The sequence below is a fragment of the Klebsiella sp. K-3 genome, assembly GCF_051207495.1.
GTDB lineage: Bacteria > Pseudomonadota > Gammaproteobacteria > Enterobacterales > Enterobacteriaceae > Klebsiella > Klebsiella aerogenes.
In genome coordinates, this window is record NZ_JBPNXF010000005.1 from 226,985 (window position 1) to 284,655 (window position 57,671).

The 57,671-nt window shown below is 55.9% G+C and carries 52 protein-coding genes (1 of these 52 cut by a window edge); 31 read left to right on the forward strand and 21 right to left on the reverse strand.

Annotated elements, in window-relative coordinates:
- Both araC and ACSEMK_RS09835 read left to right on the forward strand, forming a co-directional pair.
- Positions 1–582, forward strand: the 3' portion of a protein-coding gene (gene araC, locus ACSEMK_RS09830; RefSeq protein ID WP_430914824.1) for an arabinose operon transcriptional regulator AraC. 264 nt of this gene lie to the left of the window's left edge; the window shows 582 of its 846 coding nt (coding positions 265–846); its start codon lies beyond the left edge, outside the window; the stop codon is at positions 580–582.
- A gap of 128 nt (positions 583–710) precedes the next feature.
- Positions 711–1,478: a DedA family protein gene (locus ACSEMK_RS09835; RefSeq protein WP_047042724.1), complete on the forward strand. Its 768-nt coding sequence runs from the start codon at positions 711–713 to the stop codon at positions 1,476–1,478.
- On the opposite strand, the gene thiQ is transcribed toward ACSEMK_RS09835, so the two are convergent.
- From thiQ to sgrR, 4 genes are all read right to left on the reverse strand, one after another.
- Entirely contained in the window at positions 1,465–2,166 is a 702-nt protein-coding gene (gene thiQ, locus ACSEMK_RS09840; protein WP_113374404.1) for a thiamine ABC transporter ATP-binding protein ThiQ, read from the reverse strand. The genes ACSEMK_RS09835 and thiQ overlap by 14 nt on opposite strands.
- On the reverse strand, positions 2,150–3,760 hold the full coding sequence (gene thiP, locus ACSEMK_RS09845) for a thiamine/thiamine pyrophosphate ABC transporter permease ThiP (protein ID WP_430914825.1): 1,611 nt from the start codon (positions 3,758–3,760) through the stop codon (positions 2,150–2,152). Before thiP ends, thiQ begins: the two co-directional genes overlap by 17 nt.
- On the reverse strand, positions 3,736–4,719 hold the full coding sequence (thiB, locus tag ACSEMK_RS09850) for a thiamine ABC transporter substrate binding subunit (protein WP_213317254.1): 984 nt from the start codon (positions 4,717–4,719) through the stop codon (positions 3,736–3,738). The genes thiP and thiB overlap by 25 nt, the downstream gene beginning before the upstream one ends.
- Positions 4,720–5,007: 288 nt before the next feature.
- On the reverse strand, positions 5,008–6,663 hold the full coding sequence (gene sgrR, locus ACSEMK_RS09855) for an HTH-type transcriptional regulator SgrR (RefSeq protein ID WP_087860902.1): 1,656 nt from the start codon (positions 6,661–6,663) through the stop codon (positions 5,008–5,010).
- Between the two features lie 87 nt (positions 6,664–6,750).
- On the opposite strand from sgrR, the gene sgrT reads away from it, so the two are divergent.
- Both sgrT and ACSEMK_RS09865 read left to right on the forward strand, forming a co-directional pair.
- Positions 6,751–6,903: a glucose uptake inhibitor SgrT gene (sgrT, locus tag ACSEMK_RS09860; protein ID WP_015704385.1), complete on the forward strand. Its 153-nt coding sequence runs from the start codon at positions 6,751–6,753 to the stop codon at positions 6,901–6,903.
- A gap of 163 nt (positions 6,904–7,066) precedes the next feature.
- Positions 7,067–8,251, forward strand: a complete 1,185-nt coding sequence (locus ACSEMK_RS09865) for a sugar efflux transporter (protein WP_087860901.1) — start codon at positions 7,067–7,069, stop codon at positions 8,249–8,251.
- 44 nt (positions 8,252–8,295) lie between these two features.
- Here the strand turns inward: ACSEMK_RS09865 and ACSEMK_RS09870 are convergent, their stop codons facing one another.
- A complete protein-coding gene (locus tag ACSEMK_RS09870) occupies positions 8,296–9,606 on the reverse strand; it encodes an MFS transporter (RefSeq protein WP_430914827.1) in 1,311 nt (436 codons plus the stop codon).
- 230 nt (positions 9,607–9,836) lie between these two features.
- Here ACSEMK_RS09870 and ACSEMK_RS09875 point away from each other — a divergent pair, with 230 nt between their 5' ends.
- Positions 9,837–10,733: a LysR family transcriptional regulator gene (locus tag ACSEMK_RS09875; protein ID WP_087860899.1), complete on the forward strand. Its 897-nt coding sequence runs from the start codon at positions 9,837–9,839 to the stop codon at positions 10,731–10,733.
- A gap of 37 nt (positions 10,734–10,770) precedes the next feature.
- Here the strand turns inward: ACSEMK_RS09875 and aroD are convergent, their stop codons facing one another.
- From aroD to leuL, 9 genes are all read right to left on the reverse strand, one after another.
- The gene (aroD, locus tag ACSEMK_RS09880) at positions 10,771–11,526 is read right to left on the reverse strand and encodes a type I 3-dehydroquinate dehydratase (RefSeq protein ID WP_430914828.1); all 756 of its coding nucleotides are present in this window, start codon (positions 11,524–11,526) and stop codon (positions 10,771–10,773) included.
- A gap of 29 nt (positions 11,527–11,555) precedes the next feature.
- The gene (locus ACSEMK_RS09885; RefSeq protein WP_430914829.1) at positions 11,556–12,770 is read right to left on the reverse strand and encodes an MFS transporter; all 1,215 of its coding nucleotides are present in this window, start codon (positions 12,768–12,770) and stop codon (positions 11,556–11,558) included.
- A 10-nt stretch (positions 12,771–12,780) separates the two neighbouring features.
- Positions 12,781–13,644: a shikimate dehydrogenase gene (locus ACSEMK_RS09890; RefSeq protein ID WP_045376448.1), complete on the reverse strand. Its 864-nt coding sequence runs from the start codon at positions 13,642–13,644 to the stop codon at positions 12,781–12,783.
- An 11-nt stretch (positions 13,645–13,655) separates the two neighbouring features.
- Positions 13,656–15,689, reverse strand: a complete 2,034-nt coding sequence (locus ACSEMK_RS09895; protein WP_430914830.1) for an FAD-dependent oxidoreductase — start codon at positions 15,687–15,689, stop codon at positions 13,656–13,658.
- 369 nt (positions 15,690–16,058) lie between these two features.
- A complete protein-coding gene (gene leuD / locus ACSEMK_RS09900) occupies positions 16,059–16,664 on the reverse strand; it encodes a 3-isopropylmalate dehydratase small subunit (protein WP_015704393.1) in 606 nt (201 codons plus the stop codon).
- A 10-nt stretch (positions 16,665–16,674) separates the two neighbouring features.
- The gene (leuC, locus tag ACSEMK_RS09905) at positions 16,675–18,075 is read right to left on the reverse strand and encodes a 3-isopropylmalate dehydratase large subunit (protein WP_047065212.1); all 1,401 of its coding nucleotides are present in this window, start codon (positions 18,073–18,075) and stop codon (positions 16,675–16,677) included.
- A 2-nt stretch (positions 18,076–18,077) separates the two neighbouring features.
- Positions 18,078–19,169: a 3-isopropylmalate dehydrogenase gene (leuB, locus tag ACSEMK_RS09910; protein WP_015368262.1), complete on the reverse strand. Its 1,092-nt coding sequence runs from the start codon at positions 19,167–19,169 to the stop codon at positions 18,078–18,080.
- Entirely contained in the window at positions 19,169–20,740 is a 1,572-nt protein-coding gene (gene leuA / locus ACSEMK_RS09915; protein ID WP_087860894.1) for a 2-isopropylmalate synthase, read from the reverse strand. The genes leuB and leuA overlap by 1 nt, the downstream gene beginning before the upstream one ends.
- 93 nt (positions 20,741–20,833) lie before the next feature.
- The gene (leuL, locus tag ACSEMK_RS09920) at positions 20,834–20,920 is read right to left on the reverse strand and encodes a leu operon leader peptide (RefSeq protein ID WP_020079614.1); all 87 of its coding nucleotides are present in this window, start codon (positions 20,918–20,920) and stop codon (positions 20,834–20,836) included.
- A gap of 604 nt (positions 20,921–21,524) precedes the next feature.
- On the opposite strand from leuL, the gene leuO reads away from it, so the two are divergent.
- From leuO to mutT, 23 genes are all read left to right on the forward strand, one after another.
- Entirely contained in the window at positions 21,525–22,493 is a 969-nt protein-coding gene (gene leuO / locus ACSEMK_RS09925) for a transcriptional regulator LeuO (protein WP_015704394.1), read from the forward strand.
- 390 nt (positions 22,494–22,883) lie between these two features.
- The gene (gene ilvI, locus ACSEMK_RS09930) at positions 22,884–24,608 is read left to right on the forward strand and encodes an acetolactate synthase 3 large subunit (RefSeq protein WP_087860893.1); all 1,725 of its coding nucleotides are present in this window, start codon (positions 22,884–22,886) and stop codon (positions 24,606–24,608) included.
- 2 nt (positions 24,609–24,610) lie between these two features.
- Positions 24,611–25,102, forward strand: coding sequence for an acetolactate synthase small subunit (gene ilvN, locus ACSEMK_RS09935; protein ID WP_015368257.1), 492 nt, complete (start codon positions 24,611–24,613; stop codon positions 25,100–25,102).
- 197 nt (positions 25,103–25,299) lie between these two features.
- Positions 25,300–26,304, forward strand: coding sequence for a catabolite repressor/activator (gene cra / locus ACSEMK_RS09940; RefSeq protein WP_087860892.1), 1,005 nt, complete (start codon positions 25,300–25,302; stop codon positions 26,302–26,304).
- A gap of 638 nt (positions 26,305–26,942) precedes the next feature.
- A complete protein-coding gene (gene mraZ, locus ACSEMK_RS09945) occupies positions 26,943–27,401 on the forward strand; it encodes a division/cell wall cluster transcriptional repressor MraZ (RefSeq protein WP_015368255.1) in 459 nt (152 codons plus the stop codon).
- 1 nt (position 27,402) lies between these two features.
- The gene (rsmH, locus tag ACSEMK_RS09950; protein WP_015368254.1) at positions 27,403–28,344 is read left to right on the forward strand and encodes a 16S rRNA (cytosine(1402)-N(4))-methyltransferase RsmH; all 942 of its coding nucleotides are present in this window, start codon (positions 27,403–27,405) and stop codon (positions 28,342–28,344) included.
- Complete coding sequence (gene ftsL, locus ACSEMK_RS09955; protein WP_015704398.1) at positions 28,341–28,706, forward strand: cell division protein FtsL; 366 nt, start codon at positions 28,341–28,343, stop codon at positions 28,704–28,706. The genes rsmH and ftsL overlap by 4 nt, the downstream gene beginning before the upstream one ends.
- Positions 28,707–28,721: 15 nt before the next feature.
- On the forward strand, positions 28,722–30,488 hold the full coding sequence (locus ACSEMK_RS09960) for a peptidoglycan glycosyltransferase FtsI (protein ID WP_430914833.1): 1,767 nt from the start codon (positions 28,722–28,724) through the stop codon (positions 30,486–30,488).
- Positions 30,475–31,962 (forward strand): UDP-N-acetylmuramoyl-L-alanyl-D-glutamate--2,6-diaminopimelate ligase, encoded by a 1,488-nt coding sequence (gene murE / locus ACSEMK_RS09965; protein ID WP_213759617.1) that lies wholly within the window; start codon positions 30,475–30,477, stop codon positions 31,960–31,962. Before ACSEMK_RS09960 ends, murE begins: the two co-directional genes overlap by 14 nt.
- Complete coding sequence (gene murF, locus ACSEMK_RS09970; protein ID WP_430914834.1) at positions 31,959–33,317, forward strand: UDP-N-acetylmuramoyl-tripeptide--D-alanyl-D-alanine ligase; 1,359 nt, start codon at positions 31,959–31,961, stop codon at positions 33,315–33,317. Before murE ends, murF begins: the two co-directional genes overlap by 4 nt.
- A complete protein-coding gene (gene mraY, locus ACSEMK_RS09975) occupies positions 33,311–34,393 on the forward strand; it encodes a phospho-N-acetylmuramoyl-pentapeptide-transferase (RefSeq protein WP_004204335.1) in 1,083 nt (360 codons plus the stop codon). Before murF ends, mraY begins: the two co-directional genes overlap by 7 nt.
- A 2-nt stretch (positions 34,394–34,395) precedes the next feature.
- Positions 34,396–35,712, forward strand: a complete 1,317-nt coding sequence (gene murD, locus ACSEMK_RS09980) for a UDP-N-acetylmuramoyl-L-alanine--D-glutamate ligase (RefSeq protein ID WP_087860887.1) — start codon at positions 34,396–34,398, stop codon at positions 35,710–35,712.
- Positions 35,712–36,986, forward strand: a complete 1,275-nt coding sequence (gene ftsW, locus ACSEMK_RS09985; protein WP_015368247.1) for a cell division protein FtsW — start codon at positions 35,712–35,714, stop codon at positions 36,984–36,986. The genes murD and ftsW overlap by 1 nt, the downstream gene beginning before the upstream one ends.
- The gene (murG, locus tag ACSEMK_RS09990; protein ID WP_113374414.1) at positions 36,983–38,053 is read left to right on the forward strand and encodes an undecaprenyldiphospho-muramoylpentapeptide beta-N-acetylglucosaminyltransferase; all 1,071 of its coding nucleotides are present in this window, start codon (positions 36,983–36,985) and stop codon (positions 38,051–38,053) included. The genes ftsW and murG overlap by 4 nt, the downstream gene beginning before the upstream one ends.
- 47 nt (positions 38,054–38,100) lie before the next feature.
- The gene (gene murC / locus ACSEMK_RS09995) at positions 38,101–39,576 is read left to right on the forward strand and encodes a UDP-N-acetylmuramate--L-alanine ligase (protein ID WP_020079611.1); all 1,476 of its coding nucleotides are present in this window, start codon (positions 38,101–38,103) and stop codon (positions 39,574–39,576) included.
- Entirely contained in the window at positions 39,569–40,489 is a 921-nt protein-coding gene (locus ACSEMK_RS10000; protein WP_308958949.1) for a D-alanine--D-alanine ligase, read from the forward strand. The genes murC and ACSEMK_RS10000 overlap by 8 nt, the downstream gene beginning before the upstream one ends.
- Position 40,490: 1 nt before the next feature.
- The gene (gene ftsQ / locus ACSEMK_RS10005; RefSeq protein ID WP_087860884.1) at positions 40,491–41,324 is read left to right on the forward strand and encodes a cell division protein FtsQ; all 834 of its coding nucleotides are present in this window, start codon (positions 40,491–40,493) and stop codon (positions 41,322–41,324) included.
- Positions 41,321–42,583, forward strand: a complete 1,263-nt coding sequence (ftsA, locus tag ACSEMK_RS10010; RefSeq protein WP_002888625.1) for a cell division protein FtsA — start codon at positions 41,321–41,323, stop codon at positions 42,581–42,583. The genes ftsQ and ftsA overlap by 4 nt, the downstream gene beginning before the upstream one ends.
- 62 nt (positions 42,584–42,645) lie before the next feature.
- Entirely contained in the window at positions 42,646–43,797 is a 1,152-nt protein-coding gene (ftsZ, locus tag ACSEMK_RS10015) for a cell division protein FtsZ (protein ID WP_004857884.1), read from the forward strand.
- A gap of 100 nt (positions 43,798–43,897) precedes the next feature.
- On the forward strand, positions 43,898–44,815 hold the full coding sequence (gene lpxC / locus ACSEMK_RS10020; protein ID WP_015368241.1) for a UDP-3-O-acyl-N-acetylglucosamine deacetylase: 918 nt from the start codon (positions 43,898–43,900) through the stop codon (positions 44,813–44,815).
- Between the two features lie 322 nt (positions 44,816–45,137).
- On the forward strand, positions 45,138–45,635 hold the full coding sequence (secM, locus tag ACSEMK_RS10025; RefSeq protein WP_015368240.1) for a secA translation cis-regulator SecM: 498 nt from the start codon (positions 45,138–45,140) through the stop codon (positions 45,633–45,635).
- A gap of 61 nt (positions 45,636–45,696) precedes the next feature.
- The gene (gene secA / locus ACSEMK_RS10030; protein ID WP_032709883.1) at positions 45,697–48,402 is read left to right on the forward strand and encodes a preprotein translocase subunit SecA; all 2,706 of its coding nucleotides are present in this window, start codon (positions 45,697–45,699) and stop codon (positions 48,400–48,402) included.
- Positions 48,403–48,462: 60 nt separating this feature from the next.
- On the forward strand, positions 48,463–48,855 hold the full coding sequence (mutT, locus tag ACSEMK_RS10035) for an 8-oxo-dGTP diphosphatase MutT (RefSeq protein WP_087860883.1): 393 nt from the start codon (positions 48,463–48,465) through the stop codon (positions 48,853–48,855).
- Positions 48,856–48,922: 67 nt separating this feature from the next.
- Here the strand turns inward: mutT and yacG are convergent, their stop codons facing one another.
- From yacG to coaE, 3 genes are read right to left on the reverse strand one after another with little or no spacing between them, the layout of a single operon-like run.
- The gene (gene yacG, locus ACSEMK_RS10040) at positions 48,923–49,117 is read right to left on the reverse strand and encodes a DNA gyrase inhibitor YacG (RefSeq protein WP_015368237.1); all 195 of its coding nucleotides are present in this window, start codon (positions 49,115–49,117) and stop codon (positions 48,923–48,925) included.
- 9 nt (positions 49,118–49,126) lie between these two features.
- A complete protein-coding gene (gene zapD, locus ACSEMK_RS10045) occupies positions 49,127–49,870 on the reverse strand; it encodes a cell division protein ZapD (protein WP_087860882.1) in 744 nt (247 codons plus the stop codon).
- Positions 49,870–50,490, reverse strand: a complete 621-nt coding sequence (gene coaE / locus ACSEMK_RS10050; protein WP_430914836.1) for a dephospho-CoA kinase — start codon at positions 50,488–50,490, stop codon at positions 49,870–49,872. The genes zapD and coaE overlap by 1 nt, the downstream gene beginning before the upstream one ends.
- 337 nt (positions 50,491–50,827) lie before the next feature.
- On the opposite strand from coaE, the gene ACSEMK_RS10055 reads away from it, so the two are divergent.
- Positions 50,828–51,871, forward strand: coding sequence for a GMP reductase (locus tag ACSEMK_RS10055; RefSeq protein ID WP_015368234.1), 1,044 nt, complete (start codon positions 50,828–50,830; stop codon positions 51,869–51,871).
- Positions 51,872–51,901: 30 nt separating this feature from the next.
- Here ACSEMK_RS10055 and hofC read toward each other — a convergent pair whose 3' ends face one another.
- The 4 genes from hofC to nadC form a co-directional block, all read right to left on the reverse strand.
- Positions 51,902–53,107, reverse strand: coding sequence for a protein transport protein HofC (hofC, locus tag ACSEMK_RS10060; RefSeq protein ID WP_430914837.1), 1,206 nt, complete (start codon positions 53,105–53,107; stop codon positions 51,902–51,904).
- Positions 53,097–54,482, reverse strand: a complete 1,386-nt coding sequence (gene gspE, locus ACSEMK_RS10065; protein WP_430914860.1) for a type II secretion system protein GspE — start codon at positions 54,480–54,482, stop codon at positions 53,097–53,099. The genes hofC and gspE overlap by 11 nt, the downstream gene beginning before the upstream one ends.
- 10 nt (positions 54,483–54,492) lie before the next feature.
- Positions 54,493–54,924: a prepilin peptidase-dependent pilin gene (ppdD, locus tag ACSEMK_RS10070; RefSeq protein ID WP_087860878.1), complete on the reverse strand. Its 432-nt coding sequence runs from the start codon at positions 54,922–54,924 to the stop codon at positions 54,493–54,495.
- A gap of 180 nt (positions 54,925–55,104) precedes the next feature.
- Positions 55,105–55,998 (reverse strand): carboxylating nicotinate-nucleotide diphosphorylase, encoded by an 894-nt coding sequence (nadC, locus tag ACSEMK_RS10075; protein ID WP_430914838.1) that lies wholly within the window; start codon positions 55,996–55,998, stop codon positions 55,105–55,107.
- 137 nt (positions 55,999–56,135) lie between these two features.
- Between nadC and ampD the strand changes: the two genes are divergently transcribed.
- Together ampD and ampE are read left to right on the forward strand one after the other, a co-directional pair.
- Positions 56,136–56,699, forward strand: coding sequence for a 1,6-anhydro-N-acetylmuramyl-L-alanine amidase AmpD (gene ampD, locus ACSEMK_RS10080; protein ID WP_308958823.1), 564 nt, complete (start codon positions 56,136–56,138; stop codon positions 56,697–56,699).
- Positions 56,696–57,550 (forward strand): beta-lactamase regulator AmpE, encoded by an 855-nt coding sequence (gene ampE, locus ACSEMK_RS10085; RefSeq protein WP_087860876.1) that lies wholly within the window; start codon positions 56,696–56,698, stop codon positions 57,548–57,550. The genes ampD and ampE overlap by 4 nt, the downstream gene beginning before the upstream one ends.
- The last annotated feature ends 121 nt before the right edge of the window (positions 57,551–57,671 follow it).

Sequence of the window (57,671 nt, forward strand, 5' to 3'; positions counted from 1 at the left end):
AGCGAGTGGTATCACCAGTGGGTCTATTTCCGCCCACGCGCCTACTGGCATGAATGGCTCAACTGGCCGACGATCTTCGCCCATACCGGTTTCTTCCGCCCGGATGAACAATGGCAGGCGCGGTTTGGCGAACTATTCGGGCAGATTGTCGATGCCGGACAGGGGGCGGGGCGTTATTCCGAACTGCTGGCGATTAACCTGCTGGAACAGCTGCTACTGCGGCGCATGGAGGCGATTAACGAATCGCTGCATCCGCCGCTGGATAACCGGGTGCGCGACGCCTGCCAGTACATCAGCGACCATCTGGCGGACAGCCATTTCGATATCGCCAGCGTCGCCCAGCACGTCTGTTTGTCACCTTCTCGTTTGTCGCATCTGTTTCGCCAGCAGTTGGGGATAAGCGTACTTGGCTGGCGGGAAGATCAGCGAATTAGCCAGGCTAAACTGCTGTTGAGTACTACCCGGATGCCGATTGCCAGCGTCGGCCGCAATGTTGGCTTCGAAGATCAGCTCTATTTTTCGCGGGTCTTTAAAAAATGCACCGGCGCCAGCCCCAGTGAATTCCGCGCAGGATGTGAATAAAAAGTAAAGAAAGTGAAATGATGACCCGCTTAAATGTCACAGCCAGTAAACTATTAAGACAATTGGTGGCTTGACGACGACGTGACGGCTCCGGAGAATCCGGGCTTCGTTTTTTAACCGGGTACATTATGCAGGCATTGCTGGAACACTTTATCACCCAATCCACGGTCTACTCGTTGATAGCCGTGATGCTGGTGGCATTTCTTGAGTCGCTGGCGCTAGTGGGGCTTATCTTACCCGGCACGGTCATGATGGCTGGTCTGGGGGCGCTCATCGGCAGCGGCGAAGTTAACTTCTGGCAGGCGTGGCTGGCGGGGATTGTCGGCTGCCTGTTGGGAGACTGGATCTCATTCTGGCTCGGCTGGCGCTTTAAAAAGCCGTTACACCGCTGGTCGTTTATGAAAAAAAATCGCGCGCTGCTGGAGAAAACCGAACACGCGCTGCACCAGCACAGCATGGTGACGATTCTGATTGGCCGCTTTGTCGGGCCGACGCGGCCGCTGGTGCCGATGGTGGCCGGGATGCTCGACCTGCCGGTGGCGAAGTTCGTGCTGCCGAATATTATTGGCTGCCTGCTCTGGCCGCCGCTCTATTTCCTCCCCGGTATTCTGGCGGGGGCGGCGATTGATATTCCTGCCGATGAAAACAGCGCCAGCTTCAAATGGCTGCTGCTGGGCGCGGCGCTGCTGGCGTGGCTGGCGGGCTGGCTGTGCTGGCGGCTGTGGCGGAGCGCGAAAACCTCCGGCGATCGCCTGACCCGTTGGCTACCGCGCGGACGCCTGCTGTGGCTGGCGCCGTTGATGGCGGCGCTGGCGGTAGCGGCGCTAACATTTGTTTTCCGCCATCCCCTGATGCCGGTCTATCTTGAGATCCTGCATAAGGTCATTTCGCGCTAATTCCCAACAGCGCCGAGGCACTGCTGTTGCCGCTTAACAGATCGTCAGTGGCGCCGTCCCAGGCAATGCGCCCTTCGGCGACCACGATGGAACGAGGCGCAATGCGCGCCGCATCCTCCACGCTGTGCGATACCATCAACAGCGTCAACTGCTGCCGCTGACAGACATCGGCGACCAGCGTCAGCATCTCCTGACGCAGCGCCGGATCGAGCGCCGAGAAGGGTTCATCAAGCAGCAGCACCGGCTGTTGGCGTACCAGACAGCGGGCCAGCGCCGCCCGCTGCCGCTGGCCGCCGGATAGCTCGCCAGGCAAGCGATCCAGCAATGTATCCATTCCCATCTGCCCGGCTATCGCCATGACCTGCGCGTGCTGCTCGCGGTTCAGCTTAAGGCCGGGGTGGATGCCGAGGCCAATATTCTGCCGGACGGTGAGATGGTTAAACAGGTTGTTCTCCTGAAACAGCATAGAAACCGGGCGTTGCGCCGGCGGCGTGGCGTTATGCTTCTCGCCGTCGATCAGCAGGCTACCGCTGGCGGGGGGCAGAAACCCGGCAATCAGATTCAGCAGCGTGCTCTTTCCGGCGCCGCTGGGACCGAGCACGGCGATGCGCTCTCCGCGCTCGACGCTGAGCGTAAATCGCATCGGCAAATGCTGATACAGCCAGGTGACATCATTGAGTTTTAGCATCGCGTCCCGGTAGTTTCTCGATCAAAGTAAAAAGGATAAAGCACAGCAGCAGGAGCAGGAGCGCGGTGACCGCGCCGTCCTGGCTGCGGTAGGAGCCGATCTGCTGATACAGATAGAAAGGCAGCGTGCGGAAGGATTCATTGCCGAACAGCGCCACCACGCCGAAGTCGCCAATCGACAGCACGCAGGCGAAAGCCAGGGCCTGCGCCAGCGGCCGTTTCAGCGCCCGCAGCTCCACCACCCGCAGCCGGTTAAAACCTCGTAGCCCCAACGACTGACACAGGGCGCCATAGCGGACGGCAATATCGCGCATTGGGTTTTCCAGCACCTTCAGGGCATAGGGGATTGCCATCAGCGCGTTGGTAAAGATGACAATCCCGTCGGCGGATTCCGGCAGGCCGATACTGTTATTGAGCAGCAGGAAGAAGCCGGTCGCCAGCACAATCCCCGGCATGGCAAGAATAAGCATACCGCTGAGTTCCAGCGTCTGCCCGGCCAGCGGCAGGTTACGGGCGCGCAGTTCGCGACTGCTCCACAGCAGCATCATGGTCAGGATAACGCTGAGCAGTCCGGCGGCGATAGCGATACGCAGCGAGGTCCACAGCGCCTGCCACAGTGCGGCTTGGCCGAGCACCTTCGGCAGATTGACGTTGAGCCCATCGACGATTACCGCTAACAGCGGTGGAAGCAGCAACAGCAGAGCGAGCGCGATCAGCGCGTAATCACACAGGCGACTATGCAGACGGTCGTCGGGGTCGCGCCAGCCTTGCACCTGACTGGCGCCGATCGCCACGGCTTTGCTCAGGCGCTGGCTCAGCAGCACCAGCCCAAGGCAGCAGATCATTTGAATAATCGCTAACAGCGCCGCCCGCGCCGGGTCGTAATCAAAGCTTAGCGCCTGATAGATAGCCAGCTCAATGGTGGTGGCCCGCGGCCCGCCGCCTAGTGACAGCACGGTGGCGAAACTTGCGAAGCACAGCATAAAAATCAGCGCGGCCACCGGCGGGATCTGCCGACGCAGCCACGGCCATTCCACAAGACGGAAGAAGACGAAACCGCGCATCCCGAGCTGAGCGGCGATCTGCCGCTGTTCGCCGGGAATGTTTTCCAGCGCCTGCAGCAGCAGGCGGGTCGCCATCGGCATATTAAAGAACACATGGGCCAACAGGATACCCTGTAAGCCGTATGGCGAGAAATCCCACTGCCAGCCGAGCGCGTGGAACAGCGCGGCGAGCCACCCCTGGCGGCCATAGACGCTGAGGATGCCGAACACCGCCACCAGTACCGGCAGGATCAACGTCATCGCGCACAGGCGCAGCAGCAGCGTGCGCCCCGGAAAGCGGCGGCGATACAGGGCGCGGGCGAGGAATATCGCCGGCACCACGGAAAATAGCGCCGACAAAAACGCCTGCCAGAAAGAAAAGCGTACGACGTGCCAGAGATAGCTATCGCTGAGGATCGTCTGCCAGGGCGCCTGCGGCGCTTCCAGCCACAGCGCCAGAAACGCCGCCAGCGCTACGATGACCAGTAAGAAAGCCGCCGCGGCGCCGGGGATCAGCCAGCCGAAACTTAGCGGCTGACGGCGCGTTGCCATGAACCGATCCAGTTTTGACGTTCAGCAGCGACCTGCTGCGGGGTGAACTGCAGCGTGGTTTGCGGTTTGGTTAGCGTATTGAAGCCGGCCGGCAGCGCGACCTGGGTTACCGGGTACATCCAGTTGCCGGTGGGAATGGCGTTCTGGAAGCCTGGTGAGACCATAAATTTCAGGAACTTCTCCGCCAGTTCCGGTTGCTTGCTGGCGGCGGTACGCGCGGCGACTTCAACCTGCAGATAGTGGCCTTCGGTAAAGTTCGCCGCGGCATAATTATCTTTTTTCTCTTCGATGAGGTGATAAGCCGGCGAGGTGGTGTAGCTCAACACCAGGTCGCTTTCGCCTTTCAGGAACAGGCCGTAGGCTTCGCTCCAGCCCTTGGTGACGGTGACGGTTTTGGCCGCCAGCTTCTGCCAGGCTTCCGGCGCCTTATCGCCATACACTTTTTGCATCCACAGCAGCAGACCGAGCCCCGGCGTACTGGTGCGCGGGTCTTCGTAGATCACGCGCCATTTCTGCGGGCTCTCGACCAGCTCTTTCAGGCTTTTCGGCGGGTTTTTCAGCTTGTTTTTGTCATATACGAAGGCGAAGTAGCCGTAGTCGTAAGGCACGAAGGTGTCATTATCCCAGCCGCCGGGTACGGAGACTGCGCTGGCCGGCACGCCGCTTTTGGCAAACAGTTTGCTCTGCGCCGCGGCTGCCAGCAGATTGTTATCAAGGCCGAGTACGACATCGGCTTTGCTGTTTTTGCCTTCCATTCGCAGCCGGTTAAGCAGCGATACGCCATCTTCGAGGGCGACATATTTCAGTTCGCAGCCGCAATCGGCCTCAAATGCCTTTTTAACCGCCGGGCCAGGACCCCAGTCGGCAGAGAATGAATCGTAGGTGTAAACGGTCAGGACCGGTTTAGCAAAGACCGGGGCGGCGACCAGCGCCAGCAGGGGAAGCAGTTTTTTCAACACTTTGCACCTCAATATATGGGGAGGCAAAGGATTTTGAGTAGGCCTCAAATCCCTTCGCCGGCGTTATCCGGATCAGGTTCGACGGGTATTTTCTCAGCCCATACGCTTCATCCTTCAAGCCGCATCTGCGTTAGCTTCGCGCGTTCACCCCAGTCACATAGTTATCTATGCTCCAGGGGATTCACCCGCTTGCTGCCTTGATGCAACTTGAATGATATTGCGTATGTTTATTAGCACCCCGTTGAGAACGGCGATAGTGTAATGATTTTGTTAGATGACGCAAAGCATTCAGGGCTCCGGCGGGGCGAACCACGCCGATTTAAAGTCAAACCAGCCGAGGGTGTTCATGCGCACGCCGCGCATACTGCGCTGGCCCTGAATCATAAGCCAGTGGTGAATCAGCGGAACAATATGCTGTTTCTCCAGCAGTTGCTGGCTCCAGGTCGCCGGGTTGAATTCGCCCGCGCGCCAGCGGTTGGCGTCTGCCTCCCAGTCGATGGGAATGCAGTGATGCATGAGCGGCACTTCATATAAATAGGCGAATAGGGAAAAATCGATCGGCAGCGTGAAATTGACGCTGTTGAGCCAGATATCGCTCACCGTTTCGCCGCGATGCCAGTCATCATACTCCAGCTCCTGAATGTTCAGCTTCACCTGATGTTCCGCCAGCAGCGCCCGCATGATCCCGCCAATGACCCGATGTTCCACATGATCGCGATAGTAGGTGAGGGTGACTGACTCCAGACCGGCTGGTTTTTCGCAGGCGTGGCTGCGGGCGTGGTGCCAGCGCGGCAACAGGCCGTAGGCCGGGAACCAGTTACCTTGATAGTGCTCGCCGGCGTGATACAGCAGATTGGCGGGCTGGAACAGATAACTTAACCAGCGGCGCACGTCATCATTGCCGCCCAGCGGGCTGCGACTATCAAAGAGCAGGTAATAGCACCCCTCTTCCAGGCGGCTCTCTACGGCTTTTTCGCTTTCAGTATTACCCTGCAGGGTTAAGCCGCCGTTGGGTTCTTCGCTAATTTCCGGCAGCACCCAGACGTTAACCTCATCGATCAGCGCCCGGTAGCCGAAGTACTCTTCAAAGGCATGGATTTTCAACTGGTTTTGATTATTGCGCGCGACCGCGTAAGGGCCGGTACCGATAGGCATACTGGAAAAGTTCTCCATCGTCCGCCATTCCTGCGGCAGCACCATTGCCGGGACCTGGCCTAACAGCCAGGGCAGCCAACGGTCCGGCTGGCTGAGGTGAATATCCAGCGTCCAGGCGGTCGGCGAGACGATGCGCTCGATATGGGAAAATAGCGGCAGTTCGCTGCTGCGCTGTAGCGAGGAGATAACGTCGGCCATCTCCAGCTCCCGGCCATGATGGAAATGAATGCCGGGACGCAGGAAAAAGCGCCAGTGGTTAGGCGAAATTTGCTGCCAGTGGTGGGCGATATCGGCCTCCAGTTCCCCATTTTCCTCATTTACCCGCGTCAGGGCGCTAAAAATTTGCCGCGCGATGTGGGTCTCCGAACGGCGCAAGGCGCTGCCGGGCAGTAGATTCTTCATCGGCCGATAGTAGAGCACGCGCAGAATGTGCCTCCCCTGGCGGAAACTGCGGCCAAGATGGGAGATCAACATTTGCCTGACCGCCGTTTTATCGCCAACCAGTTGCACCAGTTGATCGATGCGATCCTGCTCCAGTAAATCTTCGGCACGCTGCTGCTGCAGCGCCAGACCGGTATAAAGGAAGGTCAACCTGGAACGCTTGCCGCGCCCGGCTTCGGATTCCCACGCCAGCCAGCCGCGCGCTTCCATCAGGTTGAGCAAGGTGCGCATATGGCGGCGCGAACAGCTAAGCATTTCCGCCAGTTCGTTGAGGGTGGTCTGCTGCGACCTGCCGTCGCAGCATTGCCACAGGCGGATGAACTGTTGTTGCAGACGGCTGGAAGGCATAAAAGAGGAACTCCTGACGAAAACTCAGCAATTTATGAGTTCCTATATTAAGCCAATAATGAACCTCGATGAAGTAAGGAGATGAATATGACGAGGTCAACCACTAAGCAGTTCTATCAACGGTACTTTTCTGCGACGCAGGGCGCGTCCTGGCTGGCCCGCCAGTTAGCAGGAAGGCAGCAGAAGATGCTGGAGGAATTGATGCAGTGGGGAGTTACGTCGCCGACCTCCGATCGTTGACTTGCCGACATCATGTGTGACTGAGTATTGGTGTTATACTCGCCGTCTTTCAGGCTGCAAGCGTATTGGCTGCAACTCGAAATCCACAGAGTATAGAATCACCCGCCAGCAGATTGCTTCTGCTGGCTTTTTTCGTTTACTTCGCGTGTGTTAAGGACATTTCATGCTGTGGTTGATGACGATGGGGCGACGGTTAAACGGCGTCTACGCCGCCTTTATGCTGGTGGCTTTTATGATGGGCGTGGCCGGGGCGCTGCAGGCGCCGACGCTTAGTCTGTTTCTCAGCCGTGAAGTCGGCGCACAGCCGTTCTGGGTCGGCCTGTTTTATACGGTGAATGCGATTGCCGGTATCCTGGTGAGCCTGGCGCTGGCCAAACGATCCGATAGCCGCGGCGATCGTCGGCGGTTAATTATGTTCTGCTGCCTGATGGCGGTGGGTAACGCGCTGTTATTCGCTTTCAACCGCCATTATCTGACGCTTATCACCTGCGGCGTCATGCTGGCGTCGGTCGCTAATGCGGCAATGCCGCAGCTGTTTGCCCTCGCCCGCGAATACGCCGATAGCTCTGCCCGCGAAGTGGTCATGTTCAGCTCGGTGATGCGCGCCCAGCTGTCGCTGGCGTGGGTCATTGGCCCACCGCTGGCTTTTATGCTGGCGTTGAATTATGGCTTTATGACCATGTTCTCCATCGCCGCCGGGATTTTTGTCATCAGCCTGGCGCTGATTGCCTTTAAGCTGCCTTCGGTGGCGCGAGTGACGCAACTGCAGGAAGGCAGCAGCCTGCCGGAGCTGGAAGGTGGCTGGCGCGATAAAAACGTGCGCATGCTGTTTATCGCCTCTACGTTGATGTGGACCTGCAACACGATGTATATCATCGATATGCCGTTGTGGATCAGTAGCGATCTTGGCCTGCCGGATAGCCTGGCGGGGATACTGATGGGAACGGCAGCCGGTCTTGAAATTCCGGCGATGATCCTGGCCGGCTACTACGTTAAGCGTTGGGGGAAACGTAAAATGATGGTGGCGGCAGTCGCCGCTGGCGTGCTGTTCTATGTGGGGCTGATTATGTTCCATGGTCGCACGGCGCTGTTGGCGCTTCAGTTATTCAACGCCATCTTCATCGGTATCATCGCCGGGATCGGCATGTTGTGGTTCCAGGACCTGATGCCGGGGCGCGCCGGGGCGGCGACCACGCTGTTTACCAACAGTATCTCCACTGGGGTGATTCTGGCCGGGGTGATTCAGGGAGCGCTGTCGCAAAGCTATGGTCACGCCAGCGTTTACTGGACAATCGCGGCGATTTCGCTGCTGACGCTGTTTTTGACCAGTAGGGTTAAAGATATTTAAGTCATTCTCCCGCGCCGGCCATGCTGGTCCGACGCGGGATAGCGTTATTTCAGCACGATTTGCTTGATGTCGCCGATGATAAAGATGTAGGCAATCACCCCGATCAGTGCGGTCACCCCAACGTAAATGAGGGCATAAAAGAAGTTACCGGTGGCTGATATAATCACGCCAATGATGAGTGGCGCGATAATTGAGGCCAGATTGGCGCAGAAGTTAAATATACCGCCGGTCAACCCAGCCATATTATCCGGGGCAATATCAGATATTAACGTCCAGCCCAAACCGACCATTCCCTGACCAAAGAAAGCGATCGACATGATAATAATCACCGTCGAATTCGCACTGACCCAATTAGCGGCGATAATGCAGCTAGAAAGGAGCAGTCCGGAAATTATTGGAAGTTTTCGGCTTATGTTTGCCGAACCGGTACGCTTAAGTAGCCTGTCGGAAAGCCAGCCGCCGAAGATGATGCCAACCGCGGCGGCCAGGAATGGCCAGGTGGCGAAAAATCCCACGTGAAGCCACGGCAGATGGCGTTCGTTGGCCAGGTAAGTGGGGAACCAGGTAAGGAAAAAGACAAGCGTAGTGTTACCGGCAAACTGCCCCAGACTGGCGCCGATAATTTGTCGGCAGCAGAGTAGCCGTTTGGCATCGCGCCAGTTAAATGGAATATTTTCACTCGTATTGGTAATCTGGTTGGCGCCAATATAATCCAGCTCTGCTTTATTTGCCGTTTTTGATTCATGTGGCTCATGATAAAAACGCCACCATACGAAAGTGAATAAAATACCCAGCCCGCCGGTCAGGAAAAATAAGGTTCGCCAGCCGTGATGTTCAAGAATTAAATATAGCAATGGCGAGAAGGCGGCTAATCCAATATATTCCCCAACTGTATAAGTGGCGGTGGCCCTGGCGCGTTCATGCTGGGGAAACCATTTGCTGACGATGCGGCTATTGGCCGGAAAGCAGGGGGCCTCGCTGACACCTAGCCCCAGACGCAGAAGGAGCAAAGATTTCAGCCCCAGAGAGAAACTTTGCAGTAGGGTAAATAGTGACCAAAAGAAGATGGACAGGGCGTAGGTCAATTTATTACCGAAACGGTCTAAAAACATGCCGCCAGGAATTTGCGCCAGCGCATAAGTCCAGGCAAAAGCGGAAAAAACAATGCCCATCATTGCCGGGTCAATGTGGATTTCAGTGGTTAATTTTGGAGCGACGATTCCAAGAATGGTACGATCGAGATAATTAATCATCGTACCCAGCGATAACAGCGTTAAAATAAAAATACGCGTTCTGCTTCTTTTTAGCGTGCCGGGCGATGACGCCAGGCTTCCTTGAGAGTCAGGTATAGACATAAAGATTTCCTTTAAAGTTTAAAATATTTTTGCATGTATTTATGCATGCAGAAATATTCTAATGACTCATAGACTGGGTCTATGAATGGCAACGCTTTGTTACGCACAAAAGAAAATATCAAATAATATTTGATGTGAATCTGATATTGACTCGTTGTAGCGTATTATCAACCTGCCGCATGGTATATTAAGCGCAGTGATCTTATTCTTATATTATACGGACAAAAATAATGAACCTGAAGCAACTTTATTATTTTAAGCGATTGAGCGAGACGGAACATTACACCGAAGCTGCCTCCAGCCTGTTCATCACACAACCTTCGCTAAGCCACGCCATATCTGAGTTGGAGAAAGAACTTGGCGTGGCGCTGTTCGCCAGAAAAGGGCGCAACGTCAAAATTACGCAAAACGGTAAACGTTTTTTACCCTATGTGGAAGATGCGCTCGCTTCTTTAGAGAATGGGCGGCTGACGCTGCAAAACAATGATAGCGAAAAGAAAGAGAATATTCGTATCGCCTTTATTTATACGATGGGTGAATTTGTTGTTCCGCAGTTAATTAATAAATACACTAATTCACCATCCAGTCACAAGGTGACTTTTTCCTTTACGCAAGGCACTTCGCTTTCGTTATTACAAGCGTTAAAGGCAGGAAAAACCGATCTGGCGATTTGTTCATATATTGCCGATGAACCAGACATCGATTTTATTCCCATCATTCAGCAGGAACTGGTGGTGGTGACGGCGAAAGATCATCCCCTTGCCAGATTATATGAAAATGAGGTCGATCTGGTTGAGACGATTCACTATCCCTATATCTACTTCTCGGAGAACAGCGGTTTGCGGCCTTTTATTGATAATGTCTTTATGCAGCAAAAACTGGTGCCGGATATCGCCTGCTACGTCGATGAAGATACCGCGATGGCGGGGTTGGTTAGCATCGATTATGGTATTGCGATTATGCCGAGGATCTCCGCGCTGGCAAATTATAACGTGCACATTCTGAAAATAAAAAATGAGCTCCCCCCGCGTTATATCTACCTCGCAACGATGAAGGAAAGGGTACTTTCTTCAGCAATTCAATCGTTTAAAAACGTCATTATTAACGATAGCCAGAGAATCAACTGAGCAAGCGCCCGGAGAGTGGCTCCGGGCAGCCTGTTTATCAGGACAGGATGTCCATTAGCTCGCGCAGCTTAGCGATGGCAATCTGGCCCGGGGCGGAGGCCTGGCCGACGGTGCCAAAGGTCATCGCTGAACCGAACAAGCGTCCGGTTACCCGGCTAACGCCGCCGGATTTGCCCATCGACATGGTGATCAGCGGGCGCGTCGCGTACTTCTCTTTCATGGTCAGCGTGGCGGAAAGCAGAGTGAGAACGTCCTGAGGTGTCTGCGGCATCACCGCGATCTTTGGTAGATCGGCACCCAACTCCTGCATTCGACGCAGTCGATAGATGATATCTTCCTGCGCCGGCGTTTTATGGAAATCATGATTGCTCATGATCACTTTTACGCCGGCTTGATGCGCATCGTTCACCAGCGCGCGGATTTGCGCTTCGTCGTTAAACAGCTCGATGTCGATAACATCGGCTAATCCGCTTAGCGCCGCCTGACGGTTAAGTTCAAAATACGCTTCGTCGCTGATTTCCGTTTCGCCGCCCTCTTTCTTACTGCGAAAGGTGAACAGCAGCGGTAGAGTCTTCAGCGTATGACGGATTTCCGCCAGCGCGGCCAGCACCTGGGGGATTTCCCGGACGTGGGTAAAATGGTCAACTCGCCATTCGATAATATCAGCGCCAGCGTCAACCAGGCCCTGCGCATTAGTCAGCAGTTCATCCAGCGTTTTCCCGATCAGCGGTACGCAAATTAAGGTTTCGCCTTCCTTGAAGGTGATGTTCTTTACGGTTACTGCAGTTGTCATGTAGGTATCCATTATTGTTGTCGTGAACCTCAGGCGGTGACGGTGGTGCGAGACACTCTTTGCGCCGCGCGCGCCTGAAGTTGACGATAGCCGATGTACAGGGCGATCACAAAGCCGATAACGGCGATCAGGAAATCAAACCACATAATGCTGGCAATACTAATCTGTGAAAGCCTGGCGGTGATAAGCGGGATCGTGAAGCTCGCGATACTGCCTGCGGTGTAGAAGATCCCGGTCGCCTTGCCTTTGCCATTCGGAAAGCTCATTGCCATGATGGTCGCTCCCAGCTGCAATACCCCGCCGGCAGCGGCAAAGCCGATGACGAAGGCGAAACCGGTAACCATCAGCGGGGTGGGGAACAGGCACACTAACAGCAATGAGACCATCGACAGGCAGGTATAGATGATCATCGCTACCGCAGAGCTGAATACCTCTTTGACGAAAGCGGCGGTCACGAAGACGCAGACCAGCGAACCGACGGTGTAGATGCTCAGGAGCTTGATCGCCGATGCATAAGGCATACCGACCACGAACTGACCATATTGCGCCAGCCACTGACTGACCAGGTAAAAAGTTGCCATGCCGATATAGCCGTACAGGGTAAAGACAACCATATCCAGTTTGTTGGCTTGCGGCTTAGCTGAAGCCGATGCCTGCGCCGCTGGAGCCTCTTCCTTTTTGGCCGCCTGGCTATCGGGGAACGGCATCTTGAGCAGATAGATTGCGCTCAGTACAAACAGAGCCGCCGCGATCACGAACGACCAGCCAAACCACAGATTTGCCCATATCAGCAGGCTGATAATGAACGGCAGCAGAAATTGCCCTGCGGAAACGAAGGCTTTGATGAGTACATTAGCGCGGCTGGCGGAGTGCGGGAAAGACTCCATCAGCGCCGGATAGGTTCCGGAGTCGAGGAAGCTGTTCGCCAGACCAGCCATGATGCCAAACACGTAGGCCAGATAAATATTTTTAGTCAGCAGAATGCCGACGAAGAAGATCAGATAACTCAGGATCCCGAGATAAATAAAAGGCTTGCGACCAAAGCGATCCGACAAAAAACCGGTCACGATCGTCGCCAGTTTACCGATACCTAATGAGGAGATAACGATCGATACGCCAGCAGCATCTGTTCCCCACTGTTCCTGAAGATGGGCCATGTTGAGGGTGATTAAAAGCACCCCCATGCCGTGGATCAGGTAGTTGAGATACAGCCCTGCCGCAGTAGGGATGTATTTGTTTTTCATCTCTTGCCTCTTAGAACAGAATGCTCTTGACGTAGTCAACCGGCATCTCTTTGCCCGTCCAGATTTCGAACGCGCGCGCGCCTTGCCACAGCATCATTCCCAGGCCGTTGAGGGTGCGGCAGCCTTTTTTCTCCGCCACTTCCAGCAGATGGGTTTTACGCGGGTTATAGACGACGTCGGAGACAATCAGGTCCGGGCGCAGGAAGCTGTCGTTTGGCAGCAGCATCTGGCCTTCGAATGGTTTCATACCGACGCCGGTGGCGTTGGTGAGGATCACGCTGCTGTCGATTTCGGCGCGCAGCTTGTCATGATCGTCGAGATCGAAAAGGTGGATCTCGCAGTCGGTGTTATCGCGGATCTTGGCGACGGTCTGCTCGGCATTGGCGAAGAACTTGTCTTTACGGTTGAAGATCGAGATGGCCTTCACGCCGTCGAGCGCGGCCTGTACGCTGATGGCGGTAGCCGCGCCGCCCGCGCCGAGGATGGTCATCTTTTTGCCGATGATATCGATACCGGCTTCTGACAGCGCGCGCATATAGCCGGTGCCGTCGGTAATGTGACCGGTCAGGACGCCATTATCGTTGACGACGGTATTGACCGCGCCGACCAGCTGCGCCGCCGGTGAAAGCTTGTCGAGATACTGACAAATCTCGGTTTTATTCGGCATTGAGACGTTGTAACCGCGCAGTTTCAGCGCGCGGAAGCCCTGCACGACATCCTTTAGCTCCTGGTTATCGACTTCGAACGCCAGGTAGGCGTAATCGAGACCAAGATGCGCAAAGGCTTCGTTGTGCATGGTCGGCGACATGCTGTGTCTAATCGGGGTAGCGATTAAGCCAATCAGCTCGGTATGACCGGTAAGACGTTCTGCCATGATAAATATCCTCAATATGTTAAAAATGGAATCTGTTGCGCTTCGCGATTGCCGAGTACGCCCATGTCTTCGAGTATTTCCAGCACGTTGCGGCCTTCGCGCACGCCGTCAATAATTCGCCGGGCCGACAGGCTGTCGCCGATATTCATGATTTTTACGTTGTTGGCGGCGGCCCACTGGGCGATGTCGTCGAGACCTGCGCGGTTGGCGCGCATTCCCAGGCACACAAAGCCGTAGTCGAAGGGAATATCGAACGTGCCGCTGGCGGTATTCACGGTGAAATGGTTTGGAGCGACAGCGGTCAATCGGGTCTGCATGTGTTGCTCCACCTGGTGTTCTTCCAGCATGGTCAACATCGCGTTTTTGGTAATAATGTCGAGGTCCTGTCCCGGCGCGTCCTGCATTTCAATCAGCACCGTTTCGGCGCCGCGCGCGGAGAAGTATTCGATGACGTCCAGGCCGACGGCGCCGCCGCCAACCACCACGATGCGTTTACCTGCGGCATCGGCAAAGGCGTCAAGGTGTTCAATCATGCCGGTTATTGAGAACAGGCAGCCACCCTTGGCGTCAATGTTCTCGCGCAGGCCGTCGATCGGCGGCAGTAGGGGAACCGAGCCGGTGGCGTTAACGATGAGCTGTGGATGCAGCGCGGCGACTGAAGCGACGTCGGCGCGTTTACCGACCTGCAGCATCAGATTGCTTAGCCCGGAAAGGCGGTTTTTCATAAACTGCGGGAAATCGGCGATGCGCTTTTTCTCCGGCAGCAGCGCAATGGTGCTGGCCAGGCCGCCGACGTGGCTTTTCTCTTCCAGCAGCCAGGTGTTGCAGCCGACTTCCGCGGCGGTACAGGCGGCTTCCATTCCGGCCGTGCCGGCGCCGATTACCACGACGTTGGTTTCGCGCGAAACACGCTGCTGTTTGTAAGCGTCGCCGTGGATGATGTCCGGGTTGATCGAGCAGCGCAGCGGGCGAGAGCGGGCGATGCGGTGATCCGCGCAGCCGATATTACAGGAGATGCATTTGCGCATCAGACGCTCATTGCCGCTTTGTACTTTCTGCACCCATTCAGGCTCGGCAATCAACCCACGACCAATGGCGATCAGATCGGCATCGCCGGTCGCGAGGATATCTTCGGCGATTTTTGGCGAACGAATGTTGCCGGCGATCACCGTCGGCTTATGGAATTTGTCGCGTACCGCGCGGGAGAGATAGCGCTTCCAGCCATCTTCCAGCGACATCTGGTCGATTTGCAGGTTCAGGTTATCGTTCTGCGCGGCAGAGACGTTAATAATGTCGACTTTGTCCTGACACAGTTCGAGGATGCGCAGCGAATCTTCCAGCGTGTTGCCGCCCTTTAAGAAATCGTCGGCGCTGATGCGTAGACTTATTGGGAAACGCGGCCCGACGCAGGCGCGAACCTTATCGATAATCAGGCTTAATATGCGGGTGCGGTTTTCGATACTACCGCCGAATTCGTCGGTACGTTTATTAAATAGCGGCGATAAAAACTGGCTAATTAAATAGGAGTGGCCGCCATGAATTTCTACACAGTCAAAACCGGCGCGGCGTACGCGCTCCGCGGCGTCGCCAAATTTGTCTACCGCGTGATAAATTTCTTCATGGGTCATTGGCCGCGGAATATTACCGTGCTTTTTCGACGGCGTGCTGGAAGCGGAAAGCGGCGTCTGCCCATTCAGGCGATAAGCATAAGCCGAAGCGCCAGCGTGATTTAGCTGAATCGCTACGCAGGCGCCGTGTTTATGAAGGGTTTCGGTTAATTTAAACAGACGCGGAATATATTGATCGTTATCGATACGTAACTGCGTTGTACCATTGGAGGCGAAGGGAAAATCGATGCAGATATTTTCCACGGTAATGAGCCCGGTACCGCCTTTCGCCCGCAGTTCGTAGTATTCAAGCTGTTCCTGCGAGACTTCGCCGTTGAGGGTGGCCATATTGGTACCCATCGGCGGCATGATAATGCGATTTTTTATGGTCATCCCGTTGATAGTTAGCGGGCTGAATAGATGAGGATAGTGGCTCATTTAGGCTCTCCACAAGAACGGCAGGCGGCCCACGTTGTGAAGCAGGCGACGTGACGTATCTAAAGTTAATATTTCTCTGTCAGGAAAGATAACGAGCCGGGGAGGGGAAAAATAATGCTTTTTTTTGTGCTGAGCTATAGGGGTTTTCTATGGAGTTAACCGTTAATTCACATATTGGACGGTTTGTTTTAAATACTTCTGCTGATTATTTACTTGTCATTGTGGATCTATACAAAAATAGCCCGGCAACGCCGGTATAAATGCACGATGAGGTACGGGAAGGATAAATTTATCTATAAATTATACGTAATAATAGGCGCCGGAGAGAAACACAAAGAGAAAGCCCGGCTTGTTCGCCGGGCTTGAAGGTTAGTTCATAAAGGCGGGCTGTTGGCGCTCGTAGGCGGAAATCGCCTCTTCATGCTGCAGCGTCAGGCCGATGCTATCCAGGCCGTTGAGCATACAGTGGCGGCGGAAGTCGTCGATTTTAAAGCTGTAGGTTTTATCCCCGGCTTTAACCACCTGCGCTTCAAGGTCTACTTCAAAGCTGATGCCCGGGTTCGCCTGTACCAGCTTGAACAGCTCGTCCACCTGCTCATCGCTGAGCGTCACCGGCAGCAGTTGGTTATTGAAGCTGTTGCCGTAAAAGATATCGGCAAAGCTTGGCGCAATCACCACTTTGAAACCGTAATCGGTCAACGCCCACGGCGCGTGCTCGCGCGAGGAGCCGCAGCCGAAGTTTTCACGCGCCAGCAGGATAGACGCCCCTTTATATTGCGGGAAGTTCAGCACGAACTCAGGGTTCGGTTGCTGCCCCTGGTCGTCGAGAAAACGCCAGTCGTTAAACAGGTGCGCGCCAAAGCCGGTACGCGTTACTTTCTGCAGGAACTGCTTAGGAATGATCGCATCGGTATCGACGTTTGCGGCATCCAGCGGAACCACCAGGCCAGTATGTTGGGTAAATTTCTCTGCCATGATGGTCTCCTTATTTCAAGTTACGAATATCGGCGAAATGGCCGGTCACCGCTGCCGCCGCGGCCATTGCCGGGCTGACTAAATGAGTGCGTCCGCCGCGGCCTTGACGGCCTTCAAAGTTACGGTTGCTGGTAGAGGCGCAACGTTCGCCGGGATTCAGGCGGTCGTTGTTCATCGCCAGGCACATGGAGCAGCCCGGTAAGCGCCACTCAAAACCGGCGTCGATGAAAATCTTATCCAGACCTTCGGCTTCCGCCTGCGCTTTCACCGGGCCGGAGCCGGGAACCACCAGCGCCTGTACGCCCGGCGCCACTTTACGCCCTTTGGCGATTTCCGCCGCCGCGCGTAAATCTTCGATTCGCGAGTTAGTGCAGGAACCGATAAAGACTTTATCGATCGCGACCTCGGTCAACGGTACGCCGGATTTCAGCCCCATATAGGCCAGCGCTTTTTCGGCGCTGGCGCGCTCGACCGGATCGCTGAACGACGCCGGATCCGGGATAATATCGGTGACGGAGATGACCTGGCCGGGATTGGTACCCCAGGTGACCTGCGGCGCAATCTCTTCTGCCTGCAGCGTCACCACGGTATCGAAGGTGGCGTCATCGTCGGTTTTCAGCGTTTTCCAGTATTCCACCGCGTCGGCGAAATCCTGGCCCTTCGGCGCGTGCAGGCGGCCCTGCACGTAATTGAAGGTGGTCTCGTCCGGCGCGACCAGACCCGCTTTGGCGCCCATTTCGATTGCCATATTGCACAGAGTCATACGGCCTTCCATGCTCAGGTCGCGAATGGCTTCGCCGCAGAATTCGACCACGTGACCGGTACCACCGGCGCTACCGGTTTTGCCGATGATCGCCAGCACGATGTCTTTCGCGGTAATGCCCGGCGCCGCTTTGCCACGAACTTCGATTTTCATCGTCTTCGCGCGACCCTGTTTCAGGGTCTGGGTCGCCAGTACATGTTCAACTTCAGAGGTGCCGATACCGAATGCCAGCGCGCCGAATGCGCCGTGAGTGGCGGTATGGGAATCGCCGCATACGATGGTCATCCCCGGCAGGGTGACGCCCTGTTCCGGGCCCATGACGTGTACGATGCCCTGGAATGGGTGATTTAAGTCATACAGCTCAACGCCAAACTCTTTGCAGTTCTTAATCAGCTCCTGCATCTGAATACGGGCCATTTCGCCGGAGGCGTTGATATCTTTAGTCTGCGTTGAGACGTTGTGATCCATGGTGGCGAACGTTTTGCCCGGCTGACGCACCGGACGACCGTGCGCGCGCAGCCCGTCAAACGCCTGCGGAGAGGTGACTTCGTGCACCAGATGGCGGTCGATATACAGCAGTGGGGTTTCGTTCTGCGCTTCGTACACCACGTGCGCATCAAACAATTTTTCGTATAAGGTCTTCGCCATGATTACACCCCTTCCGCGACATAGCGGGCAATGATATCGCCCATTTCATCTGTACTGACAGCCGCCGTACCGCGCGCTAAGTCGCCGGTACGAATGCCTTCTTCTAATGCGCGGTTGATAGCGCGTTCAATGGCGCTCGCCGCGTCGCCCGCGTCCAGGCTGTAGCGCAGCAGCAGCGCCAGCGACAGGATTTGCGCAATCGGGTTGGCGATATTTTTGCCCGCGATGTCCGGCGCCGAGCCGCCCGCCGGTTCATACAGGCCAAAACCTTGCTCGTTGAGGCTGGCGGACGGCAACATGCCCATAGAGCCGGTGATCATCGCGCACTCGTCGGACAGGATGTCGCCAAACAGGTTGGAGCACAGCAGGACATCGAACTGCGACGGATCTTTGATGAGCTGCATAGTGGCATTATCGATATACATATGCGCCAGCTCGACGTCCGGATACTCTTTGCCAATCTCGTTGACGATTTCGCGCCACAGGATAGAAGACTGCAGGACGTTGGCTTTATCGATTGACGTCACTTTGTGACGACGCTTGCGCGCCGATTCAAAGGCAATACGCGCGATACGCTCGATTTCAAAGCGGTGGTATACCTCGGTGTCGAAGGCTTTTTCATGCTGGCCGCTGCCTTCACGGCCTTTCGGCTGACCGAAGTAAATGCCGCCGGTCAGTTCGCGCACGCACAGAATGTCGAAGCCGTTGGCGGCGATATCGGCGCGCAGCGGGCAGAACGCTTCCAGCCCCTGATACAGTTTAGCCGGGCGCAGGTTGCTGAATAATTTGAAGTGCTTACGCAGCGGCAGCAGCGCGCCGCGCTCCGGCTGCTCGGCCGGCGGCAGATGTTCCCACTTCGGGCCGCCGACGGATCCGAACAGAATCGCGTCAGCCTGCTCGCAGCCATCAACGGTGGCTTGCGGCAGCGGCATGCCCTGACGGTCGATGGCGATGCCGCCAACGTCGTACTGGCTGGTGGTGATACGCATTGAAAAACGGTTACGAACGGCTTCCAGTACTTTCATCGCCTGGTTCATCACTTCCGGGCCAATTCCATCACCCGGCAAAACGGCAATATGATAATTCTTCGACATTACACGGTTTCCTTGTTGTTCTCTTTATTCTGAGCTTGGCGTTGCAATTCTTTTTCGACTTCGGCGGCGCGCCAGATATTGTTCAGCACGTGTACCATCGCTTTTGCTGACGATTCGACGATATCGGTCGCCAGACCGACGCCATGGAAGCGGCGACCGTTGTATTCCACGACAATATCCACCTGACCCAGCGCATCTTTGCCGTGGCCTTTGGCGCTTAAGCCATACTTCACTAAGTCGATGTTGTAGTCCGTCACGCGGTTGATCGCCTGGTAGATAGCGTCAACCGGGCCGTTGCCATTGGCGGCTTCGGTTTTGATTTCATCACCGCAGGCCAGCTTGATAGAGGCGGTAGCGATATCGCTGGAGCCAGACTGGACGCTGAAGTAGTCGAGACGGAAATGCTCTGGTTCTTCCTGCTGTTTGTTAATGAAGGCCAGCGCCTCCAGGTCGTAGTCGAAGACCTGGCCCTTTTTATCCGCCAGCTTCAGGAAGGCGTCATACAGATGATCCAGGTTGTAGTCGCTCTCTTTGTAGCCCATCTCTTCCATACGGTGTTTCACCGCCGCGCGGCCGGAGCGTGAAGTCAGGTTCAGCTGTACCTGGTTCAGGCCGATGGATTCCGGGGTCATGATTTCGTAGTTTTCGCGGTTCTTCAGCACGCCATCCTGATGAATACCGGAAGAGTGGGCGAAGGCGCCGGTACCGACGATAGCTTTGTTAGCCGGGATCGGCATATTGCAGATTTGGCTGACGGTCTGGCTGGTACGCCAGATTTCGTGGTGATTGATGTTGGTGTGCACGTTCATAATGTCTTTGCGCACTTTGATCGCCATGATCACTTCTTCCAGTGCGCAGTTGCCGGCGCGTTCGCCGATACCGTTCATCGCGCCTTCTACCTGACGCGCGCCAGCGTGGACGGCGGCGAGGGCGTTGCCGACGGCGATGCCTAAATCATCATGGGTGTGGACTGAAATAATCGCTTTATCAATGTTTGGTACGCGTTCGTACAGGCCGCTGATGATGTTGGCGTATTCAAACGGCATGGTGTAGCCGACGGTATCCGGGATATTAATGGTCGTGGCGCCAGCGCGGATAGCCGCTTCGACAACGCGAGCCAGATCGTCGATCGGCGTACGGCCTGCGTCTTCACAGGAAAATTCGACGTCATCGGTATAGTTACGCGCGCGTTTCACCATGTAAATAGCGCGCTCGATGACTTCATCCAGCGTACTGCGCAACTTGGTGGCGATGTGCATCGGTGAGGTGGCGATGAAGGTGTGAATACGGAATGCTTCCGCCACTTTTAAGGATTCCGCCGCCACGTCGATATCTTTCTCAACGCAGCGCGCCAGCGCGCACACGCGGCTATTTTTGATGGTGCGAGCGATGGTCTGCACCGATTCAAAATCGCCTGGGGAAGAAACCGGGAAACCGACTTCCATCACATCGACGCCCATACGTTCAAGGGCCATGGCTATTTGCAGCTTCTCTTTCACGCTCAGGCTGGCCTGTAACGCTTGTTCCCCATCACGTAAGGTCGTATCGAAAATAATGACTTGCTGGCTCATGGTTTAGATCCTTAATCTGTTGCCTGGCGCCTTGCTTCGAGCATAAAAAAACCCGCGCAATGGCGCGGGTTTAGTGTCTTGCTGGAAGATGACTTAACGCTGAACGTCGCCCAACAGCCTACCGCGCACAATGGATGCGTTTAGTAGTAGTAGGCTGGTGAAGCGAGTAGTGCGAATCATGCGTCATACTCCAGTTGAAATCGATATGCTTTTAGAGTTACTGGATAGCGGTTTTGATGTCAACCCCAGGCAAGATAAAAACTGTTTTTCACAAGCCTGGTGAATTAGCTAATTGTGCTGGATTATCCCTTGTTTCGCCGACGATCCTATTTGAGACATTTATCTGCCTCTGGAAAAATAAAACAATTAGAAAAAATTTTTATCATAAAGGGGGGCGATAAAGACAGGAGGGAGGAATGTGCTTATCTTAATGAAACATAAGGGATTAGTGGTGTTGTCCTTGCTGGTTTTGAGAGTTTTAGGCGAGAGGAAGGATAACAAAGTGTTAATTAATAGCAGAGGGAAAATAGATAGTTAATTGATACTTAAATTGCAATTAACTAATAGTGGTGTTGTTTATTCCTGTGATCTATGGGTACACTTTATATCATCAAGTAAATGATATGTTTTAGGCGGGTTCCGGTGATGTCCTGTGAGGTTTTTCGTCGCTACTCATAACCTTGATATATTCCTAAAATTCAACTTTACCCTTTTGCAGATTTAATATGCATGATAAATGATATTGTCTTAATTAATTACTGCACTTTGGTAAAAGGAATTTAGCGTGACGGTGGAGTTAGATATGTTAATTGAAAATACTGAATATAAATCAGCCCCGGGACAGGAAGTCGTTAAACCACAACTGCGGATGGTGGATCTCAACCTGCTGACCGTCTTTGATGCGGTGATGCAGGAACAAAATATTACCCGCGCGGCCCATACTCTCGGCATGTCCCAACCGGCGGTAAGTAACGCGGTATCTCGTCTTAAGGTGATGTTTAATGATGAACTGTTTGTTCGCTATGGGCGCGGCATTCAGCCAACGGCGCGGGCATATCAGCTGTTTGGCTCGGTACGCCAGGCATTGCAACTGGTGCAAAATGAGCTGCCGGGTTCCGGTTTTGAACCGCTGAGTAGCGAACGCGTATTTAACCTCTGCGTTTGTAGCCCATTGGATAATTACTTAACCTCGCTAATATTTAATAAAGTTGGTGAAATCGCGCCAAATATTCATCTGGTCTTTAAATCAGCGCTACATCAAAACACCGAACATCAGCTGCGTTATCAGGAAATTGAATTTGTTATCGGCTATGAAGAGTTTCGTCGTCCTGAGTTCGCCTGCATACCTTTATTCAAAGATGAAATGGTTCTGGTGGCCAACCGTAAACATCCGCGTATTTCCGGGCCGTTAACGGAAGCGGATATTTATCAGGAAGAGCACGCGGTCGTCGCATTGGATCGTTATGCGTCATTTAGCCAGCCGTGGTATGACTCCGTAGATAAACAATCCTGTATTGCTTATCAGGGCAATGCCATGGTCAGTGTATTAAATGTAGTTTCGCAAACCCACATGGTGGCGATAGCGCCACGCTGGTTAGCCAATGAATTCGCGGATAAATTAGACCTGCAGATATTACCGCTGCCGCTGAAGGTAAATAGCCGCACCTGCTTCCTCTCCTGGCACGAAGCGGCCGGTCGCGATAAAGGCCATCAATGGATGGAAGAGTTACTGGCAAATATCTGCCAGCGCTAATTGCCGTTATCTACAAAGGGGAGCGAAAGCTCCAGCTTATCTGAATAAATAGCCAAAAAGCAGAATATTATTCTGTTTATCACCGCGGGTTCTCGCAACCCGACGGTGAAAAATGGATGATTTTCTGCCGTAAGCCATTTTCCCCGAGTATTGGCTGTCTCATTTTGCTATTCATGAAGCAATCCTCCATATATTTCTCCAGATGCTTTCTTTTCTGCTTTTGAGACCCGCTGCAGACCCCGGCAGGCGAATTGCCTGCCTGTTGGCGAGCAGTTATGGTAATGCACAGCAAGTCGTTCACCTCAATGCGCTGCCGCTGGCGGCGCATCATACGACGCGCGCGGAAAATGACTTCCGCCGTCGTGAAAACAATAAGCCTGGAGGCAAACCATGGAGATGTTGTCAGGAGCCGAGATGGTCGTCCAATCGCTTGTCGATCAGGGCGTCAAGCAAGTATTCGGCTATCCCGGAGGCGCAGTCCTCGATATCTATGATGCATTACATACCCTCGGCGGCATTGACCATGTGCTGGTGCGCCATGAGCAGGCGGCGGTGCATATGGCCGACGGGCTGGCGCGCGCGACTGGCGAAGTCGGGGTGGTGCTGGTGACCTCCGGCCCGGGAGCGACAAACGCTATTACCGGTATTGCAACGGCTTACATGGATTCTATTCCGCTGGTCATTCTTTCCGGGCAGGTCGCGACCTCGCTGATTGGCTACGATGCCTTCCAGGAGTGCGATATGGTGGGGATCTCGCGGCCGGTGGTCAAACACAGCTTCCTGGTGAAACAGACTGAAGATATTCCAGGTATTCTAAAGAAAGCGTTCTGGCTGGCCGCCAGCGGCCGTCCTGGGCCGGTGGTAGTCGATTTGCCGAAGGATATTCTTAATCCGGCGAAGAAGCTGCCTTACGTTTGGCCGGATGCGGTTAGCATGCGTTCCTATAACCCGACGACCAGCGGCCATAAAGGGCAAATTAAACGCGCGCTGCAAACGCTGGTGGCGGCGAAAAAACCGGTCGTGTACGTTGGCGGCGGTGCAATCAATTCGCAGTGCGAAGCGCAGCTGCGTACGTTGGTCGAAAAGCTGAAGCTACCGGTGGTCTCTTCATTAATGGGTTTAGGCGCTTTTCCGGCGACTCATCAGCAGGCGCTGGGGATGTTGGGGATGCACGGTACCTATGAAGCCAACATGACTATGCATCATTCTGACGTTATTTTTGCAGTTGGCGTACGCTTTGACGATCGCACCACCAACAATTTGGCTAAGTATTGCCCGAACGCCACGGTGCTGCATATTGATATCGATCCTACGTCGATCTCCAAGACCGTCCCGGCGGATGTGCCGATCGTCGGCGACGCGCGTCAGGTGCTTGACCAGATGTTTGATCTGCTTGAACAGGAAGAGAGCCAGCAGCCGCTGGATGAGATCCGCGATTGGTGGCAGCAGATCGAACAGTGGCGTTCCCGCCATTGCCTGCAATACGACACGCAAAGCGGCAAGATCAAACCGCAGGCGGTGATTGAGGCTATCTGGCGCCTGACCAACGGCGACGCTTACGTGACTTCTGACGTCGGCCAGCATCAGATGTTCGCCGCGCTCTATTATCCATTTGATAAACCAAGACGTTGGATTAACTCCGGCGGCCTCGGCACGATGGGCTTTGGTCTGCCTGCGGCGCTGGGCGTGAAGATGGCGCTACCGCATGAAACCGTTATCTGCGTGACCGGGGACGGCAGCATCCAGATGAACATTCAGGAGCTTTCCACCGCCCTGCAGTACGAACTGCCGGTACTGGTATTGAACCTGAATAACCGTTACCTCGGGATGGTGAAGCAGTGGCAGGATATGCTCTATTCCGGCCGCCATTCGCAGTCCTATATGGAATCGCTGCCGGACTTCGTGCGCGTCGCTGAGGCTTATGGCCACGTCGGTATTCGCATCAGCGAGCCGCAAGAGCTTGAGGCTAAACTGGCGGAAGCGCTGGAGCAGGTGCGTAATAACCGTCTGGTGTTCGTTGATGTTACGGTTGATGGTAGCGAGCATGTTTACCCCATGCAGATCCGCGGCGGCGGCATGGACGAAATGTGGTTGAGCAAAACGGAGAGAACCTGATTATGCGCCGGATATTATCTGTATTACTGGAGAACGAATCGGGGGCATTATCCCGGGTGATCGGCCTGTTTTCCCAACGCGGCTACAATATTGAAAGCCTGACGGTAGCGCCAACCGACGATCCGACGTTGTCCCGCATGACCATCCAGACGGTGGGCGACGAAAAAGCCATTGAGCAGATCGAAAAGCAATTACATAAGCTGGTGGACGTGCTGCGGGTTAGCGAACTGGGCCAGGGCTCCCATGTCGAGCGTGAAATCATGCTGGTGAAAGTGCAGGCCAGCGGTTATGGCCGCGAAGAGGTGAAACGCAACACCGAGATATTTCGCGGGCAGATTATTGATGTCACGCCTTCTATCTATACCGTGCAGCTTGCCGGAACCAGCGATAAGCTGGATGCCTTCCTGGCCTCCTTGCGCGACGTCGCGCGCATTGTTGAAGTGGCGCGCTCTGGAGTGGTCGGCCTGTCGCGCGGCGATAAAATCATGCGCTAAACGCTGAAAAAATGACGTAAAAATAGCCCGACACAAACTGTCGGGTTATTTTTTTGCGAATTCCGTAGGAACTGTGGACGAAAGCGGTTGCCGCGCTAACTATTCTGCGTTTAGATGTTATAAAAATGGATCTCTATACTCTAATGAGTATATCTATTTAATGGTTGTTTTTTGTACTTCTTACCCAAGGGGCAATTGTGAAACTGGATGAAATCGCCCGGCTGGCCGGTGTTTCAAGAACCACCGCGAGCTATGTGATTAATGGCAAAGCGAAGCAGTATCGCGTCAGCGATAAAACGGTCGAGAAGGTGATGGCGGTGGTGCGCGAGCATAACTACCACCCGAATGCGGTCGCTGCTGGCCTGCGCGCAGGACGCACGCGTTCAATTGGTCTGGTGATCCCGGATCTCGAGAATACCAGTTATACCCGTATTGCGAACTATCTGGAGCGTCAGGCGCGTCAGCGCGGCTACCAGCTGCTGATCGCCTGCTCGGAAGATCAGCCGGATAACGAAATGCGCTGTATTGAGCATCTGCTGCAGCGCCAGGTGGATGCCATTATCGTTTCGACTTCACTGCCGCCGGAGCATCCATTCTATCAGCGCTGGGCGAACGATCCTTTCCCGATTGTCGCGCTCGACCGCGCGCTCGATCGTGAACACTTTACCAGCGTCGTCGGCGCGGACCAGGACGACGCTGAAATGCTCGCCGCCGAGCTGCGCAAATTCCCCGGTGACAATGTGCTGTATCTGGGAGCGCTGCCGGAGCTGTCGGTAAGCTTCCTGCGCGAGCAGGGGTTCCGTTCGGCGTGGAAGGATGACCCGCGGGAAGTGAACTTCCTCTATGCCAACAGCTATGAACGCGAAGCCGCGGCCCAGCTGTTTGAAAAGTGGCTGGAAACGCATCCGATGCCGCAACTGCTGTTCACCACCTCTTTCCCGCTGCTGCAGGGCGTGATGGACGTCACGCTGCGCCGTGAAGGCAAACTGCCATCCGAACTCGCCATCGCCACCTTCGGTGATAACGAACTGCTCGATTTCCTGCAGTGTCCGGTGCTGGCAGTTGCGCAGCGTCACCGCGACGTTGCCGAGCGTGTTTTAGAGATTGTACTGGCAAGCCTGGATGAACCGCGTAAGCCAAAACCAGGCTTAAGCCGTATTCGTCGTAACCTTTATCATCGCGGAAGTTTGAATCGCCGCTGATCCATTAGCGAAAAAAGGTTAAGATTCTTCGTAGGTTATTCGCCAGATGGATTAGCATCTGGCGATAATCCATACAATTTACGTAGAGATTCGTAAATCTATTCGCTTTCAGACAAATCCCTAAACTTCTTTACGCCTTATTTTGTTTTATTCCTGAGAAAGATTTTTTTGTATCCAAATGGTGCAAGAAAATGCGCAATGCCATCTGTTAGTATTATTTTGTTACATTCATCGGAATAATTGCTGAATTAACAATCGCTTTATCCTGCCTTCATCGCCGTTGAGAGCGTCAGGCCGCGGCACAAGTGCTTCTCCGTCCACAACAGGCACTGTTAACGGACATCAGAATGGCCTAAAATGCCGCTCGCGTCGCAAACTGACACTTTATATTTTCCCGCTGAAGATATTTTGTCGCTTTTAACTGTTACGAGTTTGTTGGTTATTTTCTTACACGTATTCATAACGTTAATTTGCCTCGTTTGTTGGTGATTTATTCATCAGGGCTAATATCGGCTGTAAATAATGGGTTTTTGCGCTCCGTTGGCATTAGTGCTGGCTTGACAAGCTTTTCCTCCGCTCCGTAAACTCCTTTAGGTGGGAATTTGTGGGGTAAAGTGGCGAAAAGGGGTGAGGCTGGCATGTTCCGTGGAGCAACGTTAGTCAATCTCGACAGTAAAGGCCGTTTGGCCGTACCGACGCGCTACCGCGACGGGCTGATCGAGGATGCTTCTGGTCAAATGGTGTGCACCATTGACATTCATCACCCGTGCCTGCTGCTTTATCCTTTGCCTGAATGGGAAATCATCGAGCAAAAATTGTCGCGTTTGTCGAGCATGAATCCCGTTGAACGGCGCGTACAGCGTCTGCTTTTGGGGCATGCCAGCGAATGTCAGATGGATAGCGCCGGACGATTGCTAATCGCGCCGGTGCTGCGGCAACATGCCGGGCTGACAAAAGAAGTGATGCTGGTCGGACAGTTTAATAAATTTGAACTGTGGGATGAAACGACCTGGTATCAACGGGTCAAGGAAGATATCGACGCTGAGCAGTCCGCTACCGGTGAACTGTCGGAGCGCCTGCAGGATTTGTCTTTATAAAATGATGGAAAATTTTAAACATACTACGGTACTTCTGGATGAAGCCGTTAACGGCCTGAATATTCGTCCAAATGGTATCTACATTGATGGAACCTTTGGCCGCGGTGGTCACTCGCGTCTGATCCTCTCCCAACTGGGGGCGGAAGGGCGCCTGCTGGCAATCGATCGCGACCCAACGGCTATTGCCGTTGCGCAAACCATCGATGACCCACGCTTTTCCATCGTACATGGTCCTTTCTCGCAGCTGGCTGACTACGTCGCCGAGCGCAATCTTACCGGCAAGATCGACGGTATTCTTCTCGATCTTGGCGTTTCTTCACCGCAGCTGGACGACGCGGAACGCGGATTCTCCTTTATGCGCGATGGTCCGCTGGACATGCGCATGGATCCGACTCGCGGTCAGTCCGCCGCCGAATGGTTACAGACCGCCGAAGAAGCCGACATCGCCTGGGTCATCAAAACCTTTGGCGAAGAGCGTTTCGGCAAACGTATCGCGCGCGCGATCGTTGAACGTAACCGCATTGAGCCGATGACCCGTACTAAAGAGCTGGCGGAAGTTATCGCGGCGGCGACGCCGGTGAAAGATAAGCACAAACATCCCGCGACCCGTACCTTCCAGGCGGTGCGCATTTGGGTGAACAGTGAACTGGAGGAGATAGAGCAGGCGCTAAAAAGCTCGCTCGGCGTGCTGGCCCCCGGCGGCCGGCTGTCGATTATCAGTTTCCATTCGCTGGAAGACCGTATTGTGAAGCGCTTTATGCGTGAACAAAGTCGCGGTCCGCAGGTTCCAGCGGGGATCCCGATGACTGAAGAGCAGCTCAGGAAACTGGGCGGCCGTCAGTTGCGAGCACTAGGCAAGTTGATGCCGGGCGAAGAAGAGGTGGCAGAGAATCCACGCGCCCGTAGTTCAGTGCTGCGTATCGCAGAGAGGACGAACGCATGATCGGCAGAGTGACAGTAGCCTTAAGCAAAGTTAAAGGATCGTTAGGAAGCAACGAGCGCCATGCCTTGCCTGGCGTTATCGGGGACGATCTTCTGCGGTTTGGGAAGCTGCCACTCTGCCTGTTCATTTGCATCATCATAACGGCAGTGACCGTGGTGACGACGGCGCACCATACCCGTCTGTTAACCGCGCAGCGTGAACAATTAGTTCTGGAGCGTGACGCTCTGGATATTGAATGGCGCAACCTGATCCTCGAAGAGAACGCCCTTGGCGATCACAGTCGGGTTGAGCGGATCGCGACAGAGAAGTTGCAGATGCAACACGTTGATCCATCACAAGAAAATATAGTGGTACAGAAATAAGGATTATTGCGACGCATGAAAGCAGCGCCGAAAACGCCAAAAGCAAAACGTCAGGAAGAACAGGCCAACTTTATCAGTTGGCGTTTTGCGTTGCTGTGCGGATGTATTTTAATCGCTCTCGCCTTCCTGCTTGGCCGCGTCGCGTGGCTGCAGGTGGTGAGTCCGGATATGCTGGTGCGTCAGGGAGATATGCGTTCCCTGCGTGTGCAGGAAGTGTCAACCGCGCGCGGCATGATTACCGACCGCTCCGGCCGCCCGCTGGCGGTCAGCGTGCCGGTAAAAGCCATCTGGGCCGACCCGAAAGAGCTGCATGATGCGGGCGGCGTGACGCTCGATAACCGCTGGAAAGCGTTAGCCGATGCGCTGAATATGCCGCTGGACCTGCTGGCATCGCGTATCAACAGCAACCCGCGGATGCGTTTTATCTATCTGGCGCGTCAGGTGAACCCTGACATGGCCGACTACATCAAAAAACTGAAGCTGCCGGGGATACATCTGCGCGAGGAGTCTCGCCGTTATTATCCGTCAGGCGAAGTAACCGCTCACCTCATTGGCTTTACCAACGTCGATAGCCAGGGGATCGAGGGGGTTGAGAAAAGCTTCGATAAGTGGCTAACCGGCCAGCCGGGCGAGCGTATCGTGCGTAAAGACCGCTATGGCCGCGTGATTGAAGACATTTCTTCCACCGACAGCCAGGCGGCGCATAACCTCGCGCTGAGCATCGACGAGCGCCTACAGGCGCTGGTGTATCGTGAACTGAATAATGCGGTGGCGTTCAACAAAGCGGAATCAGGCACTGCCGTTTTGGTCGACGTCAACACCGGTGAAGTGCTGGCGATGGCCAACAGCCCGTCGTACAACCCAAATAATTTCGCGGGTACGTCCAAAGATACCATGCGTAACCGCGCCATCACCGACGTATTTGAACCGGGTTCAACGGTGAAGCCGATGGTGGTGATGACGGCGCTGCAGCGCGGCATCGTCAATGAAAATACCGTGCTGAATACCATTCCATATCGAATTAACGGCCACGAAATCAAAGACGTGGCGCGCTACAGCGAATTGACCCTGACCGGGGTGCTACAGAAGTCGAGTAACGTCGGCGTTTCTAAGCTGGCGTTAGCGATGCCGTCCTCAGCGTTAGTAGATACTTACTCACGTTTTGGGCTTGGAAAGGCGACCAATTTGGGGTTGGTCGGAGAACGCAGTGGCTTATATCCTCAAAAACAACGGTGGTCTGACATAGAGAGGGCCACCTTTTCTTTCGGCTACGGGCTAATGGTAACACCGTTACAGTTAGCGCGAGTCTACGCAACGATTGGCAGCTACGGCATCTATCGCCCGCTGTCGATTACCAAAGTTGATCCACCGGTGCCGGGCGAGCGCGTATTCCCGGACTCACTGGTACGTACCGTCGTTCACATGATGGAAAGCGTGGCGCTTCCCGGCGGCGGCGGCGTGAAAGCAGCGATCAAAGGCTATCGTATCGCGATTAAAACCGGTACGGCGAAAAAAGTGGGGCCGGATGGCCGCTACATCAACAAATATATTGCTTACACCGCAGGCGTTGCGCCCGCCAGCCACCCGCGTTTCGCGTTGGTGGTGGTGATCAACGACCCGCAGGCAGGTAAATACTACGGTGGCGCCGTTTCCGCGCCGGTGTTCGGTGCCATCATGGGCGGCGTATTGCGCACCATGAACATCGAACCGGATGCGCTGGCAACGGGCGAAAAAAGTGAATTTGTGATTAATCAAGGCGAGGGAACAGGTGGCAGATCGTAATTTGCGCGACCTTCTCGCTCCGTGGGTGCCAAATGCGCCGGAGCGAATTCTGCGAGAGATGACGCTGGACAGCCGCGTGGCGGCGTCCGGCGACCTCTTTGTCGCGGTACAGGGTCATCAGGCGGACGGGCGTCGTTATATCCCGCAGGCGATAGCGCAAGGTGTTGCTGCCATTATTGCTGAGGCGCAGGGCGAGGCCGCAGACGGCGAAGTTCGCGAGATGCACGGCGTGCCGGTCATCTACCTGAGCCAACTGAACGAGCGGTTATCCGCGCTAGCCGGGCGTTTTTACCAACAACCTTCGCAGCAGATGCGTCTGGTGGGCGTCACCGGCACTAACGGTAAGACCACCACGACTCAACTGCTTGCGCAGTGGGCGAAACTGCTCGGCGAAACCAGCGCGGTGATGGGTACCGTCGGTAACGGCCTGCTGGATAAAGTGGTGCCAACCGAAAACACCACCGGCTCTGCGGTTGATGTTCAGCACGTGCTTTCCGGTCTGGTAGGGCAGGGGGCGACTTTCGGCGCGATGGAAGTCTCTTCTCACGGGCTGGTTCAGCACCGCGTGGCGGCGCTGCAGTTCGCTGCCTCGGTGTTTACCAACCTGAGCCGTGACCACCTCGACTACCATGGCGACATGGAACATTACGAAGCGGCAAAATGGCTGCTCTATTCCACCCACCATTGCGGCCAGGCCATCGTCAACGCTGACGATGAAGTGGGGCGTCGCTGGCTGGCGAAACTGCCGGATGCGGTGGCGGTGTCGATGGAGGATCATATCAATCCGAACTGCCACGGCCGCTGGCTGAAGGCGACCGCGGTCAACTATCACGACAGCGGCGCGACCATTCAGTTTGACTCGAGCTGGGGCAAAGGCGAAATCGAAAGCCGCCTGATGGGCGCTTTTAACGTCAGCAACCTGCTGCTGGCGCTGGCGACGCTGCTGGCGCTGGGTTATCCGCTGGCGGACCTGTTGAAAACCTCTTCGCGTTTACAGCCTGTGTGCGGCCGCATGGAAGTGTTCAGCGCGCCGGGCAAACCGACCGTGGTGGTCGATTACGCCCATACGCCTGACGCGCTGGAAAAAGCGCTGCAGGCCGCGCGTCTGCACTGTAGCGGCAAGCTGTGGTGCGTCTTCGGCTGCGGCGGCGACCGCGACAAGGGCAAACGCCCGCTGATGGGCGCTATCGCGGAAGAGTTTGCCGATATCGTGGTTGTTACCGACGATAACCCGCGTACCGAAGAGCCGCGGGCGATTATCAACGACATTCTGGCCGGCATGCTTGATGCCGGGCAGGTGAAGGTGATGGAAGGCCGCGCGGAAGCGGTGACCAGCGCGGTGATGCAGGCGAAAGCGAACGACGTTGTGCTGGTCGCGGGCAAAGGCCACGAAGACTATCAGATCGTCGGTAACCGCCGTCTGGATTATTCCGACCGCGTTACCGTTGCGCGTCTGCTGGGAGCGGTAGCATGATTCGCTTTACATTAAGCCAGCTCGCCGAGATCACCCGCGGCGAACTGCAGGGTAGCGATATCGCTATCGATGACGTGACGTCCGATACCCGCAAAGTCACGGCGGGTTGCCTGTTTGTGGCGCTGAAGGGCGAGCGATTCGACGCGCATGATTTTGCCGAACAAGCGAAAGCGGCGGGCGCAGGCGCGCTGCTGGTAAGCCGCCAACTGGCCTGCGATTTACCGCAGGTGGTAGTGAAAGATACCCGTCTGGCTTTTGGCGAGTTAGCGGCCTGGGTGCGTCAGCAGGTGCCGACCCGCGTGGTGGCGCTGACTGGTTCGTCCGGTAAGACCTCGGTCAAAGAGATGACCGCGGCGATCCTCAGCCAGTGCGGTAATACGCTGTATACCGCCGGTAACCTGAATAATGATATCGGGGTACCGATGACGCTGCTGCGTCTGAACAAAGATCACCAGTATGCGGTGATTGAACTTGGCGCCAACCACCAGGGCGAAATCGCCTGGACCGTCAGCCTGACGCGTCCGGAAGCGGCGCTGGTCAACAACCTCGCCGCCGCGCACCTCGAAGGCTTCGGCTCGCTGGCGGGCGTGGCGAAGGCCAAGGGTGAAATCTTTACCGGCCTGCCGCAAAACGGCATCGCGATTTTGAATGCCGACAACAATGACTGGCTGAACTGGCAGAGCGTGATTGGCGATCGCAAAGTGTGGCGCTTCTCGCCGAACGCGGCGAACAGCGACTTCACGGCGACCAACGTACATATCACCAGTCATGGCACCGAATTTACGCTGCAGACCCCGTTCGGCAACGTCGATGTACTGCTGCCGCTACCGGGGCGCCATAACATCGCTAACGCGCTGGCGGCAACTTCGCTGGCGATGGCGGTAGGCGCCGATCTGGCCGCGGTGAAAACCGGGCTGGCGCAGCTGCAAGCGGTGCCGGGACGTCTGTTCCCGATCCAACTGGCGGAAAACCAGCTGCTGCTGGATGACTCCTACAACGCCAACGTCGGTTCGATGACCGCCGCGGTGCAGGTGCTGGCGGAAATGCCGGGCTTCCGGGCGATGGTGGTCGGCGATATGGCTGAACTCGGTGCGGAAAGCGCGGCGTGTCATCGCGAAGTTGGCGAAGCGGCGAAAGCGGCGGGGCTGGATTGCGTCCTCAGCGTCGGTTCCCTGAGCGCGGATATCAGCAGCGCCAGCGGCGTGGGCGAACATTTTAACGATAAAGCCGCCGTGGTAGCTCGCCTGCGCGAGCTGCTGGCAGAGCATAAAATCATGACCATTTTAGTGAAGGGTTCACGTAGTGCCGCTATGGAAGAGGTAGTACGCGCATTACAGGAGATTGCGACATGTTAGTATGGCTGGCCGAACATCTGGTCAAATATTATTCCGGCTTTAACGTCTTTTCTTATTTGACGTTTCGCGCCATCGTCAGCCTGCTGACCGCGCTGTTCATCTCTCTGTGGATGGGCCCGCGCATGATCGCCCGTCTGCAAAAACTGTCCTTCGGCCAGGTCGTTCGTAACGATGGTCCGGAGTCCCACTTCAGCAAACGCGGTACCCCAACCATGGGCGGGATCATGATCCTTACCGCGATTACCGTTTCCGTCCTGCTGTGGGCTTATCCGTCAAATCCATACGTCTGGTGCGTACTGACGGTATTAATCGGCTACGGCATCATCGGGTTTGTTGATGATTATCGTAAAGTCGTGCGCAAAGACACCAAGGGTCTGATTGCCCGCTGGAAGTATTTCTGGATGTCGGTGATTGCGCTGGGCGTGGCGTTCGCGCTGTATCTGGCGGGGAAAGATACCCCGGCGACCGAACTGGTTGTGCCGTTCTTTAAAGACGTGATGCCGCAGTTAGGACTGTTTTACATCCTGTTGGCTTACTTCGTTATCGTTGGTACCGGCAACGCGGTCAACCTGACCGACGGCCTCGACGGCCTGGCGATTATGCCGACCGTCTTCGTCGCCGCCGGTTTTGCGCTGGTGGCGTGGGCCACCGGGAACATGAACTTCGCCAACTATCTGCACATTCCTTATCTGCGTCACGCCGGGGAACTGGTTATCGTCTGTACGGCGATTGTCGGCGCAGGTCTGGGCTTCCTGTGGTTCAACACCTACCCGGCGCAGGTCTTTATGGGCGACGTCGGTTCACTGGCGCTCGGCGGCGCGCTGGGCATTATCGCCGTACTGCTGCGCCAGGAGTTCCTGCTGGTGATTATGGGCGGCGTTTTCGTCGTGGAAACCCTGTCGGTTATCCTGCAGGTCGGCTCGTTCAAGCTGCGCGGTCAGCGCATTTTCCGTATGGCGCCGATTCACCACCACTATGAACTGAAAGGCTGGCCGGAACCGCGCGTTATCGTGCGCTTCTGGATTATTTCGCTGATGCTGGTGCTGATTGGCCTGGCGACGCTGAAGGTACGTTAATCATGGCAGATTATCAGGGTAAAAAAGTCGTCATTATTGGGTTGGGCATGACCGGCCTGTCATGCGTGGACTTTTTCATGGCGCGCGGCGTAACCCCGCGCGTGATGGATACCCGCGTCGCCCCTGCCGGGCTTGAGAAGCTACCGGAAGCCGTTGAGCGCCACGTTGGCGGCCTTAACGACGACTGGCTGCTGGCGGCGGATCTGATTGTCGCAAGCCCCGGGATTGCCCTTGCGCACCCTTCACTGAGCGCGGCGGCCGACGCTGGCGTGGAAATCGTCGGCGATATCGAGCTGTTTTGCCGTGAGGCGCAGGCGCCGATTATCGCCATTACCGGCTCTAACGGAAAAAGCACCGTCACTACCCTGGTGGGCGAGATGGCGAAGGCGGCGGGTGTGAACGTCGGCGTTGGCGGCAATATCGGCCTGCCGGCGCTGATGCTGCTGGATCCGGCGCGTGAACTGTACGTGCTTGAACTTTCCAGTTTCCAGCTGGAGACCACCTCCAGTTTGAAAGCCGTCGCGGCCACCATCCTCAACGTGACTGAGGATCATATGGACCGCTATCCGCTGGGGCTGCAGCAGTACCGCGCGGCGAAGCTGCGGGTCTATGAAAATGCTAAAACCTGCGTGGTGAATGCCGATGACGCGCTGACCATGCCGGTACGCGGCGCTGACGAACGCTGCGTCAGCTTCGGCGTCGATGTTGGCGACTATCACCTTAATCGCCAGCAGGGCGAAACCTGGCTGCGGGTGAAGGGTGAGAAAGTGCTGAACGTGAAAGAAATGACCATCAGCGGCCAGCACAACTACAGCAATGCCCTGGCGGCGCTGGCGCTGGCGGATGCCGCGGGCTTACCGCGCGCCAGTAGCCTGAAGGCGCTCACCACCTTCACCGGCCTGGCGCACCGTTTCCAGCTGGCGCTGGAGCATAACGGCGTGCGTTGGATCAATGACTCCAAGGCGACCAACGTCGGCAGTACCGAGGCGGCGCTGAACGGCCTGCATCTCGACGGCACGCTGTATCTGCTGTTGGGCGGCGACGGTAAATCCGCCGACTTTACGCCGCTGAAACGCTATCTTGGCGGCGAGAACGTTCGTCTGTACTGCTTCGGCCGCGACGGCGCTCAACTGGCGGCGCTGCGTCCGGAAATTGCGGTACAAACCGAAACCATGGAACAGGCGATGCGGCAGATCGCTTCGCAGGTCAAATCAGGCGATATGGTCTTACTGTCGCCAGCCTGCGCGAGCCTGGACCAGTTTAAAAACTTTGAACAACGGGGCGATGTCTTTACCCGTCTGGCGAAGGAGTTAGGTTGATGCGTTTCTCTCTCCCACGCCTGAAAATGCCACAGCTGGGCTTGCCCCGGTTGAAGCTGCCGCGACTGCCGGGGATGTTTATTTTTGCCTGGCTCTTCGCCGCGCTGAAAGGTTGGGTGATGGGCTCGCGCCCGAAAGATAACGATAGCCTGGTCATGTATGACCGGATGCTGTTGTGGCTGACCTTCGGCCTGGCGGCGATCGGTTTTATCATGGTGACTTCGGCATCGATGCCGGTCGGACAGCGTCTGGCGAACGATCCGTTCCTGTTTGCTAAGCGTGATGGGCTGTACATTGTACTGGCCTTCGCGCTGGCGATGATTACGCTCCGTCTACCGATGGAGTTCTGGCAGCGCCACAGCACCGCAATGCTGATCGCCTCGATTGTGATGCTGCTGATCGTACTGGTGGTGGGGAGCTCGGTTAACGGCGCCTCGCGTTGGATCGCGCTCGGGCCGCTGCGCATTCAGCCAGCGGAGTTTACCAAGCTATCGCTGTTCTGCTACATCGCCAACTATCTGGTGCGTAAAGCGGATGAGGTGCGTAACAACCTGCGCGGCTTCTTAAAACCGATGGGCGTGATTTTCGTACTGGCGATTTTGCTGCTGGCGCAGCCTGACCTCGGTACGGTAGTCGTACTGTTCGTGACCACGCTGGCGATGTTGTTCCTGGCCGGCGCGAAACTCTGGCAGTTCATCGCCATTATCGGCATGGGGATCTCGGCGGTGGTGCTGCTGATCCTCGCCGAACCGTATCGTATTCGCCGTGTCACCTCCTTCTGGAACCCGTGGGAAGACCCGTTTGGCAGCGGCTATCAGCTGACCCAGTCGCTGATGGCCTTTGGCCGCGGCGAGATGTGGGGACAGGGTCTCGGCAACTCGGTACAGAAACTGGAGTATTTGCCGGAAGCGCATACCGACTTCATCTTCGCGATTATCGGCGAAGAACTCGGTTATATCGGTGTGGTACTCGCGCTTTTAATGGTATTCTTCGTCGCCTTTCGCGCCATGTCGATTGGCCGTAAAGCGCTGGAGATTGACCACCGCTTCTCCGGCTTTTTGGCCTGTGCTATCGGCGTGTGGTTTAGCTTCCAGGCGTTGGTTAACGTCGGGGCGGCGGCGGGAATGCTGCCGACCAAAGGTCTGACCCTGCCATTGATTAGTTATGGTGGTTCCAGTCTGCTGATTATGTCGACGGCCATTATGTTTTTATTGCGAATAGATTATGAAACGCGCCTCGAGAAAGCGCAGGCGTTTACACGGGGTGTTCGATGAGCGGTCAGGAAAAGCGGTTAATGGTGATGGCGGGCGGCACTGGCGGACACGTGTTCCCGGGGCTGGCGGTCGCGCACCATTTAATGGACCAGGGCTGGCAGGTTCGCTGGCTGGGCACCGCCGATCGTATGGAAGCGGATTTAGTGCCGAAACACGGCATTGATATCGATTTTATTCGCATCTCCGGGCTGCGTGGCAAAGGGATAAAAGCGCAACTGTTAGCGCCGGTGCGGATCTTCAACGCCTGGCGACAGGCGCGGACGATCATGAAGCGTTTCCAGCCGGATGTGGTGCTGGGCATGGGCGGTTATGTTTCCGGGCCTGGCGGTCTGGCGGCATGGTCGCTCGGGATCCCTGTGGTGCTGCATGAACAAAACGGCATTGCAGGCCTGACCAATAAATGGTTGGCGAAGATTGCGAAGAAAGTGATGCAGGCGTTTCCCGGCGCCTTCCCGCACGCGGATGTCGTGGGTAATCCGGTACGAACCGATGTTCTCGCGCTACCGCTGCCGGGACAGCGTCTGGTGGGGCGGCAGGGGCCGATTCGCGTGCTGGTGGTCGGCGGCTCTCAGGGCGCGCGCGTACTGAACCAGACTATGCCGCAGGTGGCCGCGAAGCTCGGCGATACGGTGACTATCTGGCATCAGAGCGGGAAAGGTGGCATGGATACCGTGCGCCAGGCGTACGCCGCCGCCGGTCAGCCGCAGCATAAAGTGACTGAGTTTATTGATGATATGGCGGCAGCCTATGCCTGGGCCGATGTGGTTGTTTGTCGTTCCGGCGCGCTGACGGTCAGCGAAATTGCCGCCGCAGGTTTACCGGCGTTGTTCGTCCCGTTCCAGCACAAAGATCGTCAGCAGTACTGGAATGCGCTGCCGCTGGAAAAAGCCGGCGCAGCGAAAATTCTCGAACAACCCGAGTTCACGGCCGATGCCGTGGCAGCCACCCTGGCCGGTTGGGATCGGGAAACCCTGATGGATATGGCGGAACGAGCGCGTGGCGCTTCGATTCCGGATGCTACCGAGCGGGTAGCGGAAGAGGTCAGCGCCGTAGCTTTGGCGCGCTAATCGCGGTGATTTTCACCGCCCGAATAAAGAAGTTGATGGCGTAAAGAATGAATACACAAGATTTGGCAAAACTGCGTTCCATAGTGCCCGAGATGCGTCGCGTTCGGCACATTCACTTTGTCGGCATCGGCGGTGCCGGTATGGGCGGTATTGCCGAAGTGTTGGCGAATGAAGGCTACCAGATTAGCGGCTCCGATCTCGCGCCGAATCCGGTGACTCAGCAATTGTCGCAGCTTGGCGCCACCATTTATTTCAACCATCGCCCGGAAAACGTGCGCGATGCCAGCGTTGTCGTGGTGTCCAGCGCGATCTCCGCGGATAACCCGGAAATCGTCGCCGCGCACGAAGCCCGCATTCCGGTGATCCGCCGCGCGGAAATGCTGGCGGAACTCATGCGTTTCCGTCACGGGATTGCGATTGCCGGTACGCACGGCAAAACCACGACCACCGCGATGGTATCCAGCATTTACGCCGAGGCCGGCCTCGATCCGACCTTCGTCAACGGCGGGCTGGTGAAGGCGGCGGGCGTGCATGCTCGTCTTGGCCATAGCCGCTATCTGATTGCGGAAGCGGATGAGAGCGATGCGTCGTTCCTGCATCTGCAGCCGATGGTCGCCATTGTGACCAACATCGAAGCTGACCATATGGATACTTACCATGGCGACTTCGAGAACCTGAAGCAGACCTTTATTAACTTCCTGCACAACCTGCCGTTCTACGGGCGCGCGGTGATGTGCGTGGATGACCCGGTGATTCGTGAACTGCTGCCGCGCGTTGGCCGCCAAATCACCACCTACGGTTTTAGCGATGACGCCGACGTACGCATTGAAGAGTATCGCCAGGTCGGCGCGCAGGGCCATTTCCGCCTGGTACGCCAGGATAAAGAGGTCATGCAGGTGACGCTGAACGCGCCGGGTCGCCATAACGCGCTCAACGCTGCCGCGGCCGTTGCCGTCGCGACGGAAGAAGGCATTGAAGATGAGGCGATTCTGCGCGCGCTGGAAAGTTTCCAGGGCACCGGCCGCCGCTTCGACTTCCTTGGCGAATATCCGCTGGCGGAAGTCAACGGCAAGAGCGGTAGCGCGATGCTAATCGACGATTACGGTCATCACCCGACGGAAGTTGACGCTACCATCAAAGCGGCGCGTGCCGGCTGGCCGGATAAAAATCTGGTGATGGTATTCCAGCCGCACCGTTATACCCGTACTCGCGATCTGTACGATGATTTCGCCAACGTGCTGACCCAGGTTGATGCGCTGCTGATGCTGGATGTGTATCCGGCGGGCGAAGCGCCGATCCCTGGCGCCGATAGCCGCTCGCTGTGCCGTACGATCCGCGGTCGCGGCAAAGTTGACCCGATTCTGGTTTCCGATCCGGCGCAGGCCGCGGAGATGCTGGCGTCGGTATTGACCGGCGACGATCTGGTGCTGGTGCAGGGCGCCGGTAACATAGGAAAAATCGCACGTCACCTGGCTGAAATCAAACTGGTACCGCAAAAAACGGAGGAGGACCGACATGGCTGATAAAATCGCGGTTCTCTTCGGCGGAACCTCCGCTGAACGTGAAGTCTCGCTGAACTCAGGCGCGGCGGTGTTGGCCGGACTGCGTGAAGGCGGGGTGGATGCCCACCCGGTCGATCCGCGCGACGTTGATATCACCCAGTTGAAAAGCATGGGCTTTCAGAAAGCGTTTATTGCCCTGCACGGGCGCGGCGGCGAAGATGGCACGCTGCAAGGCCTTCTGGAACTCATTCAACTGCCGTACACCGGCAGCGGCGTAATGGCTTCCGCTATTTCGATGGATAAACTGCGCAGCAAATTACTGTGGCAGGGGGCGGGATTACCGGTCGCGCCGTGGGTTGCATTGACTCGTGCCCAGTTCAACGCAGGACTTTCTGCTGGCGTTTCTGAGCAGATTGCGGCGCTGGGGCTGCCGGTTATCATCAAGCCGAGCCGCGAAGGGTCCAGCGTCGGCATGTCGAAAGTTAGCGAAAGTTGTGCAATGCAGGATGCGTTGGCGCTGGCTTTTCAGCATGATGATGAAGTTCTGATTGAGAAATGGCTCAGTGGCCCGGAATTTACCGTCGCTATCGTCGGTGAAGAAATTTTACCGTCAATTCGTATCCAGGCGGCTGGAACCTTCTATGATTATGAGGCGAAGTATCTCTCTGATGAGACGCAATATTTCTGCCCTGGTTTTGAGGAACCCGCCCGCGAGACAGAAATCCAGAGCCTGGTGCTTAAAGCCTGGAATGTTCTGGGTTGCAAAGGATGGGGACGTATTGACGTGATGCTGGACAGCGATGGCCAGTTTTATCTGCTGGAAGCGAACACCTCACCGGGTATGACTAGTCATAGTCTGGTGCCGATGGCGGCCCGCCAGGCGGGGATGAGCTTCTCGCAGCTTGTTGTACGAATTCTGGACCTGGCGGGGTGATATGTCGCAGGCGGCGCTGAATACGCGGAACCAGGAAGAAGAATCGATTGCTTCTTCGCGTCGGAATAATGGAACCCGGCTGGCAGGGATCGTTTTCCTGCTGGCGGTGTTGTGTACCGTGTTGGTCAGCGGATGGATGGTTCTTGGTTGGATGGAAGATGCGCAGCGTCTGCCGTTGTCGAAAATGGTCGTCACCGGCGAACGTCACTACACGCGTAACGATGATATCCGTCAGGCGATTCTGGCGTTGGGCTCGCCGGGCACCTTTATGACTCAGGATGTCAATATCATCCAGAGCCAAATTGAGCGCCTGCCGTGGATTAAACAGGCGAGCGTAAGAAAACAGTGGCCCGATGAATTGAAGATTCATCTGGTTGAATATGTGCCGATTGCGCGCTGGAATGATCAACATATGGTAGACGTGGAAGGAAATTCTTTCAGCGTGCCGGCGGATCGCACCAGCAAACAGAACTTACCGATGTTATACGGCCCTGAAGGCAGCGAAAATGAAGTGCTACAGGGATACCGCAACATGGGGCAGGTGCTGGCAAAGGATAAGTTCACGTTGAAAGTGGCGGCAATGACCGCGCGTCGCTCCTGGCAGTTGACGCTTAATAACGATATTAAGCTCAACCTTGGCCGCGGCGACACCATGAAACGGCTTCAGCGCTTTATGGAACTCTACCCGGTTCTTCAGCAGCAGGCACAGACCGACGGCAAACGGATAAGCTACGTTGATTTGCGCTATGACTCGGGTGCGGCGGTAGGTTGGGTACCTGCTCCCGTAGAGGAAAATAATCAACAACAGAATCAGGCACAGGCAGAACAACGATGATCAAGGCGACGGACAGAAAACTGGTAGTTGGACTGGAGATTGGCACCGCGAAGGTTGCCGCTTTAGTAGGGGAAGTTCTGCCCGACGGTATGATTAATATCATTGGCGTGGGCAGTTGCCCATCGCGCGGCATGGATAAAGGCGGGGTGAATGACCTCGAGTCGGTAGTGAAATGCGTACAGCGCGCTATCGACCAGGCTGAACTGATGGCCGATTGCCAGATCTCATCAGTGTATCTGGCGCTTTCAGGTAAGCATATTAGCTGTCAAAATGAGATTGGCATGGTGCCTATCTCCGAAGAAGAGGTGACGCAGGATGACGTGGAAAACGTCGTTCATACCGCGAAATCGGTACGCGTACGCGACGAGCATCGCGTACTGCACGTCATCCCGCAGGAATACGCCATCGACTACCAGGAAGGTATTAAAAACCCGGTAGGGTTATCCGGCGTGCGTATGCAGGCGAAGGTACATCTGATTACCTGCCATAACGATATGGCGAAAAACATTGTTAAAGCGGTTGAACGTTGTGGTCTGAAAGTTGACCAACTAATTTTCGCCGGTTTAGCGGCCAGTTATTCCGTATTAACGGAAGACGAACGTGAGCTGGGTGTCTGCGTAGTGGACATCGGCGGTGGTACAATGGATATCGCCGTGTATACCGGCGGCGCGCTGCGTCACACCAAAGTGATCCCTTACGCGGGCAACGTGGTGACCAGCGACATCGCCTATGCCTTCGGTACGCCGCCGAGCGACGCCGAAGCCATCAAGGTTCGTCACGGTTGCGCATTAGGTTCAATCGTCGGTAAAGACGAAAACGTGGAAGTACCGAGCGTGGGCGGACGTCCGCCGCGTAGCCTGCAGCGTCAGACGCTGGCAGAGGTGATTGAACCGCGTTATACCGAACTGCTCAATCTGGTTAACGAAGAAATCCTGCAGCTGCAGGAACAGCTCCGTCAGCAAGGGGTCAAACACCATCTGGCGGCGGGGATTGTATTAACCGGCGGCGCCGCGCAAATTGAAGGCCTGGCGGCCTGCGCGCAGCGCGTGTTCCATACGCAGGTGCGCATTGGCGCGCCGCTGAACATTACCGGTTTAACGGATTACGCTCAGGAGCCGTATTATTCGACGGCGGTTGGGCTGCTGCACTACGGAAAAGAGTCACATCTCAGTGGTGAAGCAGAAGTAGAAAAACGCGTGACGGCGTCGGTGGGCTCGTGGATTAAGCGACTCAACAGCTGGCTGCGAAAAGAGTTTTAATTTTTTAGGAGAACGCAGACAATTAGCGTTCTCAGGCGACAGGCACAAGACGGAGAGAAACTATGTTTGAACCTATGGAACTGACCAACGACGCGGTGATTAAAGTCATCGGCGTCGGTGGCGGCGGCGGTAATGCCGTTGAACACATGGTGCGCGAGCGCATTGAGGGTGTTGAATTCTTCGCGGTGAACACCGATGCGCAGGCGCTGCGTAAAACGGCTGTTGGCCAGACTATCCAGATCGGTAGCGGTATTACCAAAGGTCTGGGTGCAGGCGCGAACCCGGAAGTGGGCCGTAATGCGGCTGACGAAGACCGTGAAGCGCTGCGCGCTGCGCTTGATGGCGCGGACATGGTCTTTATCGCGGCGGGTATGGGCGGCGGTACCGGTACCGGTGCGGCGCCAGTGGTCGCGGAAGTGGCGAAGGATCTGGGTATCCTGACCGTTGCGGTCGTCACTAAGCCATTTAATTTCGAAGGCAAGAAGCGCATGGCGTTTGCTGAGCAGGGGATCACCGAGCTGTCCAAGCACGTTGACTCACTGATCACCATCCCGAACGACAAGCTGCTGAAAGTACTGGGCCGCGGTATCTCTCTGCTCGACGCTTTCGGCGCGGCGAACGACGTACTGAAAGGCGCGGTGCAGGGTATTGCCGAACTGATTACCCGTCCGGGTCTGATGAACGTCGACTTCGCGGACGTCCGTACCGTGATGTCGGAAATGGGCTACGCGATGATGGGCTCCGGCGTGGCAAGCGGTGAAGACCGTGCGGAAGAAGCGGCTGAAATGGCTATCTCTTCTCCGCTGCTGGAAGACATCGATCTGTCCGGCGCGCGCGGCGTTCTGGTCAACATCACCGCTGGCTTCGACCTGCGTCTGGATGAGTTCGAGACCGTTGGTAACACTATCCGCGCCTTTGCTTCGGATAACGCGACCGTGGTTATCGGTACCTCTCTGGACCCGGATATGAACGACGAATTGCGTGTAACCGTTGTTGCCACCGGTATCGGTATGGACAAGCGTCCGGAAATTACCCTGGTGACCAACAAACAGGTACAGCAGCCGGTAATGGATCGCTACCAGCAGCACGGTATGGCTCCATTGACTCAAGAGCAGAAACCGGTGGCCAAAGTGGTGAACGACAATACGCCGCAAACCGCGAAAGAGCCGGATTATCTGGATATTCCAGCTTTCCTGCGTAAGCAAGCTGATTAAGAATTGGCTGGAAGTTGGGCATCTGCGCTCTTTGTGCTAAACTGCCCTGCCGAATGTATAGTACACTTCGGTTGGATAGGTAACTTGGCGAGATTATACGATGATCAAACAAAGGACTCTTAAACGTATTGTTCAGGCGACTGGTGTCGGTTTGCATACCGGCAAGAAAGTCACGCTGACTTTACGCCCTGCGCCGGCAAATACCGGGGTCATCTATCGTCGCACCGACTTGAATCCACCGGTTGATTTTCCGGCTGATGCCAAATCTGTGCGTGATACCATGCTCTGTACTTGCCTGGTGAACGAGCATGACGTGCGGATTTCTACAGTCGAGCACTTAAATGCCGCACTGGCTGGCCTGGGTATCGACAACATTATTGTTGAAGTCGATGCGCCGGAAATCCCGATTATGGACGGTAGCGCCGCTCCGTTCGTTTATCTGTTGCTGGATGCCGGCATCGATGAACTGAACAGCGCCAAGAAATTTGTGCGTATCAAAGAGACGGTTCGCGTTGAAGATGGCGACAAATGGGCTGAGTTTAAGCCGTACAATGGTTTTTCGTTGGACTTTACCATCGACTTTAACCATCCGGCGATCGACTCCAGCACCCAACGCTATGCGCTGAACTTCTCGGCCGATGCGTTCATGCGTCAGATTAGCCGTGCTCGTACTTTCGGTTTCATGCGTGATATCGAATATCTGCAGTCCCGTGGCCTGTGCCTGGGCGGCAGCTTCGATTGTGCCATCGTTGTTGACGATTATCGCGTACTGAACGAAGACGGTCTGCGCTTTGAAGATGAATTTGTTCGCCACAAAATGCTGGATGCGATCGGTGACCTGTTTATGTGTGGTCACAACATTATCGGCGCATTCACGGCGTTCAAATCCGGTCACGCGTTAAATAACAAACTGCTGCAGGCTGTTCTGGCAAAACAGGAAGCCTGGGAGTATGTGACCTTCGAAGACGACGCAAAACTGCCGCTGGCATTCCGCGCACCGTCAATGGTTCTGGCGTAAGCCTGACCATTCAGTAAATTCGACTGGTAACCTGGTACTCTCTCCGTCCAGGGAACCAGTCGTTTTTCTTTTTAGCCCCCCCAAACCGCTTTTGACTGTGTTTCGCTGGCAATAACCTGTGCGCGTTCGCTGCTTTATTAAGCGTTTTCCCGCAGCATTAGCGTTCATTCCTGCTGTCTCGGCGCGGTATTAATGTTAGTATTTGGGCGCAAAATTTTTCTCTGGGTTGCTTTATCCTGTCGATTTCAGGCTGTACTGCGAAGACCGCCAATAAAATGGACCGCCTGAAAGGACGCAGGAATACCAACTAAAGGTAAAGAAAGTGAGTGGATTGCTGACGCGTTGGCGACAGTTTGGCAGACGGTATTTTTGGCCGCATCTCCTGTTGGGGATGGTCGCGGCTAGCCTCGGCCTGCCTGCGCTTAACAACAGCCACGAAACCACTACGCCGGCGAAAGCCACGGCCAGCAACCATAACCCGAATAAAGTTAACTTCTCCCAGCTGGCGCTGCTGGAGGCCAACCGTCGGCCGAACTTTACCGTCGATTACTGGCATCAGCATGCGATTCGCACCGTCATTCGCCATCTGTCGTTTGCGATGGCGCCGCAGGCTTTGCCGGTGGCGGAAGAATCATCGCCGCTTCAGGCCCAGCATCTGGCCCTGCTCGACACGCTGAGCGCGCTGCTGACCCAGGACAGCAAACCGCCGGTGGTTATCCGCCAGGCGGCTTATATCCCTTCCTCTTATTCTGCCTTCCGCGTCAGCGCCTGGATAAGCCAGGTGGCGGGGATCCGCGCAGGGCCTCAACGTCTCAGCTGAAAATAAACACGGACCATCCTATTTTTTTGACTCCGCACCGCGGGGCGTTTGAGATTTTATTATGCTAATTAAAATGTTAACTAAAGTGTTCGGTAGCCGTAACGACCGTACGCTGCGTCGTATGCGCAAAGTCGTCAATATCATCAACGGTATGGAACCGGCGATGGAAAAGCTCTCTGATGATGAGCTGAAAGCCAAAACCGGAGAATTCCGCGCGCGTCTGGAGAAAGGTGAAAGCCTGGAAAGCCTGATCCCGGAAGCTTTTGCCGTAGTGCGCGAAGCGAGTAAACGCGTCTTCGGCATGCGCCACTTCGACGTGCAGCTGCTGGGCGGTATGGTACTGAACGACCGCTGCATCGCGGAAATGCGTACCGGTGAAGGTAAAACCCTGACCGCGACCCTGCCGGCCTACCTTAACGCGCTGACCGGTAAAGGCGTTCACGTCGTTACCGTCAACGACTATCTGGCGCAGCGTGACGCCGAAAACAACCGTCCGCTGTTCGAATTCCTTGGTATGAGCGTGGGCATCAATATGTCCGGCCTGCCTGCGCCGGCGAAGCGTGAAGCCTACGCAGCCGACATCACCTACGGTACCAACAACGAATACGGCTTCGACTATCTGCGCGATAACATGGCGTTCAGCCCGGAAGAGCGCGTACAGCGTAAACTGCACTATGCGCTGGTGGATGAGGTGGACTCCATCCTGATCGACGAAGCGCGTACGCCGCTTATCATTTCCGGCCCGGCTGAAGACAGCTCCGAAATGTATCGCAAGGTGAACAAAATTATTCCGCACTTGATCCGCCAGGAAAAGGAAGACTCCGACACCTTTACCGGTGAAGGCCACTTCTCCGTGGATGAGAAAGCTCGCCAGGTTAACCTGACCGAACGCGGTCTGGTACTGATCGAAGAGCTGCTGGTGCAGGAAGGCATCATGGAGGAAGGCGAATCGCTGTATTCTCCGACCAACATCATGCTGATGCACCACGTTACCGCCGCGCTGCGCGCCCACGCGCTGTTTACCCGCGACGTTGACTACATTGTGAAAGATGGCGAAGTCATCATCGTCGATGAACACACCGGCCGTACGATGCAGGGGCGTCGCTGGTCCGATGGCCTGCACCAGGCGGTAGAAGCCAAAGAAGGCGTGGAGATCCAGAACGAGAACCAGACTCTGGCATCCATCACCTTCCAGAACTACTTCCGCCTGTACGAGAAGCTGGCGGGGATGACCGGTACCGCGGATACCGAAGCCTTTGAATTCAGCTCCATCTATAAACTGGATACCGTTGTCGTCCCGACTAACCGTCCGATGATCCGTAAGGATATGGCGGATCTGGTCTACATGACCGAAGCGGAAAAAATTCAGGCGATTATCGAGGATATTAAAGATCGTACCGCTGCCGGTCAGCCGGTGCTGGTCGGTACTATCTCAATCGAAAAATCTGAAGTGGTTTCCCGTGAACTGACGAAAGCCGGCATCAAGCACAACGTCCTGAACGCCAAGTTCCACGCCAGTGAAGCGGATATCGTCGCTCAGGCGGGTTATCCGGCTGCGGTCACTATCGCCACCAACATGGCGGGCCGTGGTACCGATATTATGCTCGGCGGTAGCTGGCAGGCAGAAGTCGCCGCGCTGGAAAATCCAACGCCGGAGCAGATTGAAAAAATCAAAGCTGACTGGCAGGTGCGCCACGATGCGGTCCTGGCCGCAGGCGGTCTGCACATCATCGGTACCGAGCGTCATGAATCCCGCCGTATCGATAACCAGCTACGTGGCCGTGCTGGCCGTCAGGGTGATGCCGGTTCTTCCCGCTTCTACCTGTCGATGGAAGATGCCCTGATGCGTATCTTCGCCTCCGATCGCGTATCCGGCATGATGCGTAAACTGGGGATGAAGCCGGGCGAAGCTATCGAGCACCCGTGGGTGACCAAAGCGATTGCCAACGCTCAGCGTAAAGTGGAAAGCCGCAACTTCGATATTCGTAAACAGCTGCTGGAATATGATGACGTCGCCAACGATCAGCGTCGCGCTATTTACACCCAGCGTAACGAGCTGCTGGATATCTCCGACGTGAGCGAAACCATCAACAGCATCCGCGAAGATGTCTTCAAAGCCACTATCGATGCGCACATTCCGCCGCAGTCGCTGGAAGAAATGTGGGATATCGAAGGCCTGCAGGAACGTCTGAAAAACGACTTCGACCTTGATCTGCCAATCAAAGAGTGGCTGGATAAAGAGCCGGAGCTGCATGAAGAGACCCTGCGCGAACGTATTCTGCAGAGCGCGGTAGAAACCTACCAGCGTAAAGAAGAAGTGGTCGGCGCCGAAATGATGCGTCACTTCGAGAAAGGCGTCATGCTGCAAACGCTGGATTCCCTGTGGAAAGAGCACCTGGCGGCGATGGACTACCTGCGCCAGGGTATTCATCTGCGCGGCTATGCGCAGAAAGATCCGAAGCAGGAGTACAAGCGCGAATCCTTCTCAATGTTCGCAGCTATGCTCGAATCGCTGAAGTATGAAGTCATCAGCACCCTGAGCAAGGTGCAGGTGCGGATGCCGGAAGAAGTCGAAGAGATGGAACAGCAACGTCGTGAAGAGGCGGAGCGTCTCGCGCAGATGCAGCAGCTGAGCCATCAGGATGACGATACTCTGGCTGCCGCCTCGCTGGCTGAGCAGACCGGCGACCGTAAGGTTGGCCGTAACGATCCGTGCCCGTGCGGTTCCGGTAAAAAATACAAACAGTGCCACGGCCGTCTAAGCTAAGGGCTGATAAAAAGCAAACCAGGGCGCAGATTTCTGCGCCTTTTTTATGGAGCTGATTCAATGAAAAAACTGCAAATCGCCGTCGGGATAATTCGCAATCCGCAAGGCGAAATATTTATTACCCAGCGTGCCGCAGACGCGCATATGGCTAATAAACTGGAATTCCCCGGCGGCAAAATAGAATCAGGTGAAACGCCGGAACAGGCGCTGGTACGTGAACTGCAGGAAGAGGTCGGGATTACGGTGACGACGTCTGCGTTGTTCGACAAACTGGAGTATCAGTTCCCTGACCGCCATATCACGCTATGGTTCTTCCTGGTGGAAAACTGGCAAGGCGAGCCGTGGGGCAAAGAAGGACAACCGGGGCAGTGGATGGCGCAGCAGGCGCTGGATCCGCAGGCATTTCCGCCGGCGAACGAGCCGATAATCAATAAACTTATTACGCTTGCCTGAGCGCCGGGCAACCCGGCGCCTGCCTGAAACGCTAATCCGGATCGTCCCGGGTTAGCGATAGGGAAGGTTACTGCTGCGGCTCGCTCCAGTCATCGCTGTCGGACAAGTCGCCGGAACTGGGTATACGTTTCTCTTCCGCCGCCCACTCGCCAAGATCGATAAGCTGGCAGCGTTTCGAGCAAAACGGGCGAAACGGGCTTTGCTCGCTCCAGACGACGTTTTTACCGCAGGTTGGGCAGTTAACGATAGTCTCTTCTGACATAGTGTCTCCTTAGCAACAAGCCAGTTCAAAATCAAAGCGTTCCGGCACGATGCCATGCTCGCTGTCCAGTGGCAGGAAACGGATAGCAAAGCGGCTTTTATGGCCGGAAATTTGCGGATACAACTGGCTTGCGAGATCCAGGCGCAGGCGCAGCAGATCGGCATCGTCGCCGTTATCCTGATAAAAACCATTGAGGCTGGTTTGCTTACGGAAAGGCGCGGAGTTACGAATCAAATCAAGGATCAGCTCCAGCGACTGCATCAGCGGCGTCAGGCTCGCTAACCATCTCGCCACCTGCTCATCACGATACTCTTGCGGCATATGCAGCCAGATATGCAGCGTTGGTAAATCAAAGCCGCAACAGCCTCCAGGGATGCTCAGACGCTGGCGCACCAGGCCAATCAGCCGATCTTCACGAAGAAACTGGCCAATGCGCGGAGCGGAGATCAAGGTGCTGCCGGACTGTTTAAGCTGCTGACGTAGGGCTTCAATACGCTGCTGGTCGACGCCGGGCACTTCGGCCCAGGTTTGTAATTTCCGCTGTTGTCGCTCCAGCTCTTTCAGCAGATCGGTACGCACTTCACCGCGTTCCAGCACATCCAGTAGATCGCCGGTATTGCGGAAAAAATGGAGGGCGTCCGCATAGCTGGCGATGGTGGGGCGAGAAGAGAGCTGCTGAAATAAAAATTCAATGCGCAGCCAGGTGCGCATTTTCTCATTGAGCGGATGTTCGAAGAGAACAGGGGTATGCATTACGGTTTTTCCTGTGAGGCGGCCTGCGATGCCAGCATTAAATACTTTTCGTGCAGGCGGGCGACGTGGGATGCGACGGCATCCGCGGAGCCCATGTTTTCAATAACATCATCCGCTGCGGCAAGACGCTGTTCGCGTGTCGCCTGGGCGGCAAGAATATGTTCAGCGTGTTCGCGACTGACCCCATCGCGGCGCATGGTGCGCTCGATTTGCGTCTCTTTCGGCACATCGACAACCAGTATGCGATCGGCTTTATCGGTCAGTCGGTTTTCGACCAGCAAGGGTACGACCCAGAGGAGATAAGGTGAGGTTGAGGCCTGCATCTGACGGCGCGTTTCTTGCTGAATCAGCGGATGCAGCAGCGCGTTAAGCCAGGCCTTGTCCTCGCTATGAGCAAAAATGCGTTCGCGTAAGCGGCGGCGATTCAGACTGCCATCGTCGTTGATCATCTGCGGACCAAATCTTTCGGCAATGGCGAGCAGAGCAGGTGTACCGGGCTCTACAACCTGACGCGCAATAATATCGGCGTCGATGACGGTTACGCCCAGGTGAGCAAACTCGTCGGCGACGGTACTTTTACCGCTACCGATGCCGCCTGTTAACGCTACCGTATACCCCATACACTTCAATCCCGATGTCACATTATTGTTCAAAACCCTGGCGATTCACCGCGCCCGTCAGGCGCCGGGGATAGCTTAATCGAGATTTTGCTAAATCGAAAAAGTATCCATTATGTGAATCGTTACTTTCTTTATATATGAAAATCAATTGGTTAAAAATGATGCACTGGTAAGGAAAGCACACGAGCGTGTTTTTCGCTATTCACCAGGTAAATTTAAACGATTGTAGCGTAAAAAAAGTGAAAATCGCAGTCTTGCGCGGCTATGATTCGTGCGTATGATAGCGTCACTGGAGTTGTGCTCTCACATTAATGCAATTAACCCCAGGAATTCGCACATGCGTATTGAAGAAGATCTGAAGCTAGGTTTTAAAGACGTTCTTATCCGCCCGAAGCGCTCTACCCTCAAAAGCCGTTCTGATGTTCAGCTGGAACGTGAATTCACCTTTAAGCATTCAGGCCAGACCTGGTCCGGCGTACCGATTATTGCTGCTAACATGGATACCGTCGGCACCTTCAGCATGGCGAAAGCCCTGTCCGCTTTTGGAATTCTGACCGCCGTGCACAAGCACTACAGCGTTGAAGAATGGCAGGCGTTTGTGCAGAGCGAATCCGCAGAAGTGCTGCAGCATGTGATGGTGTCCACCGGCACCTCTGACGCGGACTTTGAAAAAACTCAGCAGATCCTGACCCAGAATCCACAGCTGAACTTTGTCTGCATCGACGTGGCTAACGGCTACTCTGAACACTTTGTTCAGTTCGTGGCGAAAGCACGCGCCGCCTGGCCGCAAAAAACCATTATTGCCGGCAACGTAGTGACCGGTGAGATGTGTGAAGAACTGATTCTTTCCGGCGCTGATATCGTTAAAGTCGGCATCGGCCCAGGTTCCGTCTGTACTACCCGCGTGAAAACCGGCGTTGGCTATCCGCAGCTGTCTGCGGTGATTGAGTGCGCTGATGCCGCGCACGGTCTCGGCGGCCAGATCATCAGCGATGGCGGCTGCACCATGCCGGGCGATGTCGCGAAAGCTTTTGGCGGCGGCGCCGATTTCGTGATGCTCGGCGGGATGCTGGCGGGCCACGAGGAGAGCGGCGGTACCGTGGTTGAAGAGAACGGTGAAAAATTCATGCTGTTTTACGGTATGAGCTCTGAGTCGGCGATGACACGCCACGTCGGCGGCGTCGCGAAGTACCGCGCGGCGGAAGGTAAAACCGTCAAGCTGCCGCTGCGCGGCCCGGTGGATAATACCGCGCGTGATATCCTCGGCGGCCTGCGTTCAGCATGCACCTATGTCGGGGCTTCTCGCCTGAAAGAGCTGACTAAACGTACAACCTTTATCCGCGTACAGGAACAAGAGAACCGCGTGTTCAACAGCCTGTAATGACGTTGGCTGGCGCTCTGGCGCCAGCCATTAACTCCCCATTGTGCCCAGCGCATCCCCCAGATGAAAAACAGGTAGGTACATCGCTACCACCAGCACGCCGACGATCGTTCCGGTCACCACCAGCAGTATTGGCTCCAGCAGCGTCGCCAGATTATCCGCCTGTTGATGAGTTTGCTCGCTATGATGGCGCGCCAGGTTATCGAGCATCGTATCCAACACTCCCGATGCCTCGCCGGTACGAATGAGCTGCAGGCACAGCGAGGTGAATCCGCCGCAATTCGTCAGCGCCTGCCAGATTGGATTGCCGTGGATGATATCTGCGCGCGCCTGTGCAATCCGCTTCCGCCATAGCGGGCAGCTCACAGTTTCCTCGACGCTCTCCAGCCCCTGGACAAAGCTTATGCCCGCACTTTGGGTTAGTGAAAGAATGGTAAATATCTGGCTCAGTTGCTGGCCGTTGATCAGCCGACCGGCAATCGGAATCGCGTGTAATAATTTTTGCCTTAACAGCAGCCAGCGAGGCCGACGCCGGGCCAATCGGTTGAGAAATAGCGGAATAGCAAAAAGAGGCGGCAGCAACGGCCAGTAGCGGGCCAACGCATTGCCGATGTGAATGACCATTTGCGTCAGCAGAGGAAGCGGCGTGTTGAAGGTCCGATAGATGGCGGTAAATTCCGGCAGAACGAAAAACAGCATCGCCACGACCAGCGTCAGCGCTAATATCAGGATAATGAACGGATAGCGCAGCGCCTTCTTTACCTTTTCTGTCAGACGCTGCTGTTCCTGCTGCTGTCGCGCGAGCTGAAAGCAGCAGCGTTCCAGCTTACCGGTGAGCTCGCCGGTGCGGATCATCGCCAGATAGAGCGGAGGGAAGACCTGCGGCCATTGCGCCAGGCCGCTGGAGAGAGAAACGCCATTTGTCAGTTCCTGCGCCAGCACTCGTAGCAACGCCTGCCACTGTTTGTGCGGCTGTTGTTGGGCCAGCAGCTCCAGCCCTTCAGCCAGCGGTAAACCAGCCTGCAGCAGCGTGGCAAGCTGGCGGATAACCTCACCGCTGTAGCGCGGGCGCCACAGCGAATTCTGTACCGTTTTACGCCGTAGCGCCAGCGGCAGGATCCGCTGCTGTTCCAGTGATGCCAGCGCCTGCCCACGCGTTTCTTGCCACAGGGCGCCCTCGCACGGCATTCCTTGCTTATCCATCCCGCGCCACTGCCAAAGCTGCTTAGTCGCCATGCTGGATCCCCAGCACTCGGATAATCTCTTCAAGAGTGGTTAATCCACGCTCCACCGCTTCACAACCGCTTTCAAACAGTGTCATCATGCCGGCTTCGCGGGCCAGCGTTTCGATTTCCGCCGCGCTGAGATCGTGATTAATGGCCTGACGTAGCACGCTATCCACCGGCAGCAGTTCGAATAAGGCCAGGCGGCCGTAGTAACCGTGGTAGCACTGTGGGCAGCCAACCGCCAGCCAGCCGGGCAATGGGCGTGGCCAAAGACTGTGCGGCACCTCGGTAGGGCGGCCGCCATCGCGCCGGCAGTGGGGGCACAGTTTTCGCACCAGCCGCTGGGCGACCACCAGCGAGAGCGCCGAGGAGATCATCCAGCGCGCTACGCCCATTTGTTGCAGGCGAATCAACGTTTCGCTGGTGGAGTTAGTATGCAATGTAGAGAGCACCAGATGTCCGGTCTGTGCGGCCTTAATGGCGATTTCCGCGGTTTCGGCATCGCGAATTTCTCCGACCATGACGATGTCCGGATCCTGACGCAACAGCGCCCGCAGGACGCTCTGGAAGGTAAGCCCGGATCGCGGGTTGATCTGCGTTTGGTTGAGCCCGGTAAGCGGGATCTCCAGCGGATCTTCCACGCTGCAGATATTGACCTCTTCGCGGTTTCGCGCCTGCAGCGCGCTGTACAGGGTGACGGTTTTGCCACTCCCCGTAGGCCCGGTGACCAGTAGCAATCCCTGCGGCTGGTTCAATGCGGCGCGGAAAAAAGCAAGCTGACGAGAGGAGAGCCCCAGAGCTTCCAGATCCAGCGCCTGCTCCACCTGGTGTAATAAACGCAGGACGATTTTCTCCCCGCCGCGGCAGGGGAGGGTTGCAATGCGAAAGGAGACCGTGCGCCCGGCCAGCGTCAGAGTGAACTGTCCATCCTGCGGCAGACGATGCTCGGCAATATCGAGGTTGCCCAGCACCTTAAGCCGTGCGGTCATTGGCGCAGCCAGCGAAGCTTCAAGTCTCGGTAGGGCATGCAACACGCCATCGACGCGCAGGCGTATCCGCAGCTGATTTTCCGCCGGCTCAATATGGATATCAGAGGCACGCTGGCGCAGCGCCTGCTCCAGAATTTGATTCAGTAGATCGGTTACGCCCTGGGTGTTACCCGTGGCGGACTTTGATGCTGACTGTTGCGCCTCATGCTGACGCTTATCCATCCGCTCCTGGCTCCAGCATTCAATATCGATGCGCTTTTGGGTAGCGAAGCGCAGCGCTTCCATCAGTTCTGGCGCCGGCGCATCCACGACGGCGATAACAATGGTCTGCTCGTCGCTCTTCAACAACAGCGCGTGATGGCGCTGACAGAGTGAGAGTAGCTGTTCGGTTTTCATGGCTGTCACCTCAGTTAAAGCGGAAGACATCTTCGCAGGCCTGCTTTAACGCGCTGTCATCGCTGATGGCGCAGACGCGCTGCCAGCCGGTGATACCGTTGGCGTTATCCCAGGAAGGGGTCAGGGTGACGGCCAGCCCGTTCAGGCTCTCCTGGCCGGTCAGGGTGACTACGCCTTGGGCGACGCTCATCGCCGATACATAGCGGGTGGTCGTTGGTGAGGGGATACCGTTGCTGCCGCCATCGCAGCTGGATAGCCCGCCGTGGTCCAACGCGCACAGCTCTATTGCCGTGCGGTAGGGCACAAAGGTTTGCAGCATATCGGTGAGGGCGGCTTTGCGCAGGTAATTCTGGTAGGCGGGGATGCCGATGGCGCTGAGGATGGCGATAATGCCGATAACCACCATTAATTCGATCAGGGTAAAACCACGTTGCTTATCCATAAGTCACTCCTTGTTCGTTGTGGGGTGACTTTGGCGCGATTACGTCGCGGCGGCGAGGAGGAAAAATACGCTTAGGATGTAGGCATCCAGCTTTTCGGTAGCGCTTTCAAAGATGCACGGTAAGCGTGCGAGGCGTCTCGCAAAAATAGCCCCGATACCCGGCGGATATCGGGGAGAGAATTAACGAAAACGCATGGACAGGTCGAGGGCCCGTACGTGCTTAGTGAGTGCGCCGACGGAAATATAGTCAACGCCAGTTTCCGCGAATTCGCGAATGGTATCGAAGGTAACGTTGCCGGAGACTTCCAGCGCCGCCTGGCCGTTGGTACGTTTTACCGCCTCGCGCATCAGGTCGGTGGTGAAATTGTCGAGCATGATGATATCAGCGCCGGCTTTTAACGCTTCGTCCAGTTCATCCAGCGTTTCGACTTCGACTTCCACCGGTACGTCCGGGTGCAGCCAGAAGGCTTTTTCCACCGCCTGACGTACCGAACCGGAGGCAATGATGTGGTTTTCTTTGATCAGGAAGGCGTCGAAAAGGCCCAGACGGTGGTTCGCGCCGCCGCCGCACAGTACCGCGTACTTCAACGCGGTGCGCAGGCCGGGTAACGTTTTACGCGTATCAAGCAGTTGCGTTTTGGTGCCTTTGAGCAGGTCGACGTAGCGGCGCACTTCGCTTGCTACCCCGGAGAGGGTCTGCACGAAATTTAGCGCGGTGCGTTCGCCGGTTAGCAGCACCCGCGACGGCCCGTCCAGTTCGAACAGCGGCTGATCGGCTTTTACCATATCGCCGTCAGCCACGTGCCAGGTGATGCTGACATCGTCGCCGGCAAGCTGAATGAAAACTTCTTCTACCCAACGCTTACCGCAGAATACCCCATCTTCGCGGGTGATAACGACGGCGTGAGAGCGCGCGTCCGACGGCAATAGTTGCGCGCTAATATCGTTGTTAGCGTCAACTTCGCCGCCCAGATCTTCGCGTAGTGATTGCGCGACGGCGTCGGTAATATCGAGATTAATACGTTCCAGCAGCGCGTCACGGCGGCGGTCGGGGCTGTAGCGACGAGGCGTCATGATAAAGCTCCAGATAGATAAGATTCAGAAGTGGGAAACATGCTAACCTGAACCACGTTTCTGTACCACACATACCCAATGGATTTCGCGTCGCCTGTGGGGCCGCCGGGATCTACGTTTGCGAAAGGAGATTCCCCATGCAGTTGAATGGCGGATGGCTGGTGGGCGCGCGTCGGGTGCCTTCGCCGCATCACGATTGCCGCCCGGACGATGAAAACCCTTCTTTACTGGTGGTACACAATATCAGCCTGCCGCCGGGGGAGTTTGGCGGCCCGTGGATTGACGCGCTATTTACCGGTACGTTGGATGCCGACGCGCATCCTTACTTCGCCGGGATTGCTCATCTGCGCGTTTCGGCGCATTGTCTGATTCGCCGCGATGGCGAAATAGTCCAATATGTGCCCTTTGATAAGCGCGCATGGCATGCGGGCGTCTCCAGCTATCACGGCCGCGAGCGCTGCAATGATTTTTCGATCGGCATTGAGCTGGAAGGGACGGATACTCAGGCCTACACCGAGGCGCAGTACCAGCAGCTAGTGGCGATTACCCAAGCGCTTATCCAGCGTTATCCTGGTATTGCTGATAATATTACCGGCCATTGCGATATCGCGCCGGTACGCAAAACGGATCCCGGCCCGGCCTTTGATTGGGCAAAATACCGCGGTATGTTGGCCGCATCGTCACATAAGGAGATACCATGACGTTGTTTACTACGCTGCTGGTTCTCATCGCCGAGCGTCTGTTCAAGCTTGGCGAGCACTGGCAGCTCGATCATCGCTTGGAGGTACTGTTCCGCCGCGTGAAGCATTTCTCGCTGTTCGGCACCGTGCTGATGACCGTCGTCGCGGTGGCGGTGGTATATGTTATTCAACGCCTGCTACAGGGGCAGCTATTTAACGTACCGCTGCTGGTGTTCTGGATTTTGCTTGGCCTGCTGTGTATCGGCGCGGGTAAGGTGCGCCTGCATTATCATGCCTATCTGAAGGCGGCGGCGAACAACGATAGCCACGCCTGCGATTCGATGGCCAGCGAGCTAACGCTTATTCACGGCGTGCCGCCGGGCTGCGATCGTCAGGAATATCTTCGCGAGCTGCAAAACGCGCTGCTATGGATTAACTATCGCTACTATCTGGCGCCGTTGTTCTGGCTGGTGGTCGGCGGCCCGTGGGGGTTATTGACGCTGACGGCCTATTGCGTCCTGCGCGCCTGGCAGACCTGGCTTGCGCGCTATCAGACGCCGCGCCATCGTTTACAGTCCGGCATTGACGGTATTCTGCATATTGTCGATTGGGTGCCGGTGCGGTTGGTTGGCGTAGTATACGCGCTGCTGGGACACGGCGAAAAAGCGCTGCCGGCGTGGTTTGCCTCGCTAGGCGACCGTCACTCTTCGCAGTATCAGGTATTAACTCGTCTGGCCCAGTTCTCGCTGGCCCGCGAGCCGCATGTCGATGCGGTTGAGACGCCAAAAGCGGCGGTTTCCATGGCGAAGAAAACCTCGCTGGTGGTGGTGGTGATTATGGCGCTGCTGACCATCTACGGGACTTTGATTTAACATCCCGAAGCCAGGCGCTGCTGGGCTTGGCGCACTCATGTCGCCGGATGGCGCTGCGCTTATCCGGCCTACGGTCCTATAACCGTAGCGACAACCCCGCCCGGCGCAGCGCTCGCCGGGC

What these genes read in the sequence shown, in the direction of transcription:
- mraZ (WP_015368255.1), top strand. Translation starts at nt 26,943, where the DNA reads ATGTTCCGTGGAGCAACGTTAGTCAATCTCGACAGTAAAGGCCGTTTG.
- sgrT (WP_015704385.1), top strand. Translation starts at nt 6,751, where the DNA reads ATGACGAGGTCAACCACTAAGCAGTTCTATCAACGGTACTTTTCTGCG.
- murF (WP_430914834.1), top strand. Translation starts at nt 31,959, where the DNA reads ATGATTCGCTTTACATTAAGCCAGCTCGCCGAGATCACCCGCGGCGAA.
- ftsL (WP_015704398.1), top strand. Translation starts at nt 28,341, where the DNA reads ATGATCGGCAGAGTGACAGTAGCCTTAAGCAAAGTTAAAGGATCGTTA.
- ppdD (WP_087860878.1), bottom strand. Translation starts at nt 54,924, where the DNA reads ATGGATAAGCAACGTGGTTTTACCCTGATCGAATTAATGGTGGTTATC.
- ACSEMK_RS10055 (WP_015368234.1), top strand. Translation starts at nt 50,828, where the DNA reads ATGCGTATTGAAGAAGATCTGAAGCTAGGTTTTAAAGACGTTCTTATC.
- yacG (WP_015368237.1), bottom strand. Translation starts at nt 49,117, where the DNA reads ATGTCAGAAGAGACTATCGTTAACTGCCCAACCTGCGGTAAAAACGTC.
- ampD (WP_308958823.1), top strand. Translation starts at nt 56,136, where the DNA reads ATGCAGTTGAATGGCGGATGGCTGGTGGGCGCGCGTCGGGTGCCTTCG.
- leuA (WP_087860894.1), bottom strand. Translation starts at nt 20,740, where the DNA reads ATGAGCCAGCAAGTCATTATTTTCGATACGACCTTACGTGATGGGGAA.
- ACSEMK_RS10000 (WP_308958949.1), top strand. Translation starts at nt 39,569, where the DNA reads ATGGCTGATAAAATCGCGGTTCTCTTCGGCGGAACCTCCGCTGAACGT.
- rsmH (WP_015368254.1), top strand. Translation starts at nt 27,403, where the DNA reads ATGATGGAAAATTTTAAACATACTACGGTACTTCTGGATGAAGCCGTT.
- ACSEMK_RS09885 (WP_430914829.1), bottom strand. Translation starts at nt 12,770, where the DNA reads ATGAAAAACAAATACATCCCTACTGCGGCAGGGCTGTATCTCAACTAC.
- zapD (WP_087860882.1), bottom strand. Translation starts at nt 49,870, where the DNA reads ATGCATACCCCTGTTCTCTTCGAACATCCGCTCAATGAGAAAATGCGC.
- coaE (WP_430914836.1), bottom strand. Translation starts at nt 50,490, where the DNA reads ATGGGGTATACGGTAGCGTTAACAGGCGGCATCGGTAGCGGTAAAAGT.
- leuD (WP_015704393.1), bottom strand. Translation starts at nt 16,664, where the DNA reads ATGGCAGAGAAATTTACCCAACATACTGGCCTGGTGGTTCCGCTGGAT.
- ampE (WP_087860876.1), top strand. Translation starts at nt 56,696, where the DNA reads ATGACGTTGTTTACTACGCTGCTGGTTCTCATCGCCGAGCGTCTGTTC.
- hofC (WP_430914837.1), bottom strand. Translation starts at nt 53,107, where the DNA reads ATGGCGACTAAGCAGCTTTGGCAGTGGCGCGGGATGGATAAGCAAGGA.
- mraY (WP_004204335.1), top strand. Translation starts at nt 33,311, where the DNA reads ATGTTAGTATGGCTGGCCGAACATCTGGTCAAATATTATTCCGGCTTT.
- murD (WP_087860887.1), top strand. Translation starts at nt 34,396, where the DNA reads ATGGCAGATTATCAGGGTAAAAAAGTCGTCATTATTGGGTTGGGCATG.
- thiP (WP_430914825.1), bottom strand. Translation starts at nt 3,760, where the DNA reads ATGGCAACGCGCCGTCAGCCGCTAAGTTTCGGCTGGCTGATCCCCGGC.
- ilvN (WP_015368257.1), top strand. Translation starts at nt 24,611, where the DNA reads ATGCGCCGGATATTATCTGTATTACTGGAGAACGAATCGGGGGCATTA.
- leuC (WP_047065212.1), bottom strand. Translation starts at nt 18,075, where the DNA reads ATGGCGAAGACCTTATACGAAAAATTGTTTGATGCGCACGTGGTGTAC.
- ftsW (WP_015368247.1), top strand. Translation starts at nt 35,712, where the DNA reads ATGCGTTTCTCTCTCCCACGCCTGAAAATGCCACAGCTGGGCTTGCCC.
- mutT (WP_087860883.1), top strand. Translation starts at nt 48,463, where the DNA reads ATGAAAAAACTGCAAATCGCCGTCGGGATAATTCGCAATCCGCAAGGC.
- ilvI (WP_087860893.1), top strand. Translation starts at nt 22,884, where the DNA reads ATGGAGATGTTGTCAGGAGCCGAGATGGTCGTCCAATCGCTTGTCGAT.
- murC (WP_020079611.1), top strand. Translation starts at nt 38,101, where the DNA reads ATGAATACACAAGATTTGGCAAAACTGCGTTCCATAGTGCCCGAGATG.
- leuL (WP_020079614.1), bottom strand. Translation starts at nt 20,920, where the DNA reads ATGATTCGCACTACTCGCTTCACCAGCCTACTACTACTAAACGCATCC.
- nadC (WP_430914838.1), bottom strand. Translation starts at nt 55,998, where the DNA reads ATGACGCCTCGTCGCTACAGCCCCGACCGCCGCCGTGACGCGCTGCTG.
- gspE (WP_430914860.1), bottom strand. Translation starts at nt 54,482, where the DNA reads ATGAAAACCGAACAGCTACTCTCACTCTGTCAGCGCCATCACGCGCTG.
- secA (WP_032709883.1), top strand. Translation starts at nt 45,697, where the DNA reads ATGCTAATTAAAATGTTAACTAAAGTGTTCGGTAGCCGTAACGACCGT.
- ftsZ (WP_004857884.1), top strand. Translation starts at nt 42,646, where the DNA reads ATGTTTGAACCTATGGAACTGACCAACGACGCGGTGATTAAAGTCATC.
- ACSEMK_RS09895 (WP_430914830.1), bottom strand. Translation starts at nt 15,689, where the DNA reads ATGAGCCACTATCCTCATCTATTCAGCCCGCTAACTATCAACGGGATG.
- ACSEMK_RS09835 (WP_047042724.1), top strand. Translation starts at nt 711, where the DNA reads ATGCAGGCATTGCTGGAACACTTTATCACCCAATCCACGGTCTACTCG.
- ftsA (WP_002888625.1), top strand. Translation starts at nt 41,321, where the DNA reads ATGATCAAGGCGACGGACAGAAAACTGGTAGTTGGACTGGAGATTGGC.
- ftsQ (WP_087860884.1), top strand. Translation starts at nt 40,491, where the DNA reads ATGTCGCAGGCGGCGCTGAATACGCGGAACCAGGAAGAAGAATCGATT.
- murG (WP_113374414.1), top strand. Translation starts at nt 36,983, where the DNA reads ATGAGCGGTCAGGAAAAGCGGTTAATGGTGATGGCGGGCGGCACTGGC.
- lpxC (WP_015368241.1), top strand. Translation starts at nt 43,898, where the DNA reads ATGATCAAACAAAGGACTCTTAAACGTATTGTTCAGGCGACTGGTGTC.
- ACSEMK_RS09960 (WP_430914833.1), top strand. Translation starts at nt 28,722, where the DNA reads ATGAAAGCAGCGCCGAAAACGCCAAAAGCAAAACGTCAGGAAGAACAG.
- ACSEMK_RS09865 (WP_087860901.1), top strand. Translation starts at nt 7,067, where the DNA reads ATGCTGTGGTTGATGACGATGGGGCGACGGTTAAACGGCGTCTACGCC.
- ACSEMK_RS09890 (WP_045376448.1), bottom strand. Translation starts at nt 13,644, where the DNA reads ATGGCAGAACGTCTTACCGGTCATACCGAGCTGATTGGCTTAATCGCT.
- sgrR (WP_087860902.1), bottom strand. Translation starts at nt 6,663, where the DNA reads ATGCCTTCCAGCCGTCTGCAACAACAGTTCATCCGCCTGTGGCAATGC.
- leuB (WP_015368262.1), bottom strand. Translation starts at nt 19,169, where the DNA reads ATGTCGAAGAATTATCATATTGCCGTTTTGCCGGGTGATGGAATTGGC.
- thiQ (WP_113374404.1), bottom strand. Translation starts at nt 2,166, where the DNA reads ATGCTAAAACTCAATGATGTCACCTGGCTGTATCAGCATTTGCCGATG.
- aroD (WP_430914828.1), bottom strand. Translation starts at nt 11,526, where the DNA reads ATGACAACTGCAGTAACCGTAAAGAACATCACCTTCAAGGAAGGCGAA.
- ACSEMK_RS09875 (WP_087860899.1), top strand. Translation starts at nt 9,837, where the DNA reads ATGAACCTGAAGCAACTTTATTATTTTAAGCGATTGAGCGAGACGGAA.
- ACSEMK_RS09870 (WP_430914827.1), bottom strand. Translation starts at nt 9,606, where the DNA reads ATGTCTATACCTGACTCTCAAGGAAGCCTGGCGTCATCGCCCGGCACG.